The sequence below is a fragment of the Paenibacillus sp. CF095 genome (assembly GCF_900101225.1).
Taxonomy (GTDB): domain Bacteria; phylum Bacillota; class Bacilli; order Paenibacillales; family Paenibacillaceae; genus Paenibacillus.
In genome coordinates this window covers 1,211,101-1,268,771 of sequence record NZ_FMZN01000001.1, presented here as the reverse complement: position 1 = coordinate 1,268,771, position 57,671 = coordinate 1,211,101, and the positions used below count along the sequence as shown (strand labels likewise).

Annotated in this window: 37 protein-coding genes (1 of these 37 running past the window's edge); 10 read left to right on the top strand and 27 right to left on the bottom strand. The window is 43.0% G+C overall.

The window, feature by feature from the left end:
• The 7 genes from BLS69_RS05615 to BLS69_RS05585 all read right to left on the bottom strand — a co-directional run.
• Positions 1-128: the 5' portion of an Imm63 family immunity protein gene (locus BLS69_RS05615; RefSeq protein WP_091029261.1), read on the bottom strand. It extends 316 nt beyond the left edge of the window; 128 of the gene's 444 nt are visible here — the first part of the coding sequence; its start codon is at positions 126-128; the stop codon falls past the left edge of the window.
• A gap of 153 nt (positions 129-281) precedes the next feature.
• On the bottom strand, positions 282-1,751 hold the full coding sequence (locus BLS69_RS05610) for a protein adenylyltransferase SelO (RefSeq protein WP_091029254.1): 1,470 nt from the start codon (positions 1,749-1,751) through the stop codon (positions 282-284).
• A 309-nt stretch (positions 1,752-2,060) separates the two neighbouring features.
• Positions 2,061-3,377, bottom strand: a complete 1,317-nt coding sequence (locus tag BLS69_RS05605; RefSeq protein WP_091029251.1) for a nucleobase:cation symporter-2 family protein — start codon at positions 3,375-3,377, stop codon at positions 2,061-2,063.
• 335 nt (positions 3,378-3,712) lie between these two features.
• Positions 3,713-4,492: an NRDE family protein gene (locus BLS69_RS05600; RefSeq protein WP_091029248.1), complete on the bottom strand. Its 780-nt coding sequence runs from the start codon at positions 4,490-4,492 to the stop codon at positions 3,713-3,715.
• Between the two features lie 46 nt (positions 4,493-4,538).
• The gene (locus tag BLS69_RS05595) at positions 4,539-4,838 is read right to left on the bottom strand and encodes a Dabb family protein (protein WP_091029245.1); all 300 of its coding nucleotides are present in this window, start codon (positions 4,836-4,838) and stop codon (positions 4,539-4,541) included.
• 18 nt (positions 4,839-4,856) lie between these two features.
• Positions 4,857-5,402 (bottom strand): PadR family transcriptional regulator, encoded by a 546-nt coding sequence (locus BLS69_RS05590; protein ID WP_176872608.1) that lies wholly within the window; start codon positions 5,400-5,402, stop codon positions 4,857-4,859.
• A 71-nt stretch (positions 5,403-5,473) separates the two neighbouring features.
• Complete coding sequence (locus BLS69_RS05585) at positions 5,474-6,631, bottom strand: YhgE/Pip domain-containing protein (protein WP_091029241.1); 1,158 nt, start codon at positions 6,629-6,631, stop codon at positions 5,474-5,476.
• 98 nt (positions 6,632-6,729) lie between these two features.
• On the opposite strand from BLS69_RS05585, the gene BLS69_RS05580 reads away from it, so the two are divergent.
• Positions 6,730-7,983 carry a cytochrome P450 gene (locus BLS69_RS05580; protein WP_091029240.1) on the top strand — a complete coding sequence of 418 codons (1,254 nt, stop codon included), beginning with the start codon at positions 6,730-6,732 and terminating at the stop codon, positions 7,981-7,983.
• Positions 7,984-8,074: 91 nt separating this feature from the next.
• Here the strand turns inward: BLS69_RS05580 and BLS69_RS05575 are convergent, their stop codons facing one another.
• Positions 8,075-8,656 carry a TetR/AcrR family transcriptional regulator gene (locus BLS69_RS05575; protein ID WP_176872606.1) on the bottom strand — a complete coding sequence of 194 codons (582 nt, stop codon included), beginning with the start codon at positions 8,654-8,656 and terminating at the stop codon, positions 8,075-8,077.
• 224 nt (positions 8,657-8,880) lie between these two features.
• Here BLS69_RS05575 and BLS69_RS05570 point away from each other — a divergent pair, with 224 nt between their 5' ends.
• The 3 genes from BLS69_RS05570 to BLS69_RS05560 all read left to right on the top strand — a co-directional run bounded on the left by BLS69_RS05570 (position 8,881) and on the right by BLS69_RS05560 (position 11,668).
• Positions 8,881-9,996: an NADH:flavin oxidoreductase gene (locus tag BLS69_RS05570; RefSeq protein ID WP_256332231.1), complete on the top strand. Its 1,116-nt coding sequence runs from the start codon at positions 8,881-8,883 to the stop codon at positions 9,994-9,996.
• Between the two features lie 225 nt (positions 9,997-10,221).
• Positions 10,222-11,001 carry an AraC family transcriptional regulator gene (locus tag BLS69_RS05565; protein WP_256332230.1) on the top strand — a complete coding sequence of 260 codons (780 nt, stop codon included), beginning with the start codon at positions 10,222-10,224 and terminating at the stop codon, positions 10,999-11,001.
• The gene (locus BLS69_RS05560) at positions 10,979-11,668 is read left to right on the top strand and encodes a DMT family transporter (RefSeq protein WP_305367732.1); all 690 of its coding nucleotides are present in this window, start codon (positions 10,979-10,981) and stop codon (positions 11,666-11,668) included. The genes BLS69_RS05565 and BLS69_RS05560 overlap by 23 nt, the downstream gene beginning before the upstream one ends.
• A gap of 76 nt (positions 11,669-11,744) precedes the next feature.
• On the opposite strand, the gene BLS69_RS05555 is transcribed toward BLS69_RS05560, so the two are convergent.
• Positions 11,745-12,446, bottom strand: a complete 702-nt coding sequence (locus BLS69_RS05555; protein WP_091029232.1) for a pseudouridine synthase — start codon at positions 12,444-12,446, stop codon at positions 11,745-11,747.
• A 206-nt stretch (positions 12,447-12,652) separates the two neighbouring features.
• On the opposite strand from BLS69_RS05555, the gene BLS69_RS05550 reads away from it, so the two are divergent.
• The 5 genes from BLS69_RS05550 (at position 12,653) to BLS69_RS05530 (ending at position 18,299) form a co-directional block, all read left to right on the top strand.
• The gene (locus BLS69_RS05550) at positions 12,653-13,285 is read left to right on the top strand and encodes a hypothetical protein (protein ID WP_091029231.1); all 633 of its coding nucleotides are present in this window, start codon (positions 12,653-12,655) and stop codon (positions 13,283-13,285) included.
• Positions 13,286-13,627: 342 nt separating this feature from the next.
• Positions 13,628-14,836 (top strand): MFS transporter, encoded by a 1,209-nt coding sequence (locus BLS69_RS05545; RefSeq protein WP_091029228.1) that lies wholly within the window; start codon positions 13,628-13,630, stop codon positions 14,834-14,836.
• Between the two features lie 90 nt (positions 14,837-14,926).
• Positions 14,927-16,165, top strand: a complete 1,239-nt coding sequence (locus BLS69_RS05540; protein ID WP_091029226.1) for an aspartate aminotransferase family protein — start codon at positions 14,927-14,929, stop codon at positions 16,163-16,165.
• Between the two features lie 275 nt (positions 16,166-16,440).
• Positions 16,441-17,490 carry a zinc-dependent alcohol dehydrogenase gene (locus BLS69_RS05535; RefSeq protein WP_091029222.1) on the top strand — a complete coding sequence of 350 codons (1,050 nt, stop codon included), beginning with the start codon at positions 16,441-16,443 and terminating at the stop codon, positions 17,488-17,490.
• Between the two features lie 71 nt (positions 17,491-17,561).
• Positions 17,562-18,299, top strand: a complete 738-nt coding sequence (locus BLS69_RS05530; RefSeq protein ID WP_091029220.1) for an HAD family hydrolase — start codon at positions 17,562-17,564, stop codon at positions 18,297-18,299.
• A gap of 146 nt (positions 18,300-18,445) precedes the next feature.
• Here BLS69_RS05530 and BLS69_RS05525 read toward each other — a convergent pair whose 3' ends face one another.
• The 8 genes from BLS69_RS05525 to BLS69_RS05490 all read right to left on the bottom strand — a co-directional run bounded on the left by BLS69_RS05525 (position 18,446) and on the right by BLS69_RS05490 (position 45,145).
• Positions 18,446-18,628 (bottom strand): YjfB family protein, encoded by a 183-nt coding sequence (locus BLS69_RS05525; protein ID WP_091029218.1) that lies wholly within the window; start codon positions 18,626-18,628, stop codon positions 18,446-18,448.
• Positions 18,629-19,101: 473 nt separating this feature from the next.
• Positions 19,102-28,923, bottom strand: coding sequence for a non-ribosomal peptide synthetase (locus BLS69_RS05520; RefSeq protein WP_091029216.1), 9,822 nt, complete (start codon positions 28,921-28,923; stop codon positions 19,102-19,104).
• Positions 28,924-28,958: 35 nt separating this feature from the next.
• A complete protein-coding gene (locus BLS69_RS05515; protein ID WP_091029213.1) occupies positions 28,959-40,847 on the bottom strand; it encodes a non-ribosomal peptide synthetase in 11,889 nt (3,962 codons plus the stop codon).
• A gap of 272 nt (positions 40,848-41,119) precedes the next feature.
• Positions 41,120-42,325, bottom strand: a complete 1,206-nt coding sequence (gene fabD, locus BLS69_RS05510; RefSeq protein WP_091029210.1) for an ACP S-malonyltransferase — start codon at positions 42,323-42,325, stop codon at positions 41,120-41,122.
• A gap of 325 nt (positions 42,326-42,650) precedes the next feature.
• A complete protein-coding gene (locus BLS69_RS05505) occupies positions 42,651-42,872 on the bottom strand; it encodes a hypothetical protein (protein ID WP_091029207.1) in 222 nt (73 codons plus the stop codon).
• Positions 42,873-42,890: 18 nt separating this feature from the next.
• The gene (locus BLS69_RS05500) at positions 42,891-43,382 is read right to left on the bottom strand and encodes a YncE family protein (RefSeq protein ID WP_091029205.1); all 492 of its coding nucleotides are present in this window, start codon (positions 43,380-43,382) and stop codon (positions 42,891-42,893) included.
• 177 nt (positions 43,383-43,559) lie between these two features.
• Complete coding sequence (locus BLS69_RS05495; protein WP_091029203.1) at positions 43,560-44,420, bottom strand: Cof-type HAD-IIB family hydrolase; 861 nt, start codon at positions 44,418-44,420, stop codon at positions 43,560-43,562.
• Between the two features lie 194 nt (positions 44,421-44,614).
• A complete protein-coding gene (locus tag BLS69_RS05490) occupies positions 44,615-45,145 on the bottom strand; it encodes a GNAT family N-acetyltransferase (protein ID WP_256332229.1) in 531 nt (176 codons plus the stop codon).
• A 210-nt stretch (positions 45,146-45,355) separates the two neighbouring features.
• On the opposite strand from BLS69_RS05490, the gene BLS69_RS05485 reads away from it, so the two are divergent.
• Positions 45,356-46,516, top strand: a complete 1,161-nt coding sequence (locus BLS69_RS05485) for a S8 family peptidase (protein ID WP_091029200.1) — start codon at positions 45,356-45,358, stop codon at positions 46,514-46,516.
• A 121-nt stretch (positions 46,517-46,637) separates the two neighbouring features.
• Here BLS69_RS05485 and BLS69_RS05480 read toward each other — a convergent pair whose 3' ends face one another.
• The 10 genes from BLS69_RS05480 to BLS69_RS05430 all read right to left on the bottom strand — a co-directional run bounded on the left by BLS69_RS05480 (position 46,638) and on the right by BLS69_RS05430 (position 57,665).
• Positions 46,638-47,036 carry a RidA family protein gene (locus BLS69_RS05480; RefSeq protein WP_091029198.1) on the bottom strand — a complete coding sequence of 133 codons (399 nt, stop codon included), beginning with the start codon at positions 47,034-47,036 and terminating at the stop codon, positions 46,638-46,640.
• A gap of 314 nt (positions 47,037-47,350) precedes the next feature.
• Positions 47,351-48,793, bottom strand: coding sequence for a 6-phospho-beta-glucosidase (locus BLS69_RS05470; RefSeq protein WP_091029192.1), 1,443 nt, complete (start codon positions 48,791-48,793; stop codon positions 47,351-47,353).
• Between the two features lie 34 nt (positions 48,794-48,827).
• Positions 48,828-50,741: a beta-glucoside-specific PTS transporter subunit IIABC gene (locus BLS69_RS05465; RefSeq protein ID WP_091029190.1), complete on the bottom strand. Its 1,914-nt coding sequence runs from the start codon at positions 50,739-50,741 to the stop codon at positions 48,828-48,830.
• Between the two features lie 445 nt (positions 50,742-51,186).
• Positions 51,187-53,124 (bottom strand): beta-glucoside-specific PTS transporter subunit IIABC, encoded by a 1,938-nt coding sequence (locus tag BLS69_RS05460; RefSeq protein WP_091029189.1) that lies wholly within the window; start codon positions 53,122-53,124, stop codon positions 51,187-51,189.
• 167 nt (positions 53,125-53,291) lie between these two features.
• A complete protein-coding gene (gene licT / locus BLS69_RS05455) occupies positions 53,292-54,131 on the bottom strand; it encodes a BglG family transcription antiterminator LicT (RefSeq protein WP_091034839.1) in 840 nt (279 codons plus the stop codon).
• A gap of 231 nt (positions 54,132-54,362) precedes the next feature.
• Positions 54,363-54,680 carry a hypothetical protein gene (locus BLS69_RS05450; RefSeq protein WP_091029187.1) on the bottom strand — a complete coding sequence of 106 codons (318 nt, stop codon included), beginning with the start codon at positions 54,678-54,680 and terminating at the stop codon, positions 54,363-54,365.
• Between the two features lie 38 nt (positions 54,681-54,718).
• Positions 54,719-55,279, bottom strand: a complete 561-nt coding sequence (locus BLS69_RS05445) for a DEAD/DEAH box helicase family protein (protein WP_091029185.1) — start codon at positions 55,277-55,279, stop codon at positions 54,719-54,721.
• A gap of 166 nt (positions 55,280-55,445) precedes the next feature.
• Positions 55,446-56,534 carry an acyltransferase gene (locus BLS69_RS05440; RefSeq protein ID WP_176872604.1) on the bottom strand — a complete coding sequence of 363 codons (1,089 nt, stop codon included), beginning with the start codon at positions 56,532-56,534 and terminating at the stop codon, positions 55,446-55,448.
• A 140-nt stretch (positions 56,535-56,674) separates the two neighbouring features.
• On the bottom strand, positions 56,675-57,208 hold the full coding sequence (locus BLS69_RS05435) for a GNAT family N-acetyltransferase (RefSeq protein ID WP_091029181.1): 534 nt from the start codon (positions 57,206-57,208) through the stop codon (positions 56,675-56,677).
• A complete protein-coding gene (locus BLS69_RS05430; protein ID WP_091029177.1) occupies positions 57,189-57,665 on the bottom strand; it encodes a putative immunity protein in 477 nt (158 codons plus the stop codon). The genes BLS69_RS05435 and BLS69_RS05430 overlap by 20 nt, the downstream gene beginning before the upstream one ends.
• Positions 57,666-57,671 lie beyond the last annotated feature (6 nt).

Genomic DNA, 57,671 nt, shown 5'->3' with positions numbered 1-57,671 from the left:
CCATCGCATCTAAAGGTCTCAAACAAGCGGTTAACATAGTTCTGCATCTGTTCCCTACGGAGAGACGTACGCTCTAAAAGCTGTAAAAGGATGTCTGCCAATTGTTGTTTGCTTAACATGTTGGACATGAATGCACCTGCCTCTGTAAAAGTAAATCTCTACTTCTCTAATTATTGCATGACATTCTCCAAATTCAATACCCACGTTGGATTCTAACGTCGAAGACAGAATGAAAAATGAAAAAGCTGCCCAAGGCAGCCTCTTCATTCCATACTGTTCAATCAGGTTCCACAAAAAGTCTGATACGAAGTATTGCACTGTGCTGGCAGTTCGGCATATTCAGCCTGCTCAGGTGAGTGCGCGAACGGGTCTGAAAGAACTGCCAAAAGCTTCTGCATTACGCTAAGATCTCCGTGGTTCTCCGCTTGCTCAAGGGCTTCCTCGACCCGATGATTTCGGGGAATGACGGCTGGATTGCTTGTTCTCATCAACTGCCGAGAGACTTCCTTCTCCTCTTGCTGTCTGTCCAATCTTGCTTGCCACCGCTCATGCCATTCAACAAATTCTGGCGTGCCAAACAAAGCTGTCCCTTCCAACCTATCAAAGGTCAAAGCCAGGAACGTATTGTTGTAATCTGCACTATGCTTCTCCATAAGTTCAAGAAGATCCTTGATCAGCGCTTCATCTTCGGCCTCTTCATCCAACAAGCCCAATTTGGCACGCATTCCCTTGAGCCAATGATGATGGTACAATTCAGAAAATTGTGCGATAGCATCCTGAGCGAGTTGCACTGCCTGTTCTTCATCTTCATGCAACAACGGCAGAAGTGTCTCGGCAAAACGAGCCAAATTCCACCCGGCAATATACGGTTGATTACCATAAGCATAGCGACCTTGCCTGTCAATGGAGCTGAATACGGTTGAAGGATTGTAAGCATCCATAAAGGCGCACGGACCATAATCGATGGTCTCACCACTGATCGCCATGTTATCCGTGTTCATCACGCCATGAATGAAACCAACACGCTGCCACTCGGCAATGAGTGCCGCCTGCCGTTTAATTACTTCCTGAAGGAGCAAAAGATAGCGATTCTCAGCTTGAGCAACATCAGGAAAATGTCGATGCAACGTATAATCAGCCAATGCCCGAAGAACGTCGATAGACCCCCATCTGGCTGCATACTGGAAGGTTGCTACCCGGATATGACTGGAAGCCACCCGGGTTAATATAGCCCCAGGCCGCTCTGTTTCGCGGATAATGTTTTCTCCTGTTGATACCACCGCCAGACTGCGTGTCGTTGGGATACCCAGTGCATACATCGCTTCACTAATAATATACTCTCGCAACATGGGCCCTACAGCAGCACGTCCATCTCCTCCACGAGAGTACGGTGTTCTTCCTGAACCTTTCAGCTGGATATCCACTCGCTCGCCCTGTGGCGTAATCTGTTCACCCAGCAGCAAAGCACGTCCATCACCAAGCATGTTGAAATTTCCGAATTGATGTCCTGCATAGGCCTGAGCCAGAGGCTCAGCTCCTTCCGGAATCAGGTTACCTGCAAAAATTTGTGCTCCTTCCTCACTGTCAAGAGACTCCACATCCAGTCCCAAGCTGGAAGCAAGCAGTCTATTAAAAATGATTAGCTTTGGTGATTGAACAGGCACTGCGCCCTGACTTGTATAGAAGGGTTGCGGTAACTCCGCATAACTATTCTCCAAGTTCCACCCTTTGTTCAATGTTTCTTGTTGCATGTGATCACAACTCCTTTTCTGCACAAGGGATATCCCTTGGTTATATTGTAGCCTTGTGAACCGATGCTCATTTATGTAGTCGCATGGAAATTCAATTCAAGAGGATGTTGACTTAAACGAACATATTAAATGTTCTTGATGAAACTTTAGCATATTTGCATGCCTTTTGCATTCCTCATGAATCGTAAGCAAAAAAAATCCAAGAGGTTTCTTTGCCAAGTGGAATCATTGTCTTTCATTCCACTTCCCAGAAAACCATCTTGGATCTATTCCACTTACTACCAGATGACACGTCTGTTATTACAAGGATTACGTGTGTGCTTCTTGAGCCTGTATAGGCTGTACTGGCAAGCTCTCTTTTTTCAAAGCGAGGTTAAAGAAGACATTAAGCAGGATCGCTGACAGGCTTCCCGTGATAATACCATCGCTAACAATAATCCGAATACTCTGAGGAAGCTGGGCAAACAGATCGGGTACAGCAGTAACACCGAGCCCAAGCGAAACGGAGCAAGCCACGATTAATAGATTGGATTGTTTTCCAAAATCAACGTTTTGCAGCATTTTGATCCCGGATGAGACGACCATTCCAAACAGGACAACAGTCGCTCCTCCGAGGACAGCACTTGGAATAATGGTTGCAAAAGCAGCTACCTTTGGAATGAGTCCCAGAAAGACCAGGATACCTCCGGCTGCAACAACAACATTGGTCGTTTTCACTTTGGAGAGCTGAACCAAACCAACATTCTGTGCAAATGTATTGTATGGAAAAGCATTAAATATGCCGCCCAGGACAAACGCGAGACCTTCTGCGCGATATCCCCGTGCCAGATCTTTTTCGTTGATCGGTTGATCACAGATTTTGCTCAAAGCCATAAATACACCTGTTGATTCGATGATAACGACTGTACCTACAATAATCATTGTAATGATTGGGCCGATTTCGAAGGTAGGCCAACCAAAGTAAAAGGGTTGAGGTAAATGGAACCAGGAGGCTTCTTGTACAGAGGCAAAATTTACTTTTCCCATGAAGGCCGCGATGAGGGTCCCCACGATAATACCAAGGAGAACAGCCAGGGATTTAACAAAACCGCGAGCATATCGATTCAGGATTAGAATGAACAGTAATACACCAAATGAAAGCGCCAAATTGTCCAAACTTCCGAAATTCTCGCTGTTTGCTCCACCCGCCATGTTTTTAATACCGGTTGGAATTAACGCAAGACCGATGATCGTTACCACTGTACCAATCACAACTGGCGGAAACAATTTGACGATTTTGCTGAAAAACACAGCAAAGATGACGATAAATAACCCGGCTGCGATGATCGACCCATATATGGCAGGAATCCCGTATTGCGATCCAATCGCAATCATGGGTGTCACCGCTACAAAAGAACTTCCGAGCACCGCTGGCAAACCAATACCCAAGTACTTTCCTTTCCGAGCCTGAAGCCATGTTGCAATCCCACAAGTTAACAGGTCAATGGAAACCAGATACGCCAACTGCTCTGCAGTCAGATTTAGTGCTCTGCCCACAAGCAAAGGCACCAGAATTGCTCCCGCATACATCGCGAGTACGTGCTGAATCCCCAGTGAAAAAACTCTCATCTTTTTGGTTTCTTTCATCCCACGTTGCCCCCCTGAAATTAGAATCAACTGAACCGCTGCAAAATCATGTTATGTTGATTCACATTATATAAACTATTCAGGGAAGTTCCATGATTCATAACATAGAATTGTGATAAGAGATAAAGAGCCCAACTAAAATTGGGCATGTTATACAAAAAGAATTCTCATACCGTTTATGTCGCGTTATATAAGTTGACACAAAAGATTTGAAAGTACTCTTTGATACTCCGAAGAAAAGAAACATGAACGAGGGATTTAACTTCAGTGATTCATGTAAATTCATGTTAATTCATGTTAATTCATAATGTCTGAACATCATTTATTTCATATTCTCAGCTTGTCCAGTTGAGAGGCTTAATGTTAAAACGTTGCTCCATTACCTCTCCGTTCTGGTGAACCATCTCCGTAAAAAACACTTCTTCTCTGTTCATCAGAACAACGGATGAAGCTCTGGTCCCATAGTCGAATTTCTCACTTCTAACGAAGATGGGTGATAACAAACGTTCCCACTCCAATGGAACGCCTGTATGAGGCAAAAGTTCATCCACTGAAGGATCTGCAATTTGCAGCAAACCTAACATTTGTTCTGTCAGGGTATCTTCGTCTTCCCCTTGGATGATTTTCTCCAGCCCTTCTTTCCCACGTTTCACCTTGGGCCAATCTGTATTAATCAAGTGATTACTAATCCCGTATATTCCCGGTTTCAACTTCATCACGACATTACCCACATTAGAATAATAATAGAGGTCGTCAGGATCACCCACTAACAAATTGTAGCCAGGATAATCATTGCGACTTTGCTCCGCATGTTGTATATATTGCTCAGGTGTGGACGTTCCCTTTAAAAAGCCAGCAACCAGATCTCCTCTTGAGCCCTTGGCATGTACCTCTTCATTTGGATCACGATAATTCGTAACAGCAGCCAGACGCCCACCTGTGGTTACGCCCATCCAAGTTCCCATTTTCGACAAATCCCGGCCAGCCAATATATGAGGATAGTCTTCCCAATAGTGTGCTTGAGCCGTAGGTCTGTGATAGAATTCATCCCTATTTGATCCCAGAATAAGCGGATACTTTGGATGCATGTTGTAAGCAAATAAAATTAAACACATGGGAATCTTCAACTCCTATATTCGTTAAACCTCTGATATCGGGGCTTTATATCGCATAATCAACTACAATGACATCTTCCACCCAACCACCCAGGGAAGCTACAAATGCCTGATGAGCAGGATGTGGACCATAGGCGCGCAATGCGTCCTGATCTTCAAACGTCACTCTCAACCCAATCGTATAACCTTGGATACGGTCCGTTTCTTCCGTTGCATTGATTCCTGCGGTCAACGCGACAATCCCCGGGATTTGTTCCTGTAACGCGAGCAATTGAGCCACCCATTCCTGTTGTTTGGCTAGCGTGGTTTTATCGTTAAATTTAAAAACAACCAAATGTTCAATCATCTTGTTATTCCTCCTCTGTTAATTCTTTGCTACTCTATTTTGAACATGTTTTCGCAGTTTCTCCAACCAGTTGATATCGCTTTGAATACTCTGATAAGCATGATCTCTCATTAATAACAGAGCATCTTTCATCTCCCCTTTAGTATCCATCTGTTCTGGGGTATGAAGCTCAATATACTCTATTTTCTTTTTCATCTTTTCGATAATATCCTCAATCAGGTAAGCAATCTTCTGATTGTCCACCTTATCCAGGTTGACCAACGCAGCGTACAGTGACTGCACATTCGTAAACTTCTGGAAGACCTTATATATGCTTTCTTCAAGTGACTGTCGCCCTTTTTCGGTGATTCCATATGTCGTTTTGTCCGGTCGATTTTCCGTCTGTATCGTTTCTACCTTCTCGATCAGGCCCTTCTTCAGCAACACTTCAAAATTATAGTAGATAGTGCCTTCAGTAATTTTGGCGTCGGTTTGATCCAGATGTTTACCAATACGCTTCTTAATATCATAAGGGTAATAATTCCCTTCACTTAGTGCACCGAGTATAAATATTTGAATCGACATTGTGACTGCCCCCATTCTGCTCATCCAAGGGTACAGCTTGGTCCTAATCGCCTACCCTCATAACTTCTATTTTATATCATAACGGGCTGTTGTACAGGCTCCTGTGTTGTATCGATCTGTTTGGCTTTTTTGAAATGATGGATGGCCGTATTGATAATAAAGGCTCCCACACCCACCAGTGCCAGTCCGACCGCATATTCTACTGTTTTCCCTCCGCCGAAGAGAATATTATAATCCAGATGTGTTGAATAGAACATCGGTGTAATCTGACTTACGAATTTGAAATATCCTGGCATCATCTCCGGTGACATGGACGTCCCGTTCGCAATGGATTGGCTGAGTACAAAGATCATATTGATCAGCATTCCACCTTGACCGAGAAGCATGATAAAGATACTTGTGAACTCAATCGACACAAACAGCTGCAAGCTGTGTACCATCCACATTTTCAAAAACACTTCCACCCCATACCCCTGCACCATAAAATAAATGCCGATCCCTACAAGTGGAGCAAGGATGGAAATAAGCAGGTTGGCTCCTCGCATTGCAAAGAATGCTTTCCATTTCCCCATCTGCCCTTGAAGATGCTGCATTCCACCAATGCTTTGCATCGCATAGATCATTGCCCCGACATACAGCGCCATGGTGATGAACATCGGTGCCATCTGATTCTGCATGCCTGCTGGTTGCGGGTTACTCAGAACGATGTCAGATGACACTTTTCCCATAGTGGATTCCACAATCTGCTTCGATTGCTCCGCTGGAACCTGCATACTGCTCAGCACCCCCTCGAAGCTCTGTGCCTGAATCTGAGTTCCCATCTGCGCAGTAATTTCAGCAGCTACATTTTTCATGGTGCTCGTAATTGTTGTTGGGTTCGATTCATTAATCAGGTACTGGAGCTGCGCTTTCCCGCCCTGTTCAGACAGTTTCTCCGTAAAATCACCCGGTATACGAATGATCATATGAATATCCCGGTCTTCAAGTCCTGTCTTCGCCTGTTGCAACGATTCATCCGTTACCACGTTAAACGGCAATTGCTCTTGCAATTTTTGTACAAATTCCGTACCGGATTGCTGGTCTTCGTTGACAATAGCCACGGTAAGATTCGTTACATTTTTCGGGATAGCACTATACCCTGACATAAAAACGGTCAACATTACGATCTGATAAAAAACAATCATGAATATGCCTGCTTTGACTCCGCCGTGCTTCAGTATGTTCTTCACTGTCTACTCCACCTTGTTTGTTATAATATAAACTACTTGAATTAAAGTAATATTGTTTGGTATATTTGTCAATGAGACCAACCAAGGAGGCGAAACGAATGAAGAAGAGCTCTATAATTTCTCTATCTGAAATCACGAATTTTCAATCGAAAGAAGAAGAATTCAGTCCCTACCGTTGGTATCGCAGCATGTTGAATCAGGAACCTGTCGTCTACAACGAAGAAACCGATTCCTGGCATGTGTTCAGGTATGATCTTGTCAAAACGGTGCTTAATGATCACGAGCACTTCTCCAGTGTGAGAAAAAGATCGATTGTTAACGTAGGATATTCGAATGAAGAAGAAGGTTCGGGGAACGAGCACCATATTCCGGACAAGCTGGATATTCACAACGTAGATCCCCCGGAACATCGCAAGCGGAGATCCTTACTCGCCAGTGCATTTACGCCAAGAAGTCTCAAGCTCTGGGAACCAAGAATTGAGGCCGTGGCCGAAGAATTAATCAGCGCATTTGAACATCAACCTGAAGTGGATATTGTTGAAGCATATACGAGTATGTTTCCTGTCATTATCATGTCTGACCTGCTCGGTATTCCTTCCAAAGATCGTCATCTATTCAAGGATTGGGTGGACACCATGTTTATGCCTACTACCGATGCCACCTTTGATCAGATTAACCAATTGAAAAAGATTGCCGGTGAAGAATACTTCAAGTACTTGTATCCCTTCGTTGTGTCCAAACGATCCAATCTGGGAGAAGATATCATATCAGACCTGATTCAGGTTGAGTTGGATGGCGAATTTTTTACAGATGAAGAGATTGTGCGAACCACCATGTTTATTCTGGGAGCTGGCATCGAAACGACCAGTAATCTGCTGGCCAACTCGTTCTACTCCCTTCTATATGACCAACCGGAATTGTATGCCGAACTCAGAGATCACCCTGAACTTGTTCCAGCCGCGGTAGAAGAAATGCTGAGATATCGTTTTCACATCAGTAAAATGGACCGCATGGTCAAAGAGGATAACGATCTTCTTGGGGTTAAGTTAAATAAAGGAGATGCCATCGTGGCGTGGATGAGTGCAGCCAATATGGACAAGAACATGTTCGAAGATCCATTCACACTGAATATTCATCGTTCGAACAATAACAAACAGCTTGCGTTTGGTTTCGGTACTCACTTCTGTCTTGGGGCTCCTCTGGCGCGCCTGGAAGCGAAGATCGTATTAACCGCATTCCTAAAGACATTCACCAAAATTGAACCTGTTCAAGGGTTCATCCTGGAAGAAAACCTGACTCCATCTGCCGCTGGGCAGTCCTTAACAAACCTTCCGATGAAGCTGTATAAGTAAATTCGGTTAGTGCGAATACCAAAAAAGAGCAGATCATCTGCTCTTTTTCTCATGACTTTGATTGATTCATTTGATAAGCTATTCAATTCAATTAATTCAACAATTCCAATCCGCCCATCATATAGGGGACAACTCGTTGAGCTAACTCAGCAGGGGATTCCTGTCTTCCATCCACATTCCATCGATACGTCATTCCATAGATCGACCAGCTTAGCATGGTTGCCGTAATTTTCAGCGTTTTCGGATCTACATCCTTCGCCACTTTGCTCATTAATTGAAGAAGGAATTGTTCCAGTTGAGTCTTGATGTTCTCTTCAATGATTGGTGCAACCGTCTCATATTTCTTGATGCACTCATTACTTGAGACGTGATAATCACATAATGAAAATATAAGCTGCTGTATGGTTTCCGCTGATAACCGTGCATCCGGGTCTACCCTTTTCGTTACATATTCCATAAAAGCATCCGATAACAAGGATTCAAGGAGTGCATATTTATCCTGAAAATGGGCGTAAAATGTGGCTCTGTTAATTGTGGCCTGTTCCGTAATGTTTTGAATCGTAATGCTGTTGAAATTTTTAAGGTTCAGTTGAACTAAAAACGCATCAAGGATTAATTGCCGAGTGCGAATCACACGCGGATCGTTCGAGTTTGGAGACAATACACCCGACATGTCCCAATCCTCCTTTGTACACAAAAATATTTGGCTAGACTCCTTCATTATAGATAAGTGTTATTTGTTCAACAAGTGAAAGTAAGTGCAAAGACACCATACAATAATCCGTGTCTTTCGCTTAAGCAACAAAACAATCAATCTGTTGGTTGAGCATGCCTCTAGACCTTGCTAACATTGCACTCGTACCCACTGAGAGGTAAAACATAATGGAGGTGTATATTTTGAGTAATCCACAATATAACATTATTTCTACGGAGCGTTTGTTTCAACCATACACTGTTTCAAAGCTAACCCTGTCTTCACGCATCGTCATGTCCCCCATGGCTCGTGCTTTTTCCCCGGGCGGTGTCCCTGGCCCAGACGTAGCCGCATATTATCTTCGACGTGCCGAGCATGGTGTTGGACTTATTATTACCGAAGGTGCGACCATTGAACATCCGTCTGCATCAAGTGAGCCTAGAATCCCTCATATGTATGGAGAAGCAGCTCTTCAAGGCTGGGCTGAAGTGGTCAGACAAGTTCATGATGCTGGCGGCAAAATCTTCCCTCAGATTTTACACATGGGAATCGTTCGTCCTTCAGGATCTGACCCACACCCGGAAGCTGCATCACTGAGTCCATCGGGAGTTGATATGGAAGGTACTCAAGTAGGTGAGCCAATGACGGAGGCAGAGATCGCAACTGTGATTCAAGCTTATGCAGATGCAGCAGCCAATGCGCAAAGTATTGGTTTTGACGGAATTGAACTTCATGGTGCACACGGTTTTCTAATCGATCAGTTTTTCTGGAAAACAACGAATAGGAGAACGGACCGCTATGGTGGTGACCTTCAGAAACGAACTCAATTCGCGGTTGAACTTGTCATGGCAGTGCGTGCTGCGGTAGGTCCTGATTTTCCTATTGCAATGCGGATTTCCCAATGGAAGATGAATGATTATCAAGCCAGACTGTTCGACACACCGGAAGAACTGGAACAATTCCTTCGTTTGTTGGTTGATGCAGGTGTAGATATCTTCCACTGCTCGACACGACGCTTCTGGGAGCCCGAGTTTGAAGGATCTGATCTTGGATTTGCAGGGTGGGTGCGGAAGCTAAGTGGTCAAACCACGATAACGGTCGGTTCTGTAGGTATGGCAGATGAGCCTGAAGAAGAAGGAAATGAAGTAAAACATCCAGGTATGGGCGAACTCATGAAGCGATATGAGCAGCAGGAATTTGATCTGGTAGCTGTTGGACGTGCACTCCTTGGTGATCCGGCATGGGCTGCCAAAATACGCGAAGGCCGCGTATCTGAGATTCAGGCTTTTACACCTGAAGCACTGGCTACGTTACACTAAGAACAATTACTAATTGTTCCAGACATTTTTTCTCCCCTATATATAGGTTCGAACTCATGAATCAACTATACTATGCAAAGGGCTCGCTTTCCCTCCGGGATTGCGGGTATTTTGTTTTTGGAGCTATCTGTGCGATCAAACACTTCGAGCAATAGCAATATCGTTCAAGAAAATTCCTTCTTTGCAACCTATAATGACACTAACATACCAGAAAGAAGGTGCATCATGACTCGAGAAGTCCGGACTGTGGTATTTGATACCGATCTACAGCTAGAAGCTTATCAATTTGAAGGCATTATGCAGAAATTTCCCAATCATTTTCATGACTATTACGTCATTGGATTTATTGAGCAAGGCAAGCGTCACCTCATCTGTAACAACGAAGAATACATTCTGAATAGTGGCGACATGATTGTCTTTAATCCACATGATCCTCATGCCTGCGAACAGGTCGATGGCAGAACCCTCGATTATCGCTGTATCAACGTCCAACCTGAGGTTATGCGTGAGTATGCGAGAGAGATTACTGGACAAGCTTACTTGCCACGCTTTACATCCCCCGTTCTCTATCAGAGTGAACTTGTGGGTTCCCTGCACGAGCTTCATCAGATGATTCTGGAGGAGCAATCGGATTTCTGCAAAGAAGAATTGTTACTCTTTCTGCTGGATCAATTAATGCGAGATTATGCGGATGCTGAACCGCCTGTATCCACGCAGGATGTTACCGCAGAGATCAGACGCATATGTGATTACATAGAAGCTCATTACATGGAGAGCATCTCGCTGAACGAGTTAGCCGATCTGACGGAGATGAGTAAGTATCACCTGCTGCGTTTATTCACTCGCCAGAAAGGCATATCACCTTACCGCTATCTGGAAACGATTCGCATTAATCAAGCCAAACGTCTGCTGGAACAAGGCCTGCTTCCCATTGAAGTAGCCGCACAGACAGGATTCAGTGACCAGAGCAGGAATATGTGGAGTGACTCTATATTTTCTCATTGAAAATATTGCGCTGCTGTACACAACCGCTTCTAACGTGGGTGTTATTGTCTCCATCGCTCCGTTCTTCACTGCCGTGCTCGCCAATTTCTTCCTGGATGGTGAGAAGTTAACGCGCCGCTTTCTTATCGGATTTGGGATTGCCTTGAGCGGCATCCTACTCATCGCGCTGAACGGCAGTTTCGTTCTGCAACTGAATCCGGTAGGTGATCTGCTTGCTTTTATAGCACCTGCGGTATGGGCGATATATTCTGTATTAATGCGTAAAATTGGCCAGCTTTGCTATCACACCATTGGTGCGACCCGCAAAGTATTCTTCTATGGCCTGATCTTCATGCTGCCAGCTCTTTTCCTGTTTGAATTCCATTGGGAACTCGGGCGCTTCACAAGTATGACCAACCTTTCTAATGTTCTCTACCTCGGTCTGGGTGCCTCCGCGTTGTGTTTCGTGTCCTGGAACCGGGCTGTGAATCTTCTCGGAGCTATCCAAACGAGTGTATATATCTATCTCGTGCCTGTCATTACGGTTGTGTCATCTGCACTGATTCTTCAAGAGCAGATAACCTGGGTGATTGTACTCGGTGCGTTCTTAACCCTATTTGGCTCTTACATTTCAGAGCGCAAAGGACAGAAGCTTAACAATAAAAACACTAATCCGCGGAGGGATTAGTGTTTGCTTCATTTCATTTTTTACTGATATAACTGGAAATCGTGGTTGACCACCTTTGACATGCAGCAGCATTCATTCATTTTATTTCATTTAATTGAGACAGCAGAATCTCCAGTTCCTCTTGCTCCAGATGACGCCATTGCCCCCGCTCCAGTTGATCCAGCGTAATATTCATAATTCGCACGCGTTCCAGCTTCAACACTCGGTACCCCAAGGCTTTGCACATTCTACGGATCTGCAGGTTGAGCCCCTGTGTCAAAATAATACGAAATACATCTTCACTTTGCCTATACACTTCGCAGGGTTTGGTCACCACGTCCAGAATTTCAACGCCTTCAGACATGGACTTTACAAATTCATCTGTTATAGGTTTGTCTACAGTCACTACATATTCTTTATCATGGTTATGCTCCGAACGCATCATCTTGTTCACAATGCCTCCATCATTCGTAAGCAAAATCAACCCCTCAGATGCCTTATCCAGCCTGCCTATCGCAAATATGCGAGAAGGATAATTCATATATTGAATGATATTCCCTTCCACATGTTCTGCTGCTGTGCAGACAATACCAATGGGTTTATTCAGAGCTATATAGACAGGTTCATTGTCATTACGAGGAATCTCCTTGTCATCAATGTGTACCACATCATGAGGTTCAACTTCGGCCCCTTTTTCACAAACCCTGCCATTGATCGTAATGCGTCCAGCTGCAATTAATCGGTTCGTTTCCCTGCGGGAGCAGAATCCCGTTTCACTTATGTATTTATTAATTAACATGTGTCACCACTTCTCATCTGTAATATATATCTGCTGGTTCATTGAATTAATGATACGTTTATTTACTTCACGCAAGAGTTAGTACCTTGTACTGATTCTCATTCCACATCATCTCATTTATACTGAAACGAAGCAATGAATGGTTATATGAAAACACATACAACGGTACATAGGAAAGTCAAAATACACTCTGGAAGGAGCTTCTCATGTACAAAGTTACTCGAATTACAGTTGACCCCGATGATCCAAACCAAGACTCTGGCATGTGGATTGGTGGAGAAACTGCATACGTTTCCGACTGGCCGCTCAACCCTGAGGGTCAGCCTTTATTACATCTGTTCTCCATCAATTGCAATACACTTTCACAGCAGGTCCATATCCCTTCTTTACCACAAGATAAATATATCTCGGTCTTCTCGACCTACTCCGCCTCCGAATATTTTCTGGATCAGGTAACCTATACGGGAGATGAGCTGGAATGGAACGAGAATATTCTCGCCGGGTGCACTTATGTCTCGGTATCTTCGCATCCACTCACTTCCGTATGTCCCGTTCCACCCATTCCGTTAAGCGGCGTACGTTTGATTGAAATGGAGTTAGACGATCAGGCATTCCCTGCATTCTCATTTTTCTCTCCCACGTTACCAAATGGTGTGAAAGGAATTGACCATTTGGTAGAGGAACATCAACTGGTGTGTCAAATATATTCCGGAGATTTTCCTGAGCCTTATCGGGATATATTGGGTCTTCCCGATGCAAACGGTTATTTATTTTTGCGAAGGGGTCCCGCGTCTGCTCACGCGCCATTCGATGGAATATTCTTTGTACAGACTGCTTAATGGCGATACGTTGAGGTCAGGTAACATCATATAAAAGGGCTAATCAGAACGTTTCCCGTCTACTCAGACAGGGAACGTTTTTTATATATGCACGTGTTACTATCCTCGATCAATACAAATGCCAAACCCTGTTAAAAGGTCATATGGATTGGATCATATTTATCCTTTCGACACGAAATCGTTTTAGATGAAACTTAGCACGAGAAATATTTCTCCTCATCAAAATTTAACATTATTTTACAACAAAAAGCATGTACATTTGTGCATTTATGGTATAAGTTATATATGAAATAAACATTAATTACATAATATAAAATTTTTATCCAACTAGGAGGCAGACTTATGAAAAGAATATTCGCTCTAAGCTGCGGTTTTTATCTGTTAATCGGCATAACCAGCGTTGTGCTCGGCGCCCTTCTCCCTGTTTTATTGACATATTATGAGCGCGGTTATAGTGATGGCGGATTTTTGTTATTTCTGCAGTTCCTTGGATTTCTTGTCGGGGTTCTTGTCGCTCCTTCAATGACTGCCCGGATCGGAAGAAAAGTTATGTTACTGATTGCACTGGTCTGTATTGTAGCGGCTTATGCTGTTCTCGGATTTTTGCCATCTTGGACTAGCGTTCTTCTACTTACTATTCTCATCGGCTTTGGCTCAGGCATTATTGAGCCTTCCGTTGGAGCATTCACGATCGAATTCACTGAGAATCAGAAAGCCGTAGCGATGTCCAAGCTTGATGTGTTCTTTGCTCTTGGAGCACTTCTCATCCCCGCTGTCGCTGCTTTATTTATCTGGATGGATCTGTGGCATCTTACTTTTTATACAGTGGCCGTGTTGTCACTCGTTCTCATGCTACTGTGGATCACCATGCCCCGTTCAGCCGCACTGTATCTGGAACAGGCTGGCGAGAATACAGTGGCACACTCAGCAGGTAAAGCCCGATATTCTAGAAAACAGCTGGGTCTGCTGACGATCTTTGTCATCTTCTTTTTCATCTACATGGGACTGGAACTGGGATTAATGAACTTCCTGCCCTCTATACTTGTAGAACGATTGCAGCTTCAGGAATCTGTCGCATCGCTGAGTGTCTCCATCCTGTGGATTGCGATGATCATCGGTCGTCTTTTCTCCGGAAAAATAGCCGAATCCGTCAACTATATGCCTTTCCTGATCTGGAGTACGGTTGGCACGCTTTTGTTTACGGTCGCTATGGTATTTGTAACTGGACAGTGGGCAACGTATGTGCTCATCTTCGGAACCGGTCTGTTCATGTCTGGGCTGTTCTGTATCGCACTGGTCTACGCAAATGTTCTGATTCCCGGTATGACCGAGCGGACAACCAGTATCCTGATCGCATCGGGTGGTATTGGAGGTGCCATCTTGCAGTATGTGACTGGATGGAGTATGAGCACAGGGCCTGTCGTGAATACGGTCTGGATTTTGGCCGGATTCTGTCTGATCCTGCTGCTCACATTGATGATCTCTCATCTATGGACTGTAAAAAATAATGCAGTACGTACTGCTCTCGCACAACATAGTAAGGAAATGTAAACATCGTTTCTTAAGGGAGGTGATGCCCGCATCATCCGGGATTGTTGAGCTTCGTTCGAGTTAGTACACCATTATATTGGAGGAAATCGTATGCAAACTTTAACCAACAACCGCTTCATAGCCGGAAAAGGGATTAAGTTGATTGACGATTCAGGTGTTGAATACCTGGATGGCGTGTCGGGCACGTTCAATCTGTCACTGGGCTATAATCACCCACATGTTGTCAGCAAAATTCAGGAACAAGTCGGCAATCTGACGCATATGTCTTCCTCCTTCACCGAACCGTACGTAAATGAAGTACTTGATCACTTAATCGAATATGCTCCAAACGACATTAATGCCGGATGGATGCGGGATATCACTGGTTCAACTGCCAACGAATGTGCAACCAAAATTGCACAGAAGTATACCGAATCAACAGACATCATCAGCCTGTATCTGTCCCATCATGGGCAGACCCAATTTGCCACCGGGATTTCGGGGAATGCCTTCCGGCGGAAACGGTTCCCCAATTCGGCTGTGGCTAACGCTGTCCATGTACCTGCCCCATACTGTTATCGCTGCCCATTCAAATCCTCAAATGGAGACTGCGGCTATCAATGCGTTGAAGCTATATCTGATGCGATAGAATATGCAAGTTCCGGCTCAGTCGCATGTATGATTATCGAACCCATTCTTGGAAATGGCGGCAACATCATCCCTCCCGCCGGGTATTTCAAACGTCTGCGTAAACTGTGTGATGAGTACAATATTATTCTTATTGCCGACGAAGTGCAGACAGGAATCGGTCGTACGGGAACCATGTTTGCCAGCGAACTGTTTGATATCCAGCCTGACATGATTACCCTTGCAAAAGGTCTTGGCGGAATCGGCGTACCTGTTGCTGCTGTATTAATGCAATCCCGGCTGAATGTGCTCGAAAAGCACGAACACTCCTTCACCTCAGGAAGTAATCTGATCTCCGTAACCGCTGCCAAATCCACCTTGGAAGTGGTATCCGAACCCGGATTTCTGGATGCGGTAAAACGCAAAGGTGAAATTCTGGGTGAATTGCTGCATGAATTGGCTATGAAATACCCAAGTATCGGGGAAGCTCGTGGCGTCGGGTTAATGTGGGGGTTGGAGATCGTAGGTGACGGTAATGAACCGGATACACAAAAAACCAATGCCATTGTTGACCGTGCTTTTACAGATGAGCATCTGATCTTGAGAAGTTCAAGATATGGCTTCGGCAACGTTGTTAAGGTCCGGCCTTCCCTTACCACAACCGAAGACGAACTGGTTGAGATTGTAGAGCGGCTGGATTCGGTGCTTGCCAGCGTTAATTAAAACATTTCAATGCAACTGTTCGAAGTGGTCGTTTCGGTTACGAATCGTTCTTATGATCGCTGTTATCCACGGATTTTCTTGATTTTCCTTTCCCAAGGGAAAAATCCGTTGATAGCGTATGCTTCCGAAGCAGCTTTCTTTCAGAAAGCTTTTAGGCTAACGCTTCGCTTCTCCAGAATCGATTTCGTCCCCTTAACTACTTTCGTATCTTGTCAGAAACAGTTAAGATGAATCGCTATATTTATATTTTTATATAATTATAAGGAGGTTATATCATGCTTGCATTGGTATACAAATCGGCTTGGGATGTGGCGCTTGAGGAACGGCCTGTCCCGGAAATTACAAGAGATAATCAGGTGTTGGTTCGTATTCGAGCAACCGGAGTATGTGGTACCGACTTAGGCATCGTAAGCGGTAAATATCATGCGGTTCCTTCTGTCATTCTCGGTCATGAGTCTGCCGGGGAAGTCATTGCTGTTGGCTCTGCGGTAACGACATTACAACCGGGCGACCGTGTTGTGATCGACCCCACCTACTATTGCGGACAATGTGACATGTGCAGAACAGGCAGACAAAATCATTGCACACACAAGTCTGTTACCGAGACAGGTGTGAGTGCTGACGGAACATTTACAGATTATTATGTGACCGAGGATCGTTTTTTGTACAAATTGAAGGACCATGTGAGCTATGAAGAAGCAACTTTGACGGAACCGCTCAGCTGTATGCTGACGGGGATTAATCAGATTCATTTATTGCCGAATTTCAGAACGATCATCCTCGGCGCAGGCCCGATTGGCATTCTGTACAGCTACGCGCTCGCTTCTAAAGGGGTCACCGGCTGTCTGGTCGACATCTCCGAAGAACGCTTAGCCATTGCCGGTTCCATTGCACCCGATCGTTGGGCAGTTCATTCATCCTTCGAAAATGCAATCGAATCGCTGTCACCCGCAACCCATCAGGTCGATATGATCGTGGATACAACAGGTGTTGTGGGCACACAAGTGCTTTCCCAGCTCGCCAGTGGCGGTTATCTGATGCTGGTTGGTCTGAGAGATGGAAACACATCCTTCAATCCCAAGGAAGTTGTGGACCGCAGTCTGAAAATTATTGGTTCCATCGATTCTCTGGGGACATTTGCTACCGCACATTATATGATTGAACAAGGGATTATTCCGGCAAAAAAAATCATCACCCACTCCTTCCCGTTGGAGGATTACGAAGAGGCATTCCGTACACTTGGCTGCGATATTCAGGGACGCACACTTCAAGCCTCTTCACATGCCATTAAAGTTGTGCTGCAATCCAGCGGTTCCAGTTTCTAAAGTGGAAGGTTAACCATGAATGGATTACATTAGAGATATATGTACACACAATCCTGGAGGAGGAATACAACATGGCAGCAAACAAAGAATCTAACGGACTGGGAGCCCCCAATGATGACATCATTCAAGCAGTCATTTTTGACATGGATGGTGTACTGATTGACAGCGAACCGATTTATTTCGAGATTGAGCGCAGCTCTTTTACCCATTTTGGAGCAAGGGTGACTGATGAAGAACATCATACCTATGTTGGAGTTACGCTGGAATCCATGTGGCAGCAAGTATTGGACAAACATCAACTGACAGCTACGCTGGAAGAAATATTTGCTTATCATCAGCATAATGTGATGCAAACGATGCTTGCCCATCCGAATCTCACAGCAATGCCTTCCGTGGAACGCTGGTTAAGCTGGCTGCATGAGCAACACGTACCCATAGCCGTTGCTTCTTCCTCTCCACGTGCACTGATTGATCTGATCATGGACAAAACCGGACTTGGACAATACTTTGAGGTGCGAATGACAGGTGAGGAAGTTACAAACGGCAAGCCAGCACCAGATATTTTCCTGACCACCGCTGAGATGATTGGTGCATCCCCTTCGAATTGTCTGGTGATCGAGGACTCGCGCAATGGTGTTCAGGCCGCCAAAAGTGCAGGCATGCGCTGTATCGGATATCGTAATCCGGGTTCAGGCAACCAGGACTTGTCCAAAGCCGATCTTCAGATTTCCAGTTACGATGAGTTATGGACATTGAAGGATACACTGCCCTTTGAAGGCAGATTGCCAAGTTTGTCAAAGTTTCGCTGAGAAGATCGTAATAAAAGGATCGTAATTTCGGGAATGAGTATTTAGAAAAAAAACAACCCAAACGGCTTCAATTCATTCGAATTGGAGCTGTTTGGGTTTTGCTTGCTGCAATGGGTGTTACATGAGGACACATGCTGTAATTTCAACTAAACCGAAAGATCGAGACTTCCACCCAGATTGGGATGAGGAGCAGGCACTGACTTCAACATTTCCGCCATCTGCTGGCCTTGCTGCTGTGCGATGTCTTTTGTAATCGACATCACTTGCAAGCTTGCCGACTGCACTACTGAAGCTTGGCTCATCGCCATTGATAATGCTGCAATATCCATGTTCTGCACTCCTTTCACTTTCTGATTACATAGATGTACTTATTATATATCGGTCAGTAGAGAGGAATTGTTAAAAGGTCGATCAAAATGTATACGGAAATCCATTCCATTCAATCATAACCATCCTCAGCTTCGGGTAGTTCCTTGCATCATTAACGGAGCATAAAAAGGGGATGCCATAAGTCATGAGCATGACTGAGGACATCCCTTATAAAAGTTATTTTATTCTAATGAACCTGGCACACGCTATTCGCTCTGATTTGCACAAGTCTATGGTGTAACGAATCACAGAGACGTTATTTCGTCGATTGGGTCGTTTTTTAGGTTCTGACACCCTGATATGATGAAATAACGTTACTGAGGTTCGTTTAAGTTTGCCGTTCACATCGAATCTACCTCTTAAGACGCGTCAGATTCGTTAGCGCTTTGAGTGAGGAGGAAACTCACTTTTGGAGAGGCCCATTATTTTTCCATTAATAAATGTTCGACGTACTCAACGCAAGTTCGTTTATTTTAACTTCCGGGTTACTTACCACCTGTTGAATCATGGAAATAAAGTGTTTTTGAATCTGTTCAACGGTAGATAGGTCATACACATTGGCATTATACATCAATATGATCTTCATGTTCTCATGGGGCTTGACGATCAAAGTAAAATCAAAACTATTGTGTTCTGTACCCCCAACATTCATAATTTCAAGCGGTATTTCGCCTTTTTGACCCAAACTCTCCATTCGATGCTCTACCGGGAAGTTCTGATATACAACAACATGGTTAATCAGAGATTGTTTTTGCTTGGTCAGATTTTGAATATCATATAACGAATACGTGTCATATGCATGTGACTCCACAGCTTGTGCCTGATTCCTTTTCATTAAAGATATAAATGACTCATCGGCCTGAGCCTGGATACGAACAGGAATCGCATTAATAAATAATCCAATCATACTTTCGATCCCAGGAATAACAGGCGGTCTGCCCGATACAACACTTCCGAATACAACATCATTGCTTTCATTGTATTGCTGCAACAATACACCCCAAGCAGTCTGAACTAACGTATGGAGCGTTACATGCTGCTGTTCCGCAATCTGTTTCATTTGCTCAATTAGTACATCATCCAAATAACAGTTTAGCGTTCTGGAATCCTGTCTTTCATGTTTCGGTTTGATTTTTTCTCCAGGCAATTTCGTTTGCCCTTCATAACCTTCCAGGTAATGACTCCAATAGTTTATTGCACCTTGATGATCTTGCTGTTCCAGCCATTCAATGAATTGACTATACGGTGTTAATAGAGTCACTTGAGGCTTTCTATTTTCCCGAATCGCAAAATAATTTTCAAATATCTCTTTGCTTACAAGAGACATACACCAGCCGTCCATCAAAATATGGTGAAAACTCCATATGACGCGGTATTCCTCAGGCTTTATTCGTAAAACAGACATGCGTATTAGCGAATCTCGTTGTAAGTCAAATCCTCTTGCCTTGTCCTGCTCAATATACTCGTCAACATACGTTTTACCTTGCAGCTCACTTTTGCCAGCTACATCTTCATAGTTAAATTCAAATTTCTTCTCTTGATACACGATTTGAAGAGGGATGTCCACGAAATCACTGTAAAAATTAGTTCTTAATATCGCATGCCTTTGCATTAGTTGATCCAAACTTTGCGCAAAAGAGGCAACATCCAAATCTCCACGCATATCAAACATGATTTGTACAAAGTAAGCGCCCGAAATTGGATTCCGTTCACTTTCGTACAACATTTCCTTCTGTAATGGTGTAAGTGGGTACACATTTTCGATTCGACCGATGTGCCCAGTTTGTTCCACGATTTGATCCAATTGATCAATGGTTAATGACTTGCATGAAATATCACTTGGCGTAAGCTCGGTTTGTTCCTTCGTTACACAATGTTCAACGACTCTATTAAGACCTTCCTTATAGATACAAGCCAATTGCTCCATCGTTTCCCGGCGATATTGTTTTTGACTATAGTTAATGGACAGCGACAACCGACCCTCTGTAACAATGCCATTGATATTCAGCACAAAAGGTCTCTTGTTGTTTTCACTTACGGATGGCCCGCTGGAATAATGCGAGAATTTAATGCCATCTTGGCCCGAATCCTGATTCACCTGTCCCATATAGTTGAAACTAATTTCGGGATTTTTCTCTAACTTGAATCCTTCATTTCCATGTGACAAATACCTTGAAATCCCGTAACCAATGCCTTTAGTTGGGATCTGACGCAGTCTTTCCTTGACGGTCTTAATCCTCCTTGATAAGTCAGCCCCGGACTCCATCGTAATCATAACGGGGTACATGCTCGTAAACCATCCCACTGTACGCGTAATGTCCAGCTCTGGCAGGATGTCTTCTCTACCGTGCCCTTCCAGATTTACAAGAATTTCTCCCATGCCTGTCCAATCATGAACTGCCATTCCCAATGCCGTTAGCAATATATCATTAATTTCCGTATGGTACGCATGATGTGTCTGTTTTAATAATTGCTCCGTTTCCGCTGCTGTCCAATGAATGGTGATCGTTTCACTATCTTTGCCAATCGTCTCATCACAATCCATATCTTTAGGCAGCGGGCTTAGCTGGGCCTGCTCCACACGACTCCAGTATGGATTCTCTTGCTTCATCGCCGCACTGTCTGCAAACGTAGACAATTGTTCTGCCCATTGTTTAAACGAGGTCGTTTTTTGAGGAAGCTGGATTTCTTGGCCTCTCAAGAACTGATCATGTCCTGTCTGAATATCTTCATATAAAATACGCCATGAAACCCCGTCTACCAACAAATGATGGATGGCAATAAGCAGGTGATCCCCTTCAGCACATTGGAACAACCCAAGTTTGATCAAAGGCCCGTGAGACAGATCCATACCACTCTGAATTTCTTTTGCTTTATTTTCAATGAACGATGCAGGATCTGCTTCTGTTTTGAGGTCAACGATTTCAAGGCTGTATAATCCATCTTCGTCTGCCCCTCGATTCCACGCTTCATATCCACCTTCAGGCGCTTGACGATAAAGGATGCGGAGAGCATCATGCTGTTTAACGATCTTATCCATGATGCTGTGAATAAAGCGGACATCAAACCCTTTTTCACGAAAGAACATCATTTCCTGATTGTAATGATGTGCGTCCACCATATTTTGATCAAAGAACCAGCGCTGAACAGGTGTCAGCATCACTTGTCCCGTAACTTCCCCTTGGTCAGAAATAGTACTCACAGATGTAACGTGTTCACTCAACTCTGCTACTGTCGGATAGGTGAAGAAATGCTTCATTTCCAATTTATACCCTGCTTGAAGCAGTCGTGAGGAAACTTGAATACATTTAATCGAATCGCCCCCGAGTTCAAAGAAATGATCTGATGTGCTAACCTTTTGAACACCAAGCACAGCTTCCCAGGCAGAGACGATCGCTTGTTCTACAGCGTTTTGTGGCGCCATATACTCGGTGCCTTTTTGCATATGCTCTTGTGGAGTTGGTAATGCCTTTCGGTCAACCTTTCCATTGGAAGTTATCGGTATATGCTCTAATTGAACAAAATAAGACGGGATCATATAATCCGGAATTTCATGAGATAATGCCATTCTGATTTTCTTCGCTGTCAGTGAGCCGTCGCCTTTCCAGTACGCACACAACTGCTTCGAACCATCCTCATGCTCACGGGCAATAACGACCGCTTCCTGAATGGAGTCTATTTGCAAAAGCGCAGTTTCCACTTCGCCAAGCTCAATTCGGTAACCGCGAATTTTCACTTGATGATCGATTCGTCCCAGATATTCAATATTTCCATCCGGCAGCCATCTTGCGGCATCTCCTGTGCGATACATTTTCCCTTCTGTAATCCAGGGGTGATCAACAAATTTCTCCGCGGTTAAATCAGGCCGGTTCAGATAACCTCTGGCAAGGCCCTCACCTGCTACAACTAATTCTCCCTGAACACCGATCGGTTGAATGCGTTGATGTTTATCCAGAATATAGGTCTGCAACGTCGGGATTGGTTTTCCAATATTGCTCTTTCCAGCATGTATTTCAATGTCGGTTATTTCCTTATAAGTTACATGAACCGTTGTTTCGGTTATCCCATACATATTAATTAACTGGATAAATGGATATTTCAGCTTCCATTCCTTCAATAACACGGGATTGAGGGCTTCTCCTCCAAAAATCACTTTTCTTAATTTCAGATCTGCTGCATGACCTGCCAGTTCTTCCTGAAGAAGATGATAGAAATACGTTGGCGTTTGATTCAATATCGTCACTTGCTCGTCTTTTAACAATTGTAGAAATTGTTCCGGACTTTTTGCCGTCATTTGAGGTACGATAACCAGTTTTCCGCCATAGAGCAATGCCCCATACATTTCCCATACCGAAAAATCAAAACAAAAAGAATGGAATAATGTCCATGTATCTGATGCATTAAAATCAAACAAATTTTTACTATTGAACAACAATCGCACCACATTTTTATGTTCAATACATGTCCCTTTTGGTTTACCTGTTGTTCCTGAGGTATAAATTACATATGCCAGGCCTGTTGGTGCAGCAGTCACTCCCAAGTTGGAATGATCTTCATGATAGGACTCAGATAGATCCAGGCAAACGACCTTTCCTGCAAAAGAGATGCGTTCTTGCAAATGACTTTGCAGCAATAATACATGTACACCCGAATCCTCAAGCATGTAGTTTACACGATCCTCTGGATATTCGGGATCAATCGGCACGTATGCACCACCCGCTTTCAAAATCGCAAGGATTCCTACAACCATGTCTAGCGAACGATCAGCGATGATCCCGACTAACTGATCATTTTGAATGCCTTTAGCCTTCAGCGTTCTTGCCAATTGGTTGGCTTTCTCGTTCAGCCCTTGATAGTTCAAATGTTGATCCTCAAATACAACCGCAACGTGTGCAGGAGTCCTTGCCGCCTGTTCCTCAAACAGTCCATGAATTGTCTTGTCCATTGGATATTCAGCCATAGAATCATTAAACTGTTCCAAAATTTGTGTTTTCTCCTGTGTTGTCGTCAAGTCAATGTCATGGATCGGAATATTCGGATTGTTGACCACTTGCTTCAACATCTGAATCAAATGACCTTGAATGCGTTCTACGCTTGCCCGATCATAGACGTTAGCATTGTAATAGAACATACATTTCATGGATTGGCCTGGTTTAATAATCAGGTTAAAGTCATAATTCGTTTGTTCATCTGCTTCTACATTCGTAATCCGAAGAGTTGTCTCCTCCTGATCCCCAAACTGTTCCATAATGCCCTGTACAGGATAATTCTCGAATATCAGGATATGATCAATCAAATTTTGCTTTTGCGATGTTTCCGCTTGAATCTCGTATAACGGATACGTGTCATGTGGATGCGAAGCCACAGCTTGTTCCTGATTCCGTTTCATAACCGCTGCAAATGTCTCGTTACCTTTAGTCTGAACGCGTACAGGAATGGTATTGATGAATAAACCAATGATTCGCTCAACTCCGACAATCGCCGCAGGTCTGCCCGACACCACGCTTCCGAATACAACATCCTCACTGCCGTTATATATCTGTAGCAACATTCCCCAGGCTGTCTGCATGAACGTATTCAGCGTCACCTGATTCTGACTGGCCACATGTGCGATTTGTCCGGTTAATTCCTGACTTAATGTACAAATCATATGCTCTGAATGATATTCATCACTCTTCGTAATTGAATGTTCTTTTGGCAAAGTGGTCTGCTCATCATAACCTTCCATATAGTCACGCCAATATTTCAGGGACTCTTCATGATCTTGGTTGTCCAGCCATTCAATATAATGTTTGTATGGAATCGTACTCTTTGCCTCCAGTTTTCGTTGTTCCTGAATAGCAAAGTATCCATCAAACAACTCCTGGATTACAAGAGACAGGCACCAGCCATCCATCAAAATATGATGATAATTCCAAATGAAACGATAGGTTTGGTCATGCGTTCGCAAGATCGAAATACGCATTAACACATCCTGAGACAGGTCGAAACCTTTTATTTTATCTGCTCTTGTATAATCTGCCACGTATGCTTCACGATCTTCTTCGTTCATCTCACGCAAATCTTCGTATATTAGCCCATTCCGTTTATGACGGTATACCACTTGCAGGGGTCCATTCTTCCATTTGCTATGAAAATTTGTTCTGAGAATCGAATTACGCTGCATCAACTGATCCAGACTCTTCGTAAAAGCTTCCACGTCTAACGGACCATGAAGATCCAACGTGGTTTGAAGGAAATACGCTTCCGATTTTGAATGAAGCAAATGATGAAAGAACATCCCATTTTGCATCGGTGACAAAGCATATATATCTTCGATTTCACCAATGTGTTCCGATTCTTGAACAAATCCTTCTAATTCTTCAATCGTAATTCCTTTTAACGTTAGATCACTTGGTGTACATTCCGGCTTCTCTTTTGTCACACAATGTATCACGATTTCTTGCAGATGATCTCTAAAATATGTTGCCACTCGCTCCATCGTTTCTTTTTGATATTGTGTGCGACTATACCGAAGTGACAACGTCAATTTGCCTTCCACAATTAAGGCATTCATATCGATAAGAACATTTCTTCTGTGATTGTCGCTTGCTGTTGCTCCGCCTGGATAGGGAGAAATCTGCATCCCACTATTCTGAAGATCCTGATCAAATTGTCCCAAATAGTTAAAGCTAATTTCAGGATTTAAGGTAAAAGGAGTTTCTTGCTGCTGTGCACTTAAATATCGTAAAATACCATAACCAATCCCTTTTTTAGGGATTTGACGAATCATTTCTTTGTTTGTTTTGATGAAAAGAGACATATTTGAACTTGCTTCCATATCAAGTACAACCGGATACTGGCTCGTAAACCATCCGATCGTTCGTGTAATATCGAGATCCGGTATAATTTGTTCTCTTCCATGTCCCTCCAGATTGACCAGCACTTTATCCATGCCTGTCCATTGGTGAATAGACATGCCTAATGCATGGAGTAGCAAATCGCTAATCTCCGTTTTATAAGCACGATTCGCTTGTTTTAATAATTGCTCCGTTTCTGCTACTGACCATTCCATTGTGATTTCTTCACTGTCTTTTTCCAGTGCATGATCCGCTTTAAAATCTGTAGGTAACGACTTATAGGTTGCTTTTTCAATTTCATTCCAATATGCAATCTCTTGCGTTATCGCATCACTGTTCGCATACAACTGGAGCTGTTCTGCCCATAATTGAAAGGAAGCCGTTTTTTGCGCTAGTTGAATGGGTTCGCCATCACTTAATTGTTCATAGCCTCTCGATAGGTCTTCGATCAAAATTCGCCATGAAACTCCGTCGATGACTAGATGATGAATAACGATTAGTAGATGATCTCCGTCTGCACATTGAAATACGCCCAGCTTCATCAAGGGTCCACGTTCCACGTTAAACTTGCTTTGCATTTCATTTGCTTTCTTCTCGATTTCTTGAGACGGATCTGCTAATGACTTAAAGTCCATCATTTCAAGTGTATATAAGGGTTCTCTTGCCAACCCTTCATTCCACGCTTCATACCCCCGCTCCATATGGCGATATACCATACGAAGTGCATCATGATGCTCACTCAATTTATCGAATACACGGCGAAGTGTGGCTTCGTGAAAACCTTCTTTCCGATACAACATCACGGACTGATTATAATGATGGGCGTCCACCTTGTATTGCTCAAAAAACCAATGCTGGATTGGAGTCAGCATCACTTTTCCAGTGATGATTCCCTGTTCTGACAGGGTACTTATGGGTTGAACATAGGGAATCAAGCTTGCTATGGTTGGATTTTTAAACAGATGATCCATCTGCACCTGGTAACCTGCTTGATATAACCTTGAAGAGACTTGAATGGATTTAATCGAATCTCCTCCAAGCTCGAAGAAATTATCCAAAATCCCAATGTTCTCTACCCCAAGTACCTCTTCCCAGATCGATACAAGTTGTTGTTCCACCATCGTTCGGGGTGCTTCGTACTCCATGCCCTTCAACATATGTTCTTTGGGAGCAGGCAAAGCTTTGCGATCGATTTTCCCGTTAGACGTGAGCGGCATCTGATCCAGTTGTATAAAATAGGACGGAATCATGTAGTTTGGCAGCTGCTGGGACAGCGCCTCCCGCAGTTCCCCGATCGTGATTGCATCCTCTCCTACCAGGTACGCACATAATTGTTTGGTTCCCGTTTCATCTTCTCTGGCTATGACGATGGCCTCTTTTATCTGGGTACTATTTAGAAGAGCCGTCTCCACTTCACCAAGTTCAATCCGGTGTCCACGAATTTTCTCTTGATAATCTACCCTTCCTATATACTCTATGTTCCCATCGGGCAGCCATCTTGCGAAGTCACCTGTCTTGTACATTTTCGCTCCCGAAACAAATGGATCATCCACGAATTTCTCCGCAGTCAGATCTGGACGGTTCAAGTAACCTCTGGATAACCCTGCTCCGGCTACACATAATTCTCCCTGAACTCCAATAGGCTGCAATTCATTCCGTTCTCCTAAAATGTAGACCCTATTGTTCGCAATGGGCTTCCCGATTGAAATCTTTTGATCTGCCGACTTGATCGACAGAACTGTGGATACAACACTATTTTCGGTTGGACCGTATTCATTACACACTTCGATGCGTGGATTGATGCGCTGCAATTTGTGTATTAAGGCAGGAACAATTTTCTCTCCCGCAGCCACCACATTTTTCATGGATGCCCAATCTCCCCCGCTTACTTGTTCCAATAGGGTCATCAAGAAACTGGGTGGACTTTGGATGTGCGTGATTTGCTGTTTTTTGGTCATCGTATTGATGGCTACAGCATCTTTACACTGTTCCTGGTTTAACAAATATACCGTCGATCCAGATATTATCGGACCAAAGAAGTGGGTAATAAATGAATCAAAAACGAAGGGATTCAGCATTATTACCCGATCATCTCCGGTAAAATGATAAAAATCCGATTTCCATTGCAGGGAATTCACAATGCTGGAATGTTCAATCATTACGCCTTTGGGATGACCTGTTGTTCCAGACGTGTAGATCATGTATGCCAAATCACTGGAGATCGCTCCATCTTCCAAATTTAAATGATGATCATGGTAATTTATTTCAGAATCCAGAATGACAAATGTCCCTGCATAATGTTCCGGCTTCTGTATATGACCTTGATGCAGCAAGCAAGCCACTTTTGAATCCTCAAGGATGTAATGAATACGATCTGCCGGATATTCCGGATCGATTGGGACATATGCCCCGCCAGCTTTTAAAATACCGAATAAACCTATGATCATCTCAAGTGAGCGCTCTGCCATAATGCCAACGAACTGACCCGCCTGCACCCCCTTAGCTTGAAGCATTCGGGCCAATTGGTTGGATTTTTGATTTAACTCTCTGTACGTTAACTGTCTATTCTCAAATACGACTGCCGGATGGTCCGGTGTTCGTTCAACCTGTTCTTCAAATAATTGATGCATCGTCTTGTTCTGTGGATACTCAACCCTTGTATCGTTAAAGTCATATAACAGCTTGTTTCGATGAAACTCTGATAACATATCAACTTGACTTAACTCCAGATCAGGTTGGTTTAGAACTACGGAAAGCAATTGGTCAAGATGCTCTACAATTTGTACCATATAATCGCGATCATAACGATCATCATCATAAACTAATCTTAACTGAATGAAGTCGTTCTCCAGATCAAAGTGGAACATCGTCGCCGCTTTTACGTTATTTTCATCAAGGGCAGGATGAATTTCATTCAACGAAACCAAGGTATGAATCAGAGGTACATGGTTCGAATCATACTGAACATTTAAACGTTCAACCATTTTTCTGAAAGGGATTCGTTGATGCTGAATAGCTTCGGTTAAACTGGTCTTCACTTGATTAAATATGGATTTGAATGTCATCGCATGATTGATATTATTTTTTAAGACAAGAACCTTATTCGAGAGCGATAGATCATTGTTCTTTTCTTCCATCGTTGGTATGCCAATAATCATCTTGGTTTCATTCGTGTATTTATATAACAGACACTGAACTCCCGTTAATAAGATCGTATATATTGCCATAGGAGCATTTCGCGACATGGACTTGATTTTATATGAAACATCGGCTGACAAAGACTTATATATAGCATTCTGGTGCTGCGTATCGTCTGGGTGTTTGGAGGTTGTCTTGCAATAAGGCAAATGAACAAGATGATCATCATCTTCAAATCGGCTTGCCCAATACGATTCCTGTTTCTTAAAAATAGACATACGGCACCCCGATCACATTTATATTTTTAGTTATTCTAGAAATCTACTTCAATTAGATCAGCCAGCGTATCCCCGTCTATTAATTCTTCAACCAATTGAATCTTGTTGATCTCAATATGAGGGTCGTTGGCAATGGTTGTTAATATGACCAACAGATTTTGTGACATCGCTTCAATCGTTGTTTTCTCAAATAAAATCGTACTGTATTCAAAGGCCACTTCTAACTTGTGTTGCAATTCGGTAACATACAGCGTTAAATCGAATTTGGATACTCTCGTATTTGGAGCATAAGGCTTACAGGTTACTCCATCCATCTGAATCTCTGAAGCATCTGTATTCTGCAATACAAACATGGTGTCAAACAACGGATTCCTCCGAGCATCTTTGGTTACATTTACTTTCTCAATCAATTCTTCAAACGGATAATCCTGATTCTCATATGCGTTCAACATATTTTCTTTCACTTCCAGCAGATACTCCGTGAATGTTTTATCCCCTGCAGGATAATTTCGAATAGCCAGTGTGTTCACGAACATCCCCATGACCGGCTCCAGCTCAGCATGTGTCCTGCCTGCAATCGGCGTGCCCACGATGATATCTTTTTGTCCGCTGTATTTAGATAATAGAATCGTATAGGCGGCTAATAGAATCATATATAGCGTTGTTCCTGTCCGTACTTCCATGTTCCTTAAGCCTGGAAGAATGTCTTCCTGCAAAACAATGTCCAATACATCTCCCGCATAGCTTAGCGTTTCAGGTCTTTCGTAGTCTGTTGGCAGATCCAATAGCGGGATACTCTCACCAAACACAGTAAGCCAATACTTCTCCTGCTTTTTCATCCGCTCACTATGAAGTTGCATTTGCTGCCATTCAGCATAGTCCTTATACTGAATTCGAAGAGGAGATAGCTCCTCTCCTTTATAGAATTGGCTAAGTTCAGTCATCAGAAGATGCACGGATAGTCCGTCTGCAATGATATGGTGGAGATCTACCAGCAATACATGACGCTCCTGCTGAAGTTCAATAAGTCCCACCCTCATAAGAGGTGCTTGCCCGAGATCAAATGTGCGAACAAACTGTTCAATTCGATCTTCGATCTCTGCTTCCGTTGACTCGATCAATTCAATTCCAAAGTTCACTTTAGGGTATACGATCTGTTTCGGTTCTCCATGTATGACTTTGATTCCAGTCCGAAGTGATTCATGACGATGAATCAATTGTTGGAATGCTTCTTCCAATCTGATCCGATCAAGCGATCCTTCCAACATAAACATACCTGACATGTTGTACATGAGTTCCTTGCCAGCTTTGATGCTCATAATGTACATTCTCATTTGCGCCGAAGAAATAGGATAATATTCTTTTTCCTCCACTTGAGGAATGGACACTAATACATCCTGTTCCATTTGTTCAATAGATTGAGCCATCTGTTCAATGGTCTGCCATTCAAAGACGTTTCTTACCGAGATGTGGATATTCAGCTTTTGATTGATTTTGGCAGCCAGCTTGGTCGCACGTAACGAGTTGCCTCCTACATCAAAAAAATGGTCTTTTACACTGATTTTTTTCACAGCAAGCACATCCTGCCAAATAGGCAGCAACTGTTTTTCCACCCCAGTTCGGGGTTCTATATATTCACTTCCCGTTTGTATGTTTTCTTCTGGACTCGGAAGCGATTTGCGATCGATTTTCCCGTTCGATGTCAGAGGCATGTGATCCAATTGTATAAAGTAGGCTGGTACCATGTAATTCGGCAACACTTTAGAGAGGCTTTGTTTTAACTCTCCCACCGTCAGCGTGGAATCCGCTGTAAAGTATGCACATAATGATTTGTCCCCGTGATCATCCTCATGTGCAATGACGATAACTTCTTTCACACACTCTAGATCTAACAGTGCCGCTTCGACTTCTCCTACTTCGATCCGGTATCCGCGAATTTTAATTTGGTGATCCATTCTTCCCAAATACTCAATATTTCCATCGGGAAGCCATTTCGCCAAATCTCCCGTTTTGTACATTGTCGCTCCCTGGACAAACGGATCACGTACAAATTTTTCTGCGGTCAGCTCAGGTAAATTCAAGTATCCTCTACCAACCCCATCGCCAGAGATACATAATTCCCCTACGACGCCTACAGGCTGAACTTTGCCATGTTTGTTCAATACATACAGGCGATTATTCCCCAGTGTTCGTCCAATCGGTAGGTGAGCTCGTTGATTCGCTGTATCCAGGTCCAGTTGCTCTGGAGTTACACTGTACGTCGCAACATCCACACAACATTCTGTTGGACCGTACACATTAATTATGGTTGGAGGCGTTATATGATTGAGAGCAAATAATGATGTGATTTCATTTACACTTTGCTGAGAAAGAGCTTCACCGCCAATGAGCATATATTTTAGCGATATGCCTTGAACGTTTTTTGCCTTCGAAAGCAATTTCAGGTGCGCAGGTGTTCCGTCCGTCAAATCAATTTGATGGTGCTGATAATAATTCATTAAGTCTTGTCCATCCAGTACCGTGTCCTTGTCTACAATAAACAAGGCATGTCCTGACAGCAGTGCGCCAAAAATCTGCTTCACAGATGCATCGAAATAGTAAGGCGCAAGTAAAGCGATATGCAAACCGCTATGCTGATCATCTATAACTTGACTGTACAACGCTTTAACCAAGTGATGAACCTGACGATGTTCGATCATCACACCTTTTGGCATGCCTGTTGTGCCTGAAGTATAGATCACATAAGCCAACTGCTCGGAATCCCCGGCCGGTTCCAGATTCGACAGATTAGCTGCATAGGTTTCTTCATCGTCCAAATCAATCATTTTTCCATTAAACGATACCAACTGCTTCAAATGTTTTTGCGTGACTAACAACGTTGCCCCCGAATCATGCAGGATATAGCGGATACGCTCTTCAGGAGAATCCGGATCAATCGGTACATACGCCCCGCCTGCTTTTAGAATGCCAAAGATGCCAACGATCATATCAACCGAACGATCTGTCAGAATACCTACAAATTGATCCTGCTGCACTCCCTCAGCTCTAAGCGTATATGCCAACTGATTCGCCCGTTCATTCAATTGACGATACGTCCATTGCTCATCTCCAAAAGCGACGGCTAATTGATCGGGTGTCCGTTCCACCTGTGCTTCGAATAACTCCTGAATGGTCTGATTCCGTGAATACGCTATGTTGGTATCATTAAACTCATGTAAAAGAACGTGCTGCTCATGTTCAGACAGCATTTGAATATCGGACAGGGTAGCATCCGGTTCAATCACAATGTCTCTAAGGATGTTGAACAGATGTGTTTTCATCCTGTCGATGGTGTCCCGTTCAAACAGTCCCGTCTTGTAATTAAAGTGCATTTCCAGACACTCATTATCATCCTCAACGATGAACATCAGATCATATAACGATACACCGACATTTAATTCTCTAACTTTAAAGCTGCAATCCTGTTCTTGCCGTTGATTCAACGCGGTATTTAAGAAGATATACATTGTATTAAAAAGCGCTGTCCCAGTGGTATCACGATGTGTGTTTAATTTCTCTACAAGATTGTCAAAAAGATAGTCCTGGTTATCCAATGCATCCAGGGATTGTTTTTTAATTTCCTCGAGATAGGATCGAAACGACTTATTCCCCACCGGCTGTGATCGAATCGCTACCGTCTGGATAAAGACACCTATCATATTCTCGACATCCGGATGGTTTCTTCCTGATGTTGGTGTACCTACAATCAAGTCTTCTTGATCCGTATATTGATGAAGCAGCACATTATACGCTGCCAATAACACCATAAACATCGTAGTTCCCGTTTGTTTCGCAAGTTTCTCCAGCGACTGCTTCAAGTGTGCGTCCAACACAAATGACAATCTTGAACCTGCCGAAGTCAAATGAGGTGTCCGAACAAAATCAGTAGGCAGATTAAGGTTCGGGAGTTCTCCTTTGAATTGATCCAGCCAATATTTTTCTTGCTGCTTATAAGACTCCCCCGCCAGAAATTCTTTCTGCCAAGCTGCAAAGTCTTTGTATTCAATATCAATATCCGGCATGTTTCTTCCGTCATATTCATCGATCAGTTCATTCGCAAGAATGCCAACGGAATATCCGTCCGATATAATATGATGCATCTCAATGAGAATCTCTGCATGATCATCGTTTACACGAATGAATTCGGCACGTATTAATGGCGCTTTGGAGCAATCAAATGGTTTTGCAAACGCCTTAACATGTTGTTCAAATGAAGCAGAGCTTTCCTGAGATCGTTTCACTTCAAAATCAATCGTTGGAGCAATACGCTGGTAAAGCTCTCCATCCATCAGATGGAAACTGGTGCGAAAAGCTTCGTGACGGTGCACGATTTGTTCCAATGACGAAATCAATTTAGCTTCATCGATATTTCCTGTGACCGTAATATGGCCGCACATGTTCTGAAACACACTATTCGGCTCAAATTGATCCAGAAAGTAGATTCGCTGTTGTGCAGCTGACGTCTCATAGAACTCCTTCACGTCCAATGCCTTGATTGGAATGAATGTTTCCTCGTTCTCGCCTGTAATCAGACTGGCAAGCTCTTTCAGACGTTGCTTTTGGAAGAATTGAACGATTGAAATTTTGTGTTGAAACTGCTCATGTACCTTGGATAGCATTACTGTCGCCTTGAGCGAGTTTCCTCCGAGATCAAAAAAGTGATCATGTCTCCCCACTTGATCGAGGGATAATACGTCCTCCCAGATCAAAGCCAGCTTTTTCTCCACGTCATTGACTGGAAGCTCGAATATGGCTGCATGATTAACGTGAGGAAGACGCTCCGTAACAAACCGAGTATACATTTCCTGTAATTGGTCCTGTTGATCGGATGAGAACAACGTCAAAGACGAAATTTCAGCCTCTGGATGACTCACCATACTTTGAAGTAAAACCTTAAATCCTTCGGACCACAATTTCATCATCTCAGGTCCAATAAGATCGGTATTGTAATCAAAATCCAGGTACAATTCATGGCTAACATCCGTAATATTAAGAAATAAATCGTAAGAAATATGTTTGATCGGATACGACATGAATTCAGTCTTGATATTTTCAAATTGGAGATGATGAATCGTTCTGTCCATATTGAATAAAATCCGTGTATCCGGTGCAGTCATATCAGCAAGCTGTTCGGATACGAGAGTCAGTGGGACATGCTGATGCTTCATGACAAGAGCCAGCGTTTCCTTGAGCTGAAGAACATGCTCTACAACGGATTGCTTCGTTAACAAGGCATGATGAACAGGTACAATGTTGACACAGTTGCCAATCAGCGCATTTTTTCGCATGTGAGACTGACCCGCTGTAGGCACGCCAATGACAAGGTGAGACTGCCCTGTTAGTTGATGCAAATATAAATGAAACGCTGCAAACATCGTTACAAACAAACTGCTCTTATTATTTATACTTAACGTTCGCAAAGACTCCGTTAATTGATGATCCAGCTTGATGGAATACCTTTCACCAGAATATCCCCTGGGCACATCACCGGACTGCACCGTTGGAAGTGTAATGTTCGGATAGGATAAGGAAAATTGTTCTTTCCAGAACTGGACTCCTTCGTTAAATGAGCCTTTTTCATGTTCAAGTCGTTGCCAGCTTAAATACTCACGGAATGGAGTGGCTTCAGGTAATTGAACCGGAACCCCTCGGACAAGAGCAGAATAGGTATGTTCCAACTCTTGAATGAATACAGCAATCGACCAGCCATCTACAACAATATGATGAAATGTCAGCACCATAAGGTATTGATCGGCTGCCTTTTTAAGCAAGGTGATTCTAAATAGAGGTTCCCCGGACTGTAAATCGAAGGCTTCATTTGCATCGGCAGATAACCAATTGGAAATTTCCCGTTCTTGATCCTCACCCGCATATGCCGAGAAATTCAACCATGTACATTGAAATTCCATTACGGATCTGATTTGTTGTGTTTCACGATCGGCATGAATGACTGTTCTCAGGGCTTCATGACGCTGTGCGATCTGATTCACGGCCTGATCCAGTGTGGAAGGCTTTATTCCACCTGTCATTTTTAAAATAACACTCTGATTTAATGCAGCATTCGCATCTTCCCCATGTAATGAAGTTAACAATAATTGTTTTTGCTCTAAAGAGAGCGGATATTCCGAAACAGGCGATTCACCAGGGATAAACCCCCACTCGCGTAGTTCATGGATCGTCCCTTTCACGATTCTGATTATCGTATCCATGTCACCCATGGAATGCACAGTCGATATAAAACAGTTACGACCTTCCCAAATATATAAACCTTTATAAATTAAATGGTAGAAGAATAATTCCATATCTCCAAATGATATAAATCGAAATAAAGATCCATAGTTCACCATTTGCATCGGTACATTCGCTGTTTTGAAAAACGCATTTAATTCTTTTACAAGATAATCTGTTTTTTCATTTAATTCCTTATATAAGGTTTCTGCTTCAGATTGAAGATATTGTAGTACCGTTAACATCACTCTCATCGTAAGAGGGTGTGTACAGAAGGTTCCACCGACAAACGTTTTCTTATCTGCATCGGAAGGGTAAGAATCATCACCAAAGTTCCAGGTTCCACCATCCACCGGATTCATAAATTCAGCCTTACCGGCGACTATGCCAATAGGCAGCCCGCCACCGACCACTTTCCCATACGTAACCAAATCTGCTTGAACGCCAAACCAATCCTGCGCTCCACCCAATCCAATTCTGAATCCAGTGATGACCTCATCGAAAATAAGTGCAATGCCAAACTGTTTCGTGATCTCTCTAAGTTCCCGTAAGAATTGTGTAGGCTGCAGATCAGGTCTTCGACTTTGCACCGGCTCTACAAGCACAGCAGCCAATTCATCACCCAGGTTCTGAATCATATCCAGTGATTGCGGATGGTTATAATTAAGAATAATCAAATCTTCCATAGCGCTATTTACAATACCAGGAGCCATAGGCAGCGCAGACGATAAAGCATCCCCAGGATTCGCTACACCCAACACGCCGTCATGTGTACCGTGGTAAGATCCTGAAAATAATACAACTTTGGAACGCCCCGTTGCTGCCCTTGCTAAACGAAGTGCAACCATGACAGCTTCTGTTCCTGAATTATAAAATGCGACACGCTCTACACCCGTTAGCTCGGAAATTTTAGCTGCGACATCTCCTGCCAAGTCTGACATAGGCCCCAATGGAGGCAATTGTTCCTGGAGGCTGTCTGATATTACATTTTGAATAAACGCTGGATTATGGCCAAATAGATTTACACCAAATCCCATCGTCAGATCCAAATACTCATTCCCATCCATATCCCATAACTTTGCTCCCTCTGCACGCGTTGAAATGATGGGATACACCATTTCCTTCCAATACGAGCGAAATCCGGATACATTGCGATTATTCGCATGAACCAAACGTGTTTGGCCTGTTTTTAATTTGGAGCCTTTGGTTCTTGCGGTATACTTGGCTATAAATTGTTCAACATACTGGTTCTGAAGCGGTGATAATCCGCTCTCTTCATGAATTTTCAACGATTGATAGGGTATAAAAGGTTTGGCTTCCTTCGAATCCGAATTGGGTTGGATCTCTTTGGTTGGTTTGGTTTCATGATGTTTCATTTCCAAAAGCGGGGATTGAACAGCATTCATTTGCTCGCCTAACAGCACATTCAAACTTTTTAATTGGGATTCCATGAGCTGAATGGCAGACATCACAATTTGCTCCGACACATTCCCTGATGATTTTGCCGTATTTATATTGTTCACAGATGCCAGATTTCGTTGTTCAGTATGCTCCTGAACTGTTTGATTGTTTATGTTTTCAGATACATCATGATGCTTGATATTCTCTGACACATATTTAACTAAGGAATTAATATTTGTAAGGGTTTCAAAAAACATTTCCATCGGGATATCCAAACGGAACAGCTCTGAGATCTCCTTCTGAATTTGCACAAGAATGATGGAATCCAATCCCATTTGGAGAAAATGAGCTTGATGATCCAGCTCTTCCAACTTCAAACCAGATGCACGACTGATGCTTGTTTTAATCTTTAATTCAATATCGTTTGTATCCATCTCCATTTGAACCTCACTCCTCCCAGACCTATGCTCCGCTGGTATCGGCTGTTTAACTTCAATCCAACACCGTTTCTGTTCAAAAGGGTATAACGGCAATGGAATTTTCGAAATGACTTCATGGTTATAAAATCTTTCCCAATCTATCACTGCCCCCTGTGTAAATAACTGACCGAGTTCATTTAAAGATTCTGCCTTTCCCCGAGCATAGAGATGATCGCTAACAAGCGTTTTGTCTTTTTTGGCATAACCAAAATAAACATTTGGCAGTTTACCCTCTCCGCTTGCAATTCGTTTCAATTTTTCATGTAATTCTTGTGTACTCGTGACTACGATGGCAAGCCGATAATCCAGATTAGCCCTTCCCGTACTGGCTGTACAACAGATTTGTTGAATGGAAACATTCGTGTGATCGGTTAGATATTCATGATACGTTCTGACCAATTCATCCAGCGCCCGTTCCGTGGCAGCAGACAGAACAAATAGATTAGGCTCTTGGGACATCCTTTTATCTACTGTTTGGGAGGGAACATATTCTTCGAGGACCACATGCGCATTGGTACCACTAAAACCAAAAGAACTAACCCCGCATCGTAATGGGCCCTCTTCTTCACCAAAAGCCATTAATTCCTGATTCACATAAAAAGGTGAAGCTTCAAACTTAAGCAGGGGATTAGGCTTGTCAAAGTGAACCAATGGTGGAACCTTTCTATGTTGAAACATAAGAATAGATTTAATTAATCCAGCGATCCCCGCCGCTTCAAAGCCATGTCCAATGTTAGCTTTGGCAGATCCGATTGCACAAAATTGTTTCCGATCCGTATATTTCTCAAAAGCTTTACGCAAAGCATTGAACTCAACCGGATCACCTAATTTTGTTCCTGTTCCATGTGCTTCAATAAAGTTAAGCGTATCAGGAGAAATGCCGGCTTCTTTCCATGCCTGTTCGATCACATTGGTCTGTGACTCCGGGTTAGGTGCTGTGATTCCTACCGTCTTGCCATCCTGATTAATCGCACTTCCCTTAATCACACCATAGATATGATCCCCGTCCTTAATCGCTTGCTGCATTGGCTTCAACATGACCGACCCAACACCTTCACCAAATCCCGTGCCGTTGGCATCTTCGCTAAACGTTCTCGTCAATGCATCTGGAGATTCCATATCCAGTCCGATACTAATCGGTAATAATGCTGTTCGAATGCCTCCTGCGATTGCCATTTCGCAGTCTCCAGCGAGCAATCCTTTACATGCCATGTGAACAGCAACAAGTGAGGAGGAACAAGCGGTATCAATCGTTAAGGCCGGGCCTTTTAAATTCAAGAAATATGCAATTCTGCTCGCCAGTACAGATGGTAAATTTCCAATGATATAATTTTTGAGTTCTGCGGGGTAACTCGCCGTAACGAGCCGTTCGTAATCATATCCAACTTTGGAATACCCCACGTAGACGCCCACATTTCTTCCATTAATTCCTTCCTCTGCATAGCCAGCATCTTCAATCGTATGCCATGCCGTTTGCAAGAACATCCTTTGATTCGGGTCCATAAATTGTGCAGTTTTTGGGGTTATGCCAAAGAAAGAATAGTCGAATTGATCAATTTGATCCAAGTAACCACCCTTGATCCATTGAATTTCGCTCATTTCACTTTGCATGGATTGTATATAATCTGCTGCGTCTTTTATCCGACTTTCAGGGTAGTCCCGAATGTTATGCGTTCCATTTTCCAAAACACGCCAAAAATCGCCTGCATTTGATGCACCAGGGAGATTCAAAGACATACCGATAATAGCAATATCTTTGGATGGCGTATGATCCTCTTGAGTATTGTTGACTTGCATGGTCTCGCTGTAGCCTCTAGCCAGATATGCTGCCAATTCAGTTATCGAGGGATAGGTAAAGAGGTCCGTAACAGCAAGTTCTTCTCCGTATTTTTGTTCTATACGTTCAGCGATTTGGGCCAGCTGTAATGAAGATGCACCCATATCAAAATAGCTATCCTCAAGTTCAACCTTTTTCCCAACCAGCACTTCAGAAAATAGTGAAGTTAATTCACGTTCTATGACTCGAACCGAAACAGCAGCCTTTTCTTTTGCCTTGTCATTGTCATTCTTGATCCAGTCATGGATGAATGCAGATTCTGTTGAGAATTTGCCTGCTTCATACTGCTTGGCTAACTGATACCGCTGGATTTTCCCACTTGTTGTTTTGGGTAATTTTTTGATGGGCAGTACCTCTTTGACACTCCATCCTCCCTGTTTATATAGGTGTCTTTTGATTTCTTTAACAAGAGGCAGGAAGTGTTCGATCTTTTTTTTGTACACGACAAACACAATAATTTCTTCACTTTGACTATTCGAATCATACACACCACAAGCAGCAACTCTTCCGAGTTCAATATCATGTAATTGTATGGCAACACGTTCAATGTCATGGGGATATACATTTTTACCATTGATAAAGATAATGTCTTTTTCTCGCCCTGTTACAACCAGTTTTCCGTTCATGATGAAACCCAGATCGCCTGTATTCACCCATCCGTCGTGCGTTAATAACTTCTCCGTTGCTAGTGAATTATTATAATAACCTTGGGTGACGTTATCCCCCTTGATTTGAATTTTTCCAATAACCAAATCGGGAACACTGTTCATTTCCTCATCGCAAATTCTAACATGGCAATAATCAACTGCCTCGCCAACGGCAACAAATGATGCCACATGTTCAGCATGTTTCTCGACTTCGATGACACGCTCCCCTAAGTTCAGATGTTCCCGGTGAACGTACACCGCAGTAAATTCTTCTTCTACCTTGGGAAAGGAAACGGCAACAGAGGCCTCTGCTAATCCATATACGGTAAACATGGCTGTTTTCTTTAAGTGATATGCTGCCAATACATTTAGGAATTCATCACACACTTCGGGTAATATAGGTTCCGCCCCATTATAGATGACTCTGACAGATGACAGATCCCATCCCTCCGCTTTGTCTTCGCGAAAGAAATTCAGGAAATATTTATAACCAAAGTTAGGGGAAGACAGTATGGTTGCTTTGTGTTCATTTACTTTTTTCATCCATAGAATCGGTTTGCGGATAAATAATTCCGTTGGGAGCAAGTACTGATGAATTCCTGCCACAAGGGGTACGAGATGAAATCCAATCAAACCCATATCATGGGTAAGGGGCATCCAGGAGAGAAAACTATCTTTTGAACTAATTTGTGTGCCATTAATAGCAGCACTAGCATTATAAATGAGGTTTCGATGGGTCAGCATAACGCCCTTGGGGTCGCCGGTTGATCCGGAAGAAAATTGAATAAATGCCAAGTCATCTGGCTTAGGCTCATCATATTTTACAGATTTATAATCATATACGTGGTCTTGTATCATTTCCGTTCTAGACTCTAGTTGATGATGCAAATCCAGTAATTCATGTTCTAAAGCGAACTTTCTCAGTTTATCCAGTACCTTTTCAGATGCAATCATGAAGGGGTTATTCAGTAATTCCCATATCCGGCATACCTTCAAGTTTTGTTCTTCATCTTCACCAATACTTACAGGTACGGGGATCATTCCACCTAGTAAACAAGCCCAGAATGCGACTAAAAAGCGTTTGTTCTCTTGGATCTGAAAAATAATCTCTTGTTTAGGTTTAATTCCGATGGCTTGTAGATAACCTAAATACCCATGTGCTTCAGTAAATAATTGATGATAAGATATAAAAGTTTCACGTTTGTCCGCATCGATAAAACGAATACCGCGGTCCGTTATTTCACCTCTGTCGCGGATCACATCCACTAATGTTTGAAACTGGTTAGTATACATATCTCTCCTCCAAATATATCTTCTCTATCATGCTTATCTAATTATTTACACATATTTCAAGCAAAATTTTACCATAGAAATATATGTAAAATCAATCAATTTATTGTTACTATATGGTAAAATATAGAGATTGAATAGCTCATTTTTTTACATATTGATGACAAAACGTCTGAATATTCAACAACTTTAGAGCGTATCCAACGACAAACAGACCACCTCATAATGAGATAGCCTGGAATGTTCTAGAGGTCTTGTGAGTAAACAAAATCGTACTAAATTGCATTAATTAACGCAGTTTCATCTATTGAAATTTGTTTCGCTGTAAGAATCGAATGACATACCTGTAGAGCATCATTTATCTCTTCTTCGCTGAGTTTGTATCCATTCTTGTGTATTTGTTCCTTTACCCGTTGTAATTGATGAAATAACGGCTCAACCGTTTGGGTATATGATATCGAATCTTGGTTATAATTCCGTGAAATGAGTGCGGTTACCATTAGTTCTGATAACAACTTTTTACGAATCGTTAACCGCTTATTTTTCCTTTCTTGTGTATTTGTAAGCATTAGTAAATCGGAAGGCTGACCAAGGGAATAAGGTACAGTACGCTTCGTTATTTTACTCATAAGACTAACTAACACATGTTTAGAACCCAACTCTATAACTTCAGTAACCCCATTTTCAACCAGGTAAAGCATGGACTCTGACCATCTTACAGGCATCGTCATCTGCATGTTTAAGTAATCCACGACAGATCGATCACACTCATAGGGTGCTGCTGTAACATTTGAAATAATCGGGTATTTTGCATGGGCATATTGATATCGATCCAATTCAACTTTGAATTGTTCTGCTGCGGTTTGCATCATGGGAGAATGATAGGGACCACTTACATTGATATAAGAATGTTTCGTTCCCAGGGATTCTGTCCTTTTAATAATTTCTTGTATAGAGTGCCGATGTCCCGAAATGACAAACTGTTGGTCAGCGTTCATACAAGCCACACAGGCAGGGTGTTCTTTTGTTGAAACTTCTTCGCATATGTTTTGAAGTGTGTCTAATTGAATGTGTGAAATGGCCACCATGGTCCCTTGCTGATGCGGGTCTGCATTGTGCATAATGATCCCTCGTTGTCTCACAAGTTTAATAGCGTCACGAAAAGATAGAACACCAGCGCATACCAGAGCCGAATATTCTCCCAAACTATGCCCAGCCAAATAAGTGGCTCCCATCCCTATTTCTTGCATATAAACTTGATAAGCAATGACACTTACAGTCAAAAGTGCAGGCTGCGCGTTCATCGTCATTGTCAATTCATTCAGACTGCCTTCAAAACAAAGTTTTCTTAAATCGAAAGAAATAGCATCACTGGCTTCTTCAAATAGCTTTTTAGCTACATCGAAGTTATTCCAAAAGTCTCTACCCATCCCAACCACCTGAGAACCTTGTCCAGGAAACAACAGAGCTACATTACTCATCCAGCATCCTCCATGTATCAACTTTATATTTCATGCACTCCGACAAATTAAAACCAATAAATTCCTCGTTTGCAAAATTTATAATAAACTTTCATTGGGAGTTATGCAATAATAAAGTCAAAAGGAGGGTCATCTATATCTATGAACGGAAAAAAATTCGTGATTCTTTTTGGGCTCCTCGTTGGCCTCTGTGTTGGAACATTTAGTGTTGTTCTTTACTGGATCTTGTCTGTAGTCTGAGTACTAATGCAAATAGACACCTCCATTGAGGAGATGCCTGTTCCATTCTGATCTGATCATTCAAGACTCACTATTTTCCTTTTCCTCAGAGAAACGGATTCCTCTTTATTTCAGATCCGATTTTTCCGCTCACTTCGTTCTCTGTACCACTCAACATTTGATCTGAAGATAGTACAGTTGAATAGTCGTCCTGTAATACAATTACATACAGCCCCTTACCTGGAATCCTAACTTGACATACAGAATTTTCTTTGTTCATGGTGATCAGCTGCTCCATTAAGTCTGAAGCCGTTATAACTTTTTTCATCCGAATCCCCTCACCTTTCTACGGATTTACACCTACTGCTAACGGACGTGCCCCCACAGGAATCGTAGCAATCACCGTATTGGTTTCGCCATTAATGACGGAGACATCGTTACTATTAAAATTCGCAACATAAATGCGGTTGACTGGTGTGTTATCTCCCTCCATTTCAAGTTCAGAAGAGACTAATCGATGTGCGGCAACTAGCTGACCAGTTTCATTTTTGCCCCACACGGAAATCTCCGTCTGCTCCATAGCTACACCTTCAACTGTAAAGACAAATTCAAACGCATCAAGATTGGCAAAATAAGTTCTTGTCACTACCTGATCCGGAGCAAGTGAAATCTGCTCGCTGACATATAAAGTCCTCGTAGCGGTCAAATTATACCCTTGTATCAAAACAACGGATTCATCCAGAGAATTCCTGTTATCAATTTTAACGGTAACTTGTTGTGTTGGCCGTACATCACTGACGGCATTATTCTCAATAGGTCCGGTTGATAGAATGGCCATTTCGATTCTCTCCTTCACTTAGATGTTATGGTTTGATTAGAGAACCCTTTTGTAAAAATATAAATTGATCTGTTTAAACCAAAATAAAGACCCTGCAATAATATATGCAGGGTCTTAAATAAGGTTTGGGACAAAGGATATACCTATTACCCGTTTTTATCTCTCACCTTGTTTTCTTTAACAAGTGATCAATCCATACTTCACAAAACTATGATACAATCCATCTTCCTCTACTGTTCCAGTAATATCATCTGCAATGGCTTTCAGTCCAGGCTTTGCATTACCCATGGCAATTCCGACGTTACAAAATTCCAACATCTCGGCATCATTCATGCCATCACCAATGGCGAATGTATCTTCTTGGGACATGCCCAGATGCTCCAACAAATCGGCGATCGCAATCGCTTTGTGAATGCCAGGGATCATCAGTTCACCACTTCCTTCACCAAAGATCGGCACAGTGCACTGAATGACTTCGAATTTCCCTTCAAACTCTTGCTTGATCCGCTCAAACGGGATGGCTGAGCTCTCCAAGAAACATACTTTGTTCACATCATCCTTATACAGGTCGGCCTCTCCATACGTTAATCCGGCAATAAAAGGGTGCGGTTTCAGCTCCTTCTTCTCTCTGGCTACAGGGTCATTCTCCACATCACCATAGATGCGGCGTTCCAGGTGAGGTTGAAGATTACTACTCGCATACAGAGCCGAATTGGATTCAAGGTAGAAGTCAATGCCGTTTTCATTGAAGAAATCGACCATATGTCGAACATCTTCCGCTGTTACCCTTTTGTGATATAACACGTCCTTGCCAAACTCCACATAACCCCCACCTGCACCAATCAGACCATCGAATCCGACATCCCAGATGGAATCATAAATTTCTGCTTTGGATCTGCCTGTACATAAATAGAGCAGATGTCCGTTCTCTCTGGCCTGTTTACAAGCCTTCTGTGCTGACAACGGAATACTTCCGTCATCATCTACCAGTGTGCCATCAATATCAATAAAAACAATTTTCCGCTTCGTTTCGTTCATCTGCCTAGCCCCCATCATGTATGTTGTCTATGTCTAAACGAGCGAGTGCCGACAGGCATTTTCCTTATACAAAATTACCTATTTCGTGGTGTTCGCTGATCGATCAACTTCTCCAAAAATCCGGCAAAAGAATCCGCGTATACTTCTCCCCCATTACCATCACAATGTCATTTTCCTTCAATAAATTCCAATGGTCACTTACGTGCGAACTTGTCCATATGTACGGTTTGCCAGTCATCATCCTGCTCAGCAATAACCGTAAATCCTTGGCGTTTCCAGAAATCTACGGCTCCTGGCAAGAAGCGATGTGTATGCAAATACAGCGTCGTATAGTGCATATCCTTCACCACATTCTCCAGTTCCTTTAACATCATCGAACCAATGCCGTATCTGCGATACGCAGGATCTACATAACATTTCACAATTTCGGCTGCAGACTGAGCTTCATATCGTCCTTCCACAGCTTCAATTCGCCCATCATATGGCAAAATCCCAATAGAACCGACGATGCCCGCATCCCCCATCATTGCAACAAGAAAGATCGCATCGTTGGAGTCCAGATAATGTTCTCTGAACTGCTCGAAGTCCACAGGCAATTTCGTATGATCCATCATCGGAAACACTTCTTTGCGTACACGCATGGCAAAATCAATGGCATCATGAATCTGGTGTGCCTGAACTGGTGTGACTGTTGGTATACTCTGAAGTTGTGTCAATAAATCCACATTCCTTATCCTCTGTATTAGGAGCTACTTCTTGGCCTCCTTGAATCTTGTTCATGCCAAGATCGGCTCTCTTCATCTCATCTTACCGAATTTATCCCGTCCTATCAATCTATCTGCACTACTAACCAAATTGAAAGAGTGCCCACGCAGTCTGATAGAGTTCGCATACGATAAGGCGTGTCACAATCCATATTGGAGGGAGAAACGCTCATGTGGTTATGGTTAGGTGTTTTTGGTTTCATTTTGCTAGCAATAATCGTGTTCGTGTATCGTTATCTGGACCGACGTGCCGAGAGCAAGTTTCACCCTCATGCTCCCAAGCAGCTCTTAGTCAAATTCAAGGAAGGTACAACCGAGGATGAGATGCACACCTTGCACAAAAAAGGGAGATGTAAAGTCGCTGAGACCTACGAAGATTTAGGATGGTACCGCATGGAATCCCGCAAAAAAATGCACAGAATGCTGAAACATTACAAAGATCATGAGTTTATTGAACATGCAGAGCCGAATTACCTCGTTGAGGCTTCCTTCACTCCTAATGACCCTTTCTTTCCTTATCAGTATAACCTGTCCAAAATCAATGCACCCGCTGCATGGGACATTACTCAGAGTAACAGCTCTGTCAAAATCGCCATTATTGATACCGGTGTACAGCTGAATCATCCAGAATTGGCCTCCAAGCTCCTCCCCGGTTATGATTATGTTGATTATGATAACATCCCTGAGGACGGGAACGGTCACGGCACCCATGTAGCTGGAATCGCTGCCTCCGTTACCAACAATGGTGTGGGTATTGCAGGCGCTGCACCACTCGCATCCATCGTTCCGCTCCGAGTACTGGATAACAGCGGGCAAGGAACGATAGGTAATGTCGGTAACGGGCTTGTCTATGCTGCCAATAACGGTGTACAGGTTGTTAACCTGAGCCTTGGTGGTCCGATGGGAGACGCTTTCCTTCAAGCTGCCGTACAATATGCTTGGGATCGAGGAGCTGTGATTATTGCTGCAGCCGGTAACGACAACACTTCATTCCCAATTGTACCCGCATCGTATCCCAACGTGATTGCCGTTGCTTCAACCAACCCCTCCGATCTCAAATCCAATTTCTCCAACTATGGTTCCTGGGTGGATATGGCTGCCCCGGGTGATACCATACTATCCACATACCTGGGTGGTTCCTATGCCTACCTTAGCGGTACGTCCATGGCTGCCCCTCATGTGGCTGGAGTAGCTGCACTTCTTGCTGCACAAGGAAAAACAAATGCTCAGATTCGGGATGCGCTGTGTTTCGCTTCTGATCCGGTATCAGGCTCCGGGATCTACTGGACATATGGTCGACTGAATGCTTATCAGAGCTTGCAGGTGCCATAATACACCTACTATCGCTCATGATTGCACACATGGCATATCCTTTCCATTTTTACACAAATAAAAAAACGAAGGGGCATCTGTAAGTGAGATGCTCCTTCGTTTGGTTAGAAAGTATTCGATGTTACACTTTTGCTGCCCAAAGCTCTATTTCAATTTTAATCTCTGGTAGACCTAATGCCGTAATATATCCAATCGTCATTGCAGGATAATCCGTACTAAATAATTGTCCCCACTCGGCATATAAGAAATCCCAATCGATTTCCTCGGTTGCCCATACGTTCACTTTGATAATATGTTCAGCATCTAAACGCTCAGATTCGAGCACTGTTTTAATATTATTAAATGTATTAGTGACTTGCTCATTCAGACTCTCTGGAAAGCGTCCATTATGATCTGCTCCAATTTGACCCGAAGTCACAAATAATTCTGCATTCCTCGGGATTCTTGTAATATGCGTGTACTGACCTACAGGAGCTGGCATATTTTCTGGATTTGTTCTAGTAATTTTGTCAATATTCATTTGGATTACCTCATCATTCTTAAGATTTTTCTGCGTTACTTCCTAGTTTTCTTCCGATTTTGGGCAGACTTCACCCTTGGAATAGATTCTAGAAAAAGACAGCAGTGGAGTATCCATATCCCGAAGATATAAACGCAAGTGATTTTTTCTTCATGAGCGGATGCTCCTCCCTTCTTAAGTGACAAGATTCTCTTCATTTCTTTATTATATCTGAAAGCCGCATCAAGGGTCAAATTCATCCCCTCATAAACAAAGAGCAATCCCATAATAACGAGACTGCTCTTTGTTTATTCTATAGCGTCGGACATCTTGTATCAGAAATATTGTGCGCCATTACTCGCAATGACATCTTTGTACCAGTGAAAACTCTTCTTTTTCACTCTGCGAAGTGTGCCCGTACCATCATTATTTCGGTCTACATAGATATAGCCATAACGTTTCTTCATCTCTCCGGTACCCGCACTGACCAGGTCAATCGGTCCCCAGCTTGTGTAACCTATGAGCTCTACACCGTCTTGAATCGCTTCAGCCATCTCGGCAAAATGACTATTCAAATATTCGATGCGATAGTCATCTTCAACGGAGTCATTGTCTAACAACACATCGGTTGCCCCAAGTCCATTTTCTACGATAAACAACGGTTTGCCATAGCGGTCATGCAGTTGATTACATGTAATACGGAGTCCTTTGGGATCAATGGTCCATCCCCACTCGGAAGCTTGCAGATAAGGGTTCTTCACCGAACCAAATACATTGCCTTCTGTCGAATCTTTCAAAATCTCAGGGTCCGTACTGGTGCACCGGCTTGCGTAATAGCTAAAACCGATATAGTCGACCGTGTTCTGCATCAAAATATCTGTATCTTCCGGTTGCATGTCAATCCAAATGTCATTTTCTTTGAAAAATCTTTTTGTATAACCCGGATATGCTCCCTTCGATTGTACGTCGATGAAGAAGAACGATTCACGATCTTTCTCCATAGCCTTCCACACGTCATCCGGGTTAGAGCTGTATGGATACACCATTCCAGCGGCCAACATACAACCAATCTGTGCACCAGGAATGATATCATGACAAGCCTTAACAGCAAGTGCACTCGCTACCAATTCATGATGTGCTGCCTGATATAGGACCTGATCTTTGTTTTCACCTTCCTGCAGAACAATACCCGCTCCAATGTACGGGAGATGCAGTAACATATTGATTTCATTAAACGTCATCCAGTATTTCACTTTATTCTTGTATCGATTGAACAATGTCGTCGCATATTTCTCAAAGAAACCAATCATCTTGCGGTTCTTCCAACCGCCGTAAGTCTTGACCAGATGTACAGGTACATCGAAATGGCAGATCGTCACGACAGGTTCAATATTGTATTTCAATAACTCATCAAAGACATCATCATAAAATTGCAAGCCTGCTTCGTTTGGCTCCGCTTCATCGCCATTAGGGAAAATCCGTGCCCAAGCAATGGAAAGCCTGAGGCACTTAAATCCCATTTCTGCAAATAACGCAATATCTTCCTTATATCGATGATAGAAGTCGATGGCTTCATGTGAAGGATAAAATTCCCCTGCTTTTGGCTCATACGAATCCAGGTTACCCAGAGCAATATTCCATCGATTGGCACCAATCGGAATCAGATCTACAGTTGTTAAACCTTTGCCACCTTCCAGATAAGCACCTTCCAATTGATTCGCTGCAGTAGCTCCTCCCCAGAGAAAATTCTCCGGGAAGGCTGTAAATTTTTCATTCATTGAGACGTTCCTCCTATACCATCTGTGATTCCAATTAGCTTAATACCGTGATCAATTTATCTTTCTCATGAACGGTTGCCTCTTTTGTTCCTACAACGTCCAGATAACTTGAAGTATTAGTGACAATGATCGGTGTAACTGTCTCATATCCTGCATCCTTAATCGCTTGTAGATCAAACTCAACAATCAGGTCACCAGCGTTAACACGGTCTCCATCTTTCACATGAGTTGTAAAATGTTGACCTTTCAGCTTTACCGTATCCTGTCCAATATGGATCAGCATCTCTACACCATCATCGCTTACAAGACCAATAGCGTGTTTGGTACGATATACGGTTTGAACGACACCTGTGATCGGAGACACCACTCTGCCACTGATTGGACGAATTGCAATCCCTTTACCCATGTGCTCTCCTGCAAACGTTATGTCATTAATTTCGTTCAATGCAACAACTTCACCAGCCATTGGGCTTACAATTTCGTATCTGCTGTTCGGATTTGGATCAAGTACAGGTGCTGGAGCTGGTGCAGCTTCCACTTTGTCTTTGAACCCAACCACGTACGTCAGAATAAAACCAAGGACAAATGCGATACCACATGCAACCAGAGCCATATAGAAACCAGAATCAACACCTGTTGCTTTATTAATGAAACTTGGGAATCCGAATACTCCCAGTCCACCAAAGATGTATAATTTCGAACCGGCCAGTCCCAAGATACCACCACCGATACCACCAGCAATACAGCTCATGATAAATGGTTTTTTCAGTGGAAGTGTCAGACCGTAGATAGCTGGCTCGGTTACACCGAAGATCCCAGAGATGAAGGCCGGAATACCTAAAGATTTCAATTTCGTATTTTTGGTTTTCAGTATAACGGCAAGTACAGCACCGATTTGAGCAAAGGAGGCAGCAAAAGACATGGCAATTACCGGATCAGCCCCAGAAGTACTCAAGTTAAGAAGCATGACTGGCACGAGTCCCCAGTGGAGTCCAAACAGTACAAACACTTGCCACAATCCACCGATAAGCAAACCTGTAACCACTGGACTTAAATCGTAGATGCCGGTTGCTCCTGCACCAATCAACTGGCCTGCCCAAGTGGATACTGGACCAATCAGTATGAACGTTGCCGGAACGATAACGAGCAATGTAAAGAATGGAACAAGGAACGTGCTAACAACTTTAGGAATAATATTTTTAAAGAATCTTTCAATTTTAACAGCGAAGAATGTAGCAATAATGATTGGAATAACCGATGTTGAATAACTCATCAGAATAACTGGAATACCCAGGAACGTGATGTGAATCGGTGATTCAATTAACGTACCTGCAAACAGGGTGTACAATGGATCTCCAGCAGTCAAACCAGACAGCGAAGGATAAACTAACGAAGCACCTATCGCCATTCCCAGGAACGGTGAACCGCCAAATTTCTTGATTGCCGTATAACCAAGGAAGATTGGGAAGAAGTAGAACAGACAGTCACCCGTTGCATTTAACAGTTGGTACGTTCCAGAAGTTTCCGTAATCCATCCAAAGGATAAAAACATGGCTGTAAAACCTTTGATCATACCTGTTGCAGCCAGCAAACCGAGTAACGGTGTGAACACACCGGAGATCATGTCGATAAATCGACTGAACAATCCAACTTTCTTGCCTGAGTTGTCTGCTTCCTCTTCAAACTGACCTTCTGTTGGGAAATTCCCCGCTTTAACCACTGCTTTATATACATCCGGCACTTCATTGCCGATAACGACCTGATATTGTCCACCACTTTGCATGACGGTAATAACACCTGGCAGATTTTTAAGTTCTTCCGTTTTGGCTACGCTTTCATTTTTAAGTTTAAACCGCAGTCTTGTTACGCAATGGAATACACTGTTTACGTTCTCGCGACCACCTACACGTGACAGAATGTCCTTAGCTAATTGATCGTAGTTGCTCATTGTAATTCTCCCTCTCTAAGTAGACTCCCCATGACTTTTGAAACAAATAAAACCTGAACCACTGAACATACACAACATACCGGATCGTCCGGAAATCAGTCGTGTTATTCAGCAATTCAGGTTTTGCCCTTAACGGTTGCAACCCTGTAAGGCTGTACACATTGGTATTTAATTATTTGGATAACGAAAGTAAGTTGCATTCCATACCCTCTGAACTGAGGATGGTCGGCATTGCCTGATTGAACAGTTACAACCCGATTGATGTATGCGCTTACTTCTTGAACTCATCATAGTACATCTGAACTACGTTTGCAACACTTATTTTTATTAAATTCATAAATGCATTAAAGTGACCTAAAATACTAAAAAGAGATGCTTTCGAAAGCATCGAAAGCGTCCCTTTTTAGCATAATGTCCACATTTCTAAATACGCACTGAAGCAGAATTAACCAATAACAGTAACCAATTTATCCTTTTCTTGCACTTCCCGATTTGTTGTAGCAACCACGTCCAAATAATCTGCCGTATTGGTCACAATAATCGGTGTTACGGTCTCATATCCCGCCTCAATAATAGCTTGAATATCAAATTCAACGATCAGATCACCAACACTCACACGATCTCCGTCTTTCACATGGGCAGTGAAATGTTGACCTTTGAGCTGTACCGTATCCTGACCGATATGGATTAGAATCTCTACACCTTGATCATCCACAAGTCCGATTGCATGTTTGGTACGGTAAATCGTCTGTACCACACCATTAATCGGAGATACAACTCTCCCACTGGTTGGACGAATAGCAATCCCTTTACCCATATGTTCACCAGCAAATGTAGCATCGTTAATTTCTTGCAAAGGAACCACCTCACCCGTCATTGGGCTGGCAATTTCGTAACGATTGTTTGGATTAGGCTCAAGTGCAGCCTTCTCTTCTTTTACTGGCTCTGGAGCCTGTTTGGCAGCCTCCGGATTAGCAGGATCTTTGAATCCTACAAAATAAACGAGAACAAAGCTTAGTACAAAAGCAATAACTGTGGCAATCATAGCCATCCAGAATTCATAGTTAATCCCTGCTGTCGGACTAATAAGCGCTGGAACACCAAAGATGCCTGATGCAAATACAAACATTTTGGAACCTGCGAATCCAATAATACCACCAGCTACTGCAGAAGAAATACAACTCATAATAAATGGTTTTTTCAGTGGCAAAGTAAGACCATAGATAGCAGGCTCAGTTACACCAAAAATCCCGGACACAAAGGCAGGAACCCCTAGTGATTTGAGTTTGGTATTTTTCGTTTTAAGCATAACGCCAAGAACGGCACCAATCTGAGCAAAAGAAGCAGCAAACATCATCGCCAGAATCGGATCTGCTTTCAGAGTGGACAGATTCAGCAACATGATGGGTACGATACCCCAGTGTAACCCGAAGATCACCAATACTTGCCACAATCCACCAACAACAATACCGGTTACTAACGGACTCAAGTCATAAATGCCCGATACCCCGGCACCAATCAGCTGACTTGCCCATGTTGCGATTGGACCAATCAAGAGGAATGTTACAGGTACAACAATCAGAATTGTAAAGAATGGCGTGAGGAACGTTCTCACAACAGAAGGAATGATCTTTTTGAAGAATGCTTCTACCTTTGCTCCAAAATAAGCAGCAATAATAATCGGAATGACGGATGAGGAATAACTCATCAAGATAACGGGAATACCCAGGAACGTGATATGAATCGGTGATTCAAATAATGTTCCTGCAAACAGCGTATAAAGCGGTTCCCCACCACTAAGACCGGATAAGGTCGGATATACAAGTGATGCTCCGATGGCCATCCCGAGGAAAGGAGATCCACCGAATTTTTTCATAGCTGTGTAACCCAGGAAGATTGGGAAGAAGTAGAACAGACAGTCACCAGCAGCATTCAACAATTGATATGTGCCTGAAGCCGGGTCCAACCATTCGAGAGAAGTAAACATGGACAGGAAACCTTTGATCATCCCTGTTGCAGCTAGCAAGCCGAGAATTGGTGTAAATACACCCGAGATCAAGTCGATAAACTGACCCAAGAGACTCTCTTTTTTACCGGAAGATTCTGACTCATCACTTGAGACCGGTTCATCCGCATTCATATTACCCACCTGTAACAAGGCTTTATACACATCAGACACTTCGTTACCCACAACGACCTGGTATTGTCCACCACTTTGCATTACCGTTATGACTCCAGGCAGATTTTTGAGTTCGTCTGTTTTGGCATTATTGTCATTTTTTAATTTGAAACGAAGTCTGGTCGCGCAGTGCACCACGCTGTTAATGTTCTGTTTACCACCAACGCCAGACAGAATGTCTTTGGCTAATTGCTCGTGTTTCATGAAGTCTATTCTTCCTTTCTGGCTAGACACGGATTCGAAGCATATTGGAGAGAATAAAAAAACCTGAACATCTGAATGTATGGAACATCCGGTTAACGGTATGTTCTGTCATTCAAGCGTTCAGGTTTTGCCCTAGTGGTTGCAACCCTGCAAGCTGATCTATGGGATTATTCAGAAGTTGCATTCACAACTCTCTCAATATGAATCGTTAAGTACATCATTTCTTCGTCAGTTAGTTGATACGTGTAGTTGCTTTCAATGAATTTCTTGATTTTCTCCGAGCACTTGTGCGCTGCTGGATACTTTTTCTGAATCATCAGAAACAGTTCATCATCGTTGTTGCTCTTGTAATGTTTTCCCTTCACCAAACGTTGGGCGAAAAACTTCAAATGCGTCACAAAGCGATAAAATGTCAGTGAGTTCTCATCAAAATCAATCTTGAAATGATACTTGATGATTGTCAAAATTTCCTGCATGACCTGCGTCATACTCTTGATGTTGGGCATTTCCTCATTCAAAGCTGCATTGACAAAGTGAAGTGCCATAAAACCGGCTTCGTCCTCGGGCAAGATCACACCAAACTGATCACAGATCATATTGAGCGCTTCCATTCCGACTTCATATTCCTCTTTGTATAACTGCTTTGTCTCCCAGATTAAGCCGTTGCGTATGGGCAGATTCTTGCGATACCGCTCAATGGCAAAGTGAATATGGTCTGTGAGATGTAAGTAAATGCTCTCATTTAATTTCTTTCCAAGTTTTAGCTTGGCGTAAGCGATGATTTCCTCGGATACTTTCATGTATTCCAGAGGAATGCTTGAGATTAATGCCTTGAAGTTTTCCTGAATATCTTCATTCTGTAAAGTAAATATCTTGTCGATATGCTGCTCGGAAACCATATCACCCGCCCGCTTCTGATAAGCAATCCCCCGGCCAATGATAATAACTTCCTGCTCGTCATTCATTGCAACTACAGCATTATTGTTCAGCACCTTCTCGATTTTCACTTTATCACTCCAATATACAGAAAAAGACAAACCAATCCCTTTTCTCAAGGTATACGGCTTTGCCTGATTCAACAGTTACAACCCGATATGTTGTACGCGCTTCCCTCATAATATTACAAATTTCTACACAGTGCAACAAAAAGTTAATGTCGAATTAACATGACTCCCGATCTAGGTAAATATACTCACAGGAGTGTGCAAAACATGAATTATTTTACAAGGATTTATGGTTTATTGTTTTTTGCTTTCTTTCTCCAGTTCTGCTTCAATTCTTCGATTAATCATGTTCATTTCTTCTGCATCCAAACGATCAACTTGAGTGTATTCTTGATCCAACTCGTACTCTTGCGCCTCGCCTTTGTTCATTAGCCCCAGATGATTCTTGATGTCTCGGATATCTTCACGCATATGCATCGTGTGGCGGTATTGGTCTACAACAAGTGCAAAAATAATGCCCCCGGCCACTATCGGACCAAATGGGATCAGATAACATAAAACAAGTCCAATGAGCAAAAAATAACGAAATACATATGTAATGCCCCCTCTCATATAAAATATCTACTCTGCTAAGATAAACGTTTGATAGATTACAAATTAAATCGTTCCTGAATTAACTTTGCCACCTCATCCGGGCTCTTGTGTGTGTTATCAATCCGTATGTAGTGCTCATGCGTGATTTCTCCAGGTTCCGAATTCAGTCGATAATGCTTCATCGTATCTAGTAAATCTCGCTCAGACCACGCGATGTCTCGCTTTGTTGGCTTATGTAACAGGCGATGCGGACTTTTATTGCGCTCCAATCTTTCCGATGCATCGGCTTCCAGTTCCACATAACAGACCTGTCCTCCATTAGATTCGAATAACTCCCTGATTTGACGGATGTACTCTCCGTCTTTCGCCAAATCAAACGCCCATACAAAAGTAAAAATCAGACCCGGCAAATCACTCTTTGCCACTTCTTCAAAAATCTCCTGCCGGAACAGGCTCACCAGTCTTTTGCCTTGTGGTGTACCATAGCTGAAATAAGGAGACACCAATTCAATGGTCATATGGTTATGAAACAATTTAAGCTTTGTTATCTTCTCCAGTTCTTGCCCAACCGTCATTTTGCCCACAGCCTGCGGACCAAAAATAATCACCAATTTCATTTCGATCACTCCTGACAAGGTAGTGTTCATTCCATTAATTCAATTTTATGGACATTAAACTCTATAATACCTTCTTTAGGGCAAATAAAAAAGAGGTTTCAAGTGATTCCCTCAACGCGTGAGGGCTTGAAATCTCTTATCTTAAATGACATATGTTTATTTTAACTTAACGTCCAATCAGTACCCATCCCCACTTCATCCGGCGCAATCCCATCGCGCAGATCCATGAGATTAGGAGCGCTACAACATAAGATAGTATGATGCCTACGCTGAAGTGCCGAGCCAGTTCATCTGTGAATTCACGTCTCCAGAAGAGCAGTACGAGTGGATGCATTAAAAATACACCAAATGCAACGGTACCCAAGGAGTCCAAAACATGCGTAGCTTTACGAACTTCGGTATGTTTTCCTGTGCCGATTCGTTCAGTAAAGATCAGAAGGAGCAAGCAGGCTGACAGCGTAAACAGATTTCGGAACAGGAACAGCACGGTATAGATAATAACCGGGTATGCAGCGAAAGCGGTTTTGATATAAGCATTACCATATATAAAAATGGCACCTCCGCTCAACAATGCAACTATAAGCACATAACGGTGAGCATATAGTTTCTTCAATGCCCACTCAAAGTTCAACCCAACCCATGCGCCAAATCCAATCACGATCAGATAACTGGGTAACAAACTCCCTGTCCGTTCGAAGTGAAACTGCAAATGTAGTGCATAGAAGATCGCTTGGCCAGCAATAAAAAATAATGGCAAATAACGATTAAACAAACGATGTCGTGTAAGGGACAGAAGCCATGGAAAAACGATATAGAATTGAAGAATAATCAGAAAAAAGTACAAGTGCGTATGAGCGGTTCCCATCACTAATTGTTTGGCAAATTGAAAACCATGGGTCAAAGGTTCTTTGCCCGCAAGCAACTGTTTAATAGCAAAGTAGATAAGGGACCACACCACATAGGGTACAAATACATTAAATAAACGCTTCTTATAAAAAGCGAGCATCCAACCCTTCTCATTCACCTTGGAGCTGTAGTTGTAGAACAAGACCAGGGATGAAAGGAACAGAAACGCTGGAACGGCAAATTGCAAAAACGTGTTCCAGAAATAATACACATCATGATCTAATGTATGCTTGGGGTAATGCGCAACTGCAGTTGAAGTTGCATGAATAGCTACCACTGCCATGATGGCAAACGCACGATAGAGATCCAGGTACTCAATTCGCCGGGGCCGATTAACCGGTTGATTCATAAAGATAACCTCACTTGTGCCTGATATGGGATGATAGTTTCCGGCCGCAATCCAGATTCTATGCTTCATTTTAATCAGCACACGAGGGTAATACAATCATAATCCATATTATTTTCGTTATATTACATCATTATTCTGCATCATTCGACATTTTCTATCCAGAATCGTTCAACAATGTTGCCATTTGACTCCACATAGTCTTCATCCCGAATGCCACCATTTCGAAGGATAACCCTTCTGGAAGGCTCATTAACCGCATCGCATACGATCAATACTTTGGTAATTCCAAGCTCTCTCGTTTTCTCCAAAGAAAGCCTGAGTATTTCGGAACCATAGCCACTTTGCCGCTCTCCTGGACGAATACCATATCCAATATGCCCTCCACTGTTGAACAATTTGTCGTTAAGCTCATGCCTTATATTGACGGCACCCACGATTTGTTGACTCTCCGTGACCAGCCAGTATGTACTGTCTTTGACCCAGCCCTCCGGGATGTCGATCCCTTGTTCATTGCGCTGCAAAAACGCCAACATCTCATCGAACGCATAAGGATCTTTGGAAATGACCCATGGTACCATCACCTCTCCACTACTCACCCAGTCCTCATAAAATGCCAAATATGCATCCTTATACGCTTGTGACGGTTTAATCAATCTAACGTGTTCTTTCCCCATGACCCGTATTTCCTCCCAACAGATATTGATATTGCCACGTTCTCTCTTCCAGGACACGACGTTCTTGCTCTTCCATCAAACAGTCATAAAAGATAGCTTTCACTGCATACGTTGCGGCATGCACCGCATGGCCTTTGACATGGGCCGTTGCAGCTGCGTGTCCCGCCGCACGAGATGCAGCAGAGGCAGCGATATTATCGGCTTCCCGTGCAGCAGCATGAGCTGCAAAAGCGGCCTTTCGAGCATCAACCATGGTAATCTCTCCACGGATCCAACCTCTTCCTGCATTAATGGCATCACGGGCGCGGAGATCCTCCAACTGGTACGCCTCAAATATAGGCAAGACACGTGCCGCAGACTCCGTAGCCCAACAGGCCAATGTATGGTGATCTTGTTGCTTAGCTAAATCCTCTATTTCGCGGCGCAAAGGTACATCTTTGAATGCAGGTTCTGCCATGGTCAT

What these genes read in the sequence shown, in the direction of transcription:
- BLS69_RS05610 (WP_091029254.1), bottom strand. Translation starts at nt 1,751, where the DNA reads ATGCAACAAGAAACATTGAACAAAGGGTGGAACTTGGAGAATAGTTAT.
- BLS69_RS05605 (WP_091029251.1), bottom strand. Translation starts at nt 3,377, where the DNA reads ATGAAAGAAACCAAAAAGATGAGAGTTTTTTCACTGGGGATTCAGCAC.
- BLS69_RS05600 (WP_091029248.1), bottom strand. Translation starts at nt 4,492, where the DNA reads ATGTGTTTAATTTTATTTGCTTACAACATGCATCCAAAGTATCCGCTT.
- BLS69_RS05595 (WP_091029245.1), bottom strand. Translation starts at nt 4,838, where the DNA reads ATGATTGAACATTTGGTTGTTTTTAAATTTAACGATAAAACCACGCTA.
- BLS69_RS05590 (WP_176872608.1), bottom strand. Translation starts at nt 5,402, where the DNA reads ATGTCGATTCAAATATTTATACTCGGTGCACTAAGTGAAGGGAATTAT.
- BLS69_RS05580 (WP_091029240.1), top strand. Translation starts at nt 6,730, where the DNA reads ATGAAGAAGAGCTCTATAATTTCTCTATCTGAAATCACGAATTTTCAA.
- BLS69_RS05575 (WP_176872606.1), bottom strand. Translation starts at nt 8,656, where the DNA reads ATGTCGGGTGTATTGTCTCCAAACTCGAACGATCCGCGTGTGATTCGC.
- BLS69_RS05565 (WP_256332230.1), top strand. Translation starts at nt 10,222, where the DNA reads ATGACTCGAGAAGTCCGGACTGTGGTATTTGATACCGATCTACAGCTA.
- BLS69_RS05555 (WP_091029232.1), bottom strand. Translation starts at nt 12,446, where the DNA reads ATGTTAATTAATAAATACATAAGTGAAACGGGATTCTGCTCCCGCAGG.
- BLS69_RS05550 (WP_091029231.1), top strand. Translation starts at nt 12,653, where the DNA reads ATGTACAAAGTTACTCGAATTACAGTTGACCCCGATGATCCAAACCAA.
- BLS69_RS05545 (WP_091029228.1), top strand. Translation starts at nt 13,628, where the DNA reads ATGAAAAGAATATTCGCTCTAAGCTGCGGTTTTTATCTGTTAATCGGC.
- BLS69_RS05540 (WP_091029226.1), top strand. Translation starts at nt 14,927, where the DNA reads ATGCAAACTTTAACCAACAACCGCTTCATAGCCGGAAAAGGGATTAAG.
- BLS69_RS05535 (WP_091029222.1), top strand. Translation starts at nt 16,441, where the DNA reads ATGCTTGCATTGGTATACAAATCGGCTTGGGATGTGGCGCTTGAGGAA.
- BLS69_RS05530 (WP_091029220.1), top strand. Translation starts at nt 17,562, where the DNA reads ATGGCAGCAAACAAAGAATCTAACGGACTGGGAGCCCCCAATGATGAC.
- BLS69_RS05525 (WP_091029218.1), bottom strand. Translation starts at nt 18,628, where the DNA reads ATGGATATTGCAGCATTATCAATGGCGATGAGCCAAGCTTCAGTAGTG.
- BLS69_RS05520 (WP_091029216.1), bottom strand. Translation starts at nt 28,923, where the DNA reads ATGTCTATTTTTAAGAAACAGGAATCGTATTGGGCAAGCCGATTTGAA.
- BLS69_RS05515 (WP_091029213.1), bottom strand. Translation starts at nt 40,847, where the DNA reads ATGTATACTAACCAGTTTCAAACATTAGTGGATGTGATCCGCGACAGA.
- fabD (WP_091029210.1), bottom strand. Translation starts at nt 42,325, where the DNA reads ATGAGTAATGTAGCTCTGTTGTTTCCTGGACAAGGTTCTCAGGTGGTT.
- BLS69_RS05505 (WP_091029207.1), bottom strand. Translation starts at nt 42,872, where the DNA reads ATGAAAAAAGTTATAACGGCTTCAGACTTAATGGAGCAGCTGATCACC.
- BLS69_RS05500 (WP_091029205.1), bottom strand. Translation starts at nt 43,382, where the DNA reads ATGGCCATTCTATCAACCGGACCTATTGAGAATAATGCCGTCAGTGAT.
- BLS69_RS05495 (WP_091029203.1), bottom strand. Translation starts at nt 44,420, where the DNA reads ATGAACGAAACGAAGCGGAAAATTGTTTTTATTGATATTGATGGCACA.
- BLS69_RS05485 (WP_091029200.1), top strand. Translation starts at nt 45,356, where the DNA reads ATGTGGTTATGGTTAGGTGTTTTTGGTTTCATTTTGCTAGCAATAATC.
- BLS69_RS05480 (WP_091029198.1), bottom strand. Translation starts at nt 47,036, where the DNA reads ATGAATATTGACAAAATTACTAGAACAAATCCAGAAAATATGCCAGCT.
- BLS69_RS05470 (WP_091029192.1), bottom strand. Translation starts at nt 48,793, where the DNA reads ATGAATGAAAAATTTACAGCCTTCCCGGAGAATTTTCTCTGGGGAGGA.
- BLS69_RS05465 (WP_091029190.1), bottom strand. Translation starts at nt 50,741, where the DNA reads ATGAGCAACTACGATCAATTAGCTAAGGACATTCTGTCACGTGTAGGT.
- BLS69_RS05460 (WP_091029189.1), bottom strand. Translation starts at nt 53,124, where the DNA reads ATGAAACACGAGCAATTAGCCAAAGACATTCTGTCTGGCGTTGGTGGT.
- BLS69_RS05450 (WP_091029187.1), bottom strand. Translation starts at nt 54,680, where the DNA reads ATGAGAGGGGGCATTACATATGTATTTCGTTATTTTTTGCTCATTGGA.
- BLS69_RS05445 (WP_091029185.1), bottom strand. Translation starts at nt 55,279, where the DNA reads ATGAAATTGGTGATTATTTTTGGTCCGCAGGCTGTGGGCAAAATGACG.
- BLS69_RS05440 (WP_176872604.1), bottom strand. Translation starts at nt 56,534, where the DNA reads ATGAATCAACCGGTTAATCGGCCCCGGCGAATTGAGTACCTGGATCTC.
- BLS69_RS05435 (WP_091029181.1), bottom strand. Translation starts at nt 57,208, where the DNA reads ATGGGGAAAGAACACGTTAGATTGATTAAACCGTCACAAGCGTATAAG.
- BLS69_RS05430 (WP_091029177.1), bottom strand. Translation starts at nt 57,665, where the DNA reads ATGGCAGAACCTGCATTCAAAGATGTACCTTTGCGCCGCGAAATAGAG.